A 57671-nucleotide genomic window follows, 5' to 3' on the forward strand; every position below is an offset into this window, starting at 1 on the left:
TTTTGCCAGCACCATATTGGGTTTCTTATTTTGAAATCGTAAAACTATCAGGTGGTAACCCTATAGTAGTGCCTACATCAGTTGAAAATGATTTTAAAATTACACCAGAACAATTAGAGGCTGCGATCACGCCAAAAACAAAAATGATGTGGTTTAGTTCTCCCTGCAATCCTAGTGGAACAGTTTATAATAGAGAAGAACTAACGGCTCTAGCAGCAGTGTTAGAAAAATATCCTCATGTTTATGTGGTTGCAGATGAAATTTATGAACACATTAACTTTTCTGGGACTTTTTGCAGTATCGCCTCAATTCCAGGAATGCTAGAAAAAACAATTACAGTAAATGGAGTTGCTAAAGCTTTTGCTATGACAGGCTGGAGAATTGGATATATCGGTGCACCAGAATTTATAGCAAAGGCATGTACTAAAATTCAAGGACAGGTAACGAGCGGAGCTAATAGTATTGCACAACGCGCCACAATTACTGCTGTTGACGCTGATCCAAGCGTTTTAAAACACATGGTTGATGCTTTTCATAGTCGAAGAGATTTAGTAGTGGCGTTGTTGAAAGAGATTCCAGGAATAAAAATCAATGTTCCAGAAGGTGCATTTTATGTTTTTCCAGATATCTCATCTTATTTTGGAAAAACATTGAGAGGAACTTTCATAAAAGATGCAAATGATCTTTCTATGTATCTTTTAGGTGAAGCTAATGTTGCCACTGTTACCGGTGACGCTTTTGGTAATCCTGACTGTATTCGTTTTTCTTATGCTACAAGTGAAGAAATATTAAAAGAAGCACTAAGCCGAATCAAAAAAGCTTTATCGTAAAATAGTTTTAAAAAATAATTTACAGCCTCAAGGTAATCTTGAGGCTTTTTTATTTGTTCAAACATTTAATTCCAGAAATCTTTGCTTAGGTACGATTTATTTTTATAATTATTTTGAATTAAATCTCATGAATAGAAATATGCAATCATTTAAGCTATATAATATTATAAACAATCTAAATAATTATATAACATAACTTAAAGCTTTAAGCAGCAACTTTGTAACATACGTTAATTAATAAAACTATAGACTATGTTACATACAGATGAAAAAGCAAAAGAAATAGTGAGCACATTAGAAGGATTAATTTCAATCCTCGAAGATGGGAAATTAGGATATACTAATGCAGCTGAACATGTTGAAAACGAAGCTATGAAAGCTAATTTTTTTGATTATGCAAGAGAACGCTCCCTTTTTATAGTTGAAATACAGGATGAAATCAATAGATTAGGAAAATCTACTGATGAATCTGGCGGAGGAGCATTTGGAGCATTACACCGTACTTGGATCGATATTAAATCAACTTTTACTGGTGGCGATACTGAAGCAATTATCAATGCTTGTATAACAGGTGAAGAAGCAGCAATCGAGAAATATAAAATGGCACTCAAAAAAGAAGAGTTACAATCTAATCAAATTACTATTTTATCGAAACAATTAAGCAGCATTGAAAGTACTTTACATAAAATTAAAGCACATAAGATGTCTTAATTAGATTTTTTGTTTTTTGTTTATAAATCCATTTAATTCTTAGAATTAGATGGATTTTTCTTTTTATGCTACAAATGAATATTTATGTTTTATTAATTAAATCAAAATTGAACAATATTAATTTAATGAGAAAATTGATTTTAATTTCTGCGGTCATAAAAATACATTTTTCTATTTTTACATTCCAATCAAGATTTTTAAATTATGAAAATACTCCTTCTGGGATCAGGCGAATTAGGCAAAGAATTTACAATTGCGGCGCAACGCATCGGTCAAACAATAATTGCAGTTGATAGTTACGAAAATGCACCAGCCATGCAAGTAGCTCATGGTTTTGAAGTCATTAATATGCTTGATGGCGAAGCGCTAGACAAAATTGTTGCAAAACATAAGCCTGATTTTATTGTCCCTGAAATTGAAGCGATACGCACCGAACGCTTTTATGAATACGAAAAACAAGGTATTACTGTAGTCCCATCGGCAAAAGCGGCCAACTTTACGATGAATAGGAAAGCGATTAGGGATTTAGCCTCTAAACAATTAGGATTAAAAACAGCTCATTATCGTTACGCTACATCTGCTGCGGAACTACAAAAAGGAGTTGAAGCGGTGGGAATGCCATGCGTAGTAAAACCTTTAATGAGTTCTTCTGGAAAAGGGCAAACAACTATAAAAACTGCAGATGATATTGAAAAAGCATGGAATTATGCCGTGGAAGGCTCACGTGGTGATGTCGTGGAAGTAATTGTTGAGGCATTTGTCAAATTCAATTCAGAGATTACTCTTTTGACAGTTGTACAAAATAATAATCCAACATTATTTTGCGCACCCATTGGTCACAGACAAGAGCGCGGTGATTATATGGAAAGCTGGCAACCAGCTAGAATTTCTGACAAAGATTTGTACGAAGCGCAAGATATGGCCGAAAAAGTTACCGAAGCTCTAGGTGGTGCAGGACTTTTTGGTGTGGAATTTTTTTTAGCTGATGATGGCGTGTACTTCTCGGAGCTTTCGCCAAGACCTCACGATACCGGTATGGTAACTTTAGCACGAACACAAAATTTTAATGAGTTTGAGTTACATTTACGCGCGATATTAAGTTTGCCGATTTCGGAAATCACATTAGAAAAAGCAGGAGCTAGCGCTGTAATTTTAGCTACAGAAAATTCTGCAAATCCATCCTACTCTGGTTTAGAAAAAATAGCTGCTTTATCAAAAGCCGACTTTAGGATTTTTGGTAAACCAACATCCAGGCCGTTTAGAAGAATGGGTATAGCTTTGACTTATGACTCATTAGAAACTCCCATAGAAGCTATAGTTGAACGAGCAGTTGAGGCTGCAAAGTTAATTAGTGTAAAACAATAAATTATGAAATATCAATTATTACTTGTACTTTTTCTTACCTTAAATCTAGGCTTTGCTCAAGATAAAAAACAAACATTAAAAACTCAAATCGTTGAAACTTCGTGTGGGCAATGCCAATTTGGAATGGAAGGTCACGGCTGTGAATTAGCAGTTCGCATTGAAGGAAAATCTTATTTTGTAGATGGAACATCAATTGATTCTCACGGCGATGCACATGCAGTTGATGGTTTTTGCTCTAAAATAAGAAAAGCTGAAGTCGTAGGAACTATTGTCAAAGATCGATTTGTAGTCGCTTCTTTCAAATTATTGCCAAACAAATAAATTTGGCTTGCAAAAAATACTGCAAGCCAATTTAATAATTACTTCGCTTTTAAACTGCTTTTTAAATTTATATTTTCGAAAGTCGAAATGTCAATAACTTCTTCTAGATCTAAGTCGAAAGAAACAGAGATGCTATCTCCAATAATCGTTACAGGCAATTGATTTGATATTTGAGAAGAACCCACAAATATATTCGGATAATCTTTTACTTTAAAATAGTAAAAACTATTCCCATTTTTAACATCATTTTGGATTCGAGTTACCACTGATTTTACCACTTTTCTATTGGAAACCGAATTCGGATTTATTTTATTATCGGCCATATTATAAACATTCTTGAAAGAAGTCAACGTTTCTCGCATGGTATTCCCCACTCCAACAATAGTATAATCAGAAATATCAACCATAGCAAACATTTTTACTAATCCTCCATCGTCTTTCAGCGTCATTACATAAGCCGGAATATTATTTATGTTGTATGGAATAGGCAGCGAAGCTCTATACCCTTTTTCTTGAACTTTCCCTTGTGCTGAACTTTGTGCAGCATATTCTGTAGCGCCACTTTGCTTGTAAAAAGTAGCTTCTTTAGTTCTTGTATCCACAAGTACGAAACCTACCGCTGACTCGTCTTTTCCTACCGATGTTAAGCCAGTATACCAATACGATTTATTATCTTTTCCATAAACTAATGTCAACCCTTCCGTAATTTGAAGTTTGTCTGCATTGGAAAAATTCCAATACCCACGAACATATTCTCCCCAGTCATTTAACTGATCTTCTATAATATCTAAAGGCTGAATTCTATCAACCCATAGTGGTGTTTTTGCAATAGTATATTCAGACATGGATCCTGATTGTGCATCAACTAGAATAATTCCAGTCGCTTCTTTTCCTGCAAAACCAATCGTTTTTTCATATTTCGTAATTACCCAAAATGGATTTCCAGCGTCATCAATCTCAAAACTAAAATCAGTTAAACCTACTGTTGCGTTTCCATTAAAATAGACATGACGATGAATTTCACTACCAAAATAAGCGTTAGGTTGATATTTTATCTTAATTTCTTTTCCACTCACTTGCTGTACTAATTTAACATCACGCTCATTAGTTGCAGAAACCATTACATATCCTGCCGTTCCTTCTTTATTATTAAACCATTTTAAAAATCCTGAATGTAATAAAGGAGCGACCCAATAGAGTTCACTTCCCACTTTTTGAATGCAAAAATCACCCAACTCTACTTGACTTCCAAGAGCGGGTTGTGATCCTAATATTTTTTCTCCTAAAAGATAAGCAAGCTCTTCATCAACCACTCGTATTTTATCTATCGAAATTGGAGCGATGTGATTGGTTATTTTTTGACCGTTTTTTACTTCTCCAATTAATTTTTGATAAGAATCACTTCTAAACATTTTTAAGCTAGTAAAAAAAGGAAGTAAAACACAATAGACTAACAATATCGCTATTGAAACATATAAAAGCTTACTTGGCATCTTAGCTAGCTTTACCTGATTGGTTTTCTGTGAAACAGAAATCCCTGCAGATAGTACCACCGCAATGATTAGTACTATTATCATTATAAAAGCAAATCCCGTAAAACCGTAATTTAGAACTGGTAAATTGATGTAAAACAGTAATAAAGTAACTACAAGAAGTGCTGTAATGGACAATATTTTTTTCATGATTTAATTTTTTACTAAATTAGTATAAAAATTGGCAATATGTTACAGGAGAAATAAACTCAATAATAGTAAAGCTAGTTTAATAATTATAATTTCTACTCACTATTTTACGACCAAAGTAAATCAGATTGCGACAAATTCCTTAAAAAATAGTAGTTTTACAATTGATTTTTTTTTGAAGTCTAAAAATAATAATCGTTCAATATAAATAATTTACTAAAATAAATTCAACATAAATGAAAGCATACGTATTTCCAGGTCAGGGTGCACAATTCACAGGAATGGGCAAAGATCTATATGAAAATTCACCATTGGCAAAAGAATTGTTTGAAAAAGCAAACGAAATATTAGGTTTCCGTATTACGGATGTAATGTTTAACGGTACTGCAGAAGAATTAAAAGAAACTAAAGTAACGCAACCAGCAGTATTTTTACATTCGGTTATTTTAGCAAAAACATTAGAAAATTTCAAACCAGAAATGGTAGCAGGTCATTCGTTAGGAGAATTTTCGGCATTAGTTGCAAATGGTACATTATCATTTGAAGATGGTCTAAAATTAGTTGCCCAGAGAGCGCTAGCAATGCAAAAGGCTTGTGAAATCGCACCATCGACTATGGCTGCCGTTTTAGGATTAGCAGACAATATAGTTGAAGAAGTTTGTGCTTCAATTGATGGCGTTGTTGTTGCGGCAAATTATAATTGTCCCGGGCAATTAGTTATTTCTGGAGAAACATCAGCAGTAGAAAAAGCATGTGAAGCTATGAAAGCAGCGGGAGCAAAGAGAGCTTTGCTATTACCTGTAGGCGGCGCATTTCACTCACCAATGATGGAACCAGCTAGAGAAGAATTAGCAGCTGCTATTGAAGCGACTACTTTCTCTAATCCTAAGTGTCCTGTGTATCAAAACGTCACTGCTAATGCAGTTTCATCACCAGATGAAATTAAGAAAAACTTAATAATACAATTGACCGCTCCTGTGAAATGGACGCAATCAGTACAACAAATGATTGCTGACGGAGCTACATTATTTACTGAAGTTGGTCCCGGAAAAGTTTTGGCTGGATTAATTGGTAAGATTGATAAAGAAGCAGCGACTGCAAATGCTTGAAATTAGTGTTCACTGATCACTATTTTTATAATTACAAAATCCTCATAAATAGATTTTTATGAGGATTTTGTAATTATAAATCGTTTTTTTCTTCACAATGATTATTCAAAATTCCTATAATCAAATAATCATCGCCCTACTTTTCAAAAAAAACCTACCAAGTGGTTCGTTTATTGGAGTTGTAGAAAGTGTGATTTTCGCCTAAATTCGGAAGTCTTACTAATGTATTATGATGAGGAAATGTGTAGCTATCTTTACTAACAAAATCATAAATTTTATCTAAATAATCTATAGCATTACTTTAATAGCTAAAATATTTTTTGTGGAATTAAATAAAAACCAACTCTTGAAATCGACTATTTAATAAATCGGAAAAAATTACTTTTCCCAATTCCATAAATTTATTTTCTTATGCATTTCAGCATTTGCTTGTTCTACTGTTAAACCTTTTGCGAACTCCTTATCAAAATCAATATTTTCTCCAATACCATTTTGCTTTATAATGTTTTTGTAAGCTGACAATGACTCCTCAGCTTTGTTTGTATTTGATTTTTGTCGTTCCTAATGAATGTATTAGTGAAACTAATTTAAACTAAAAATCCCAAACTACCATTTTGATACTTTGGGATTCTCATTAAATACACCTTCAATTATTTAACCTCTAATCTTCTGTTCCCATTTCCAGGCGCTTGCCATTGCTTCATCAAGCGTAGATTGTGCTTTCCAACCAAGAATATTATTTGCCTGATCAGTATTGGCGTAAGCCGAAGTAATATCTCCCTCTCTACGACCTACAATTTTATATGGCAATTTTTTTCCACTTACTTTCTCAAACGAATGAATCACTTCTAATACAGAACTTCCGGTACCAGTCCCTAAATTAAAAGTTTCTACGTTTGACTTATTTTTTTTATTCAGCAATCTTTGTAATGCTATTACATGAGCTTTCGCCAAATCAACGACATGAATATAATCACGAACCGCTGTTCCATCTGGAGTTGGATAATCATCACCGTAAACAGATAATTCTTTTCGTAAACCAAAACCTGTTTGAGTAATAAAAGGCACAAGGTTTTGCGGAATACCAAGAGGTAATTCTCCTATTTCGGCGGACGGATGAGATCCAATAGGATTAAAATACCGAAGCAAGATTGCATTGATATTAGTCACCTTTGCAGTATCGGAGATAATTTCCTCCCCTATTGCTTTGGTATTTCCATAAGGTGAAAGTGCTTGCTGCAACGCAGCATCTTCTGTTATTGGCATTTTTCCAGCTTGACCATACACAGTACAAGAAGAACTAAAAATGAAATTAGCCTCTGATTTCTGTTGTAATTGTTGCAAGATGTACACTAAAGCATTGACGTTATTCTCATAATACAAAAGCGGATTTTCAACACTTTCTCCTACTGCTTTTGAAGCTGCAAAATGAATCACACCTGAAATGTCTTGATGTCTTTTAAAAAAATCTTGTACTTGCTCTTTTTCTCGCAAGTCTAAATTTTCAAATTGTGCGACTTTACCAGTGATATTTTTGATTCCGTCTAAAACGCTTAAGGACGTATTAGATAAATTATCAATGATAATCACTTCAAATCCTTCATTTTGCAATTCTACCACCGTGTGTGATCCTATAAAACCCAAACCACCCGTAACTAATACTTTCATCCTTATCTACTGTTTTTACAACAAACGTTACTATTTTAAAAATTCTAAAATACTATCTGTTATATATTTAATTTGTTCATCATCCAATTCCGTGTGCATCGGTAGTGAGAGTACCTCGGTTACTAATTGATTAGTTATTGGAAAATCTTCTTCCTTGTATCTAGCATCTTTATAGGCCTTTTGGGAATGCAGAGGAATTGGATAATAAATAGCACAAGGAATTCCTTTATCCAATAAATGTTGCATTAACCCATTTCTATCTGCTGCTATAATACGCAGCGTATATTGGTGAAAAACATGACAATCGCAAATATCACAAATAAAAGGTGCAATTATATTTTTATGTCCATCTAAGGCAATTGAATATTTTCTAGCCGCATCTTGCCTTGCTTTTCCATATAAATCAAGCAAAGGTAATTTAGCATTTAAAACTGCTGCTTGAATACTATCTAAACGGGAATTAACACCTACTACATCGTGATGGTAGCGTTCGTACATTCCATGATTTACAATCCCGCGCAGTTTGTGCGCTAAAGCATCATCATTTGTAAAAATAGCACCTCCATCTCCATAACATCCTAAATTTTTAGATGGAAAAAATGAAGTAGCTCCCACATGACCTATCGTTCCCGCTTTTTTCTTAGTTCCATCAGAAAATTTACAATTTGCACCTATTGCCTGTGCATTATCTTCAATAACATACAAATTATATTCTTTAGCAATAGCCATAATCGCTTCCATATTAGCAGCACGGCCAAATAAATGAACCGGCACAATGGCTTTTGTTTTTGGTGTAATTGCTTTTCTAATTCCTTCTATTGAGATGTTCATATTATAAAGATCAACATCTACTAAAACTGGTGTTAATTGTAATAATGCAATGACTTCAACGGTTGCTGCAAAAGTAAAGTCAGCGGTAATCACCTCATCACCAGGTTTTAAATCAAGACCCATCATTGCAATTTGCAACGCATCAGTTCCATTTGCACAAGGTATCACATGTTTTACATCTAGATATTGCTCTAAAGCTTTTTGAAATTGATGCACTTGTGGCCCATTAATATAAGTATTAGTTTCTAAAACTTCTTGAATAGAATTATTAACGGTGTCTTTAATTTTATAATATTGACTCTTTAAGTCAACCATTTGGATTTTTTTCATCTATTTTTTTGTTTAAAATTAGAAAAGTCTATTCGTGCAGACATTTCCTTAAAACGATGAACAAAAATAGTTATTAATTAAGTTCGAACCAACGCACAAATATCAAAAAAGAACTATTCTTATTAAGAGCAACAATCTTTGTGCGATAAAATTAAAAATTTGTTGACAAGAAATTAAAATAAAGAAAACGTATTTTAGCAAAAAAATATAATTAATGCTTTTTCTCTATAATTTAGCGGTTCAATTTGCTGGTTTTTTATTAAAAACGATCTCTCATTTTAGTCCAAAAATGAAGTTATTTATTGATGGGCGAAAAGATGTTTTTCAGATACTAGAACAAAATATAAAGTCTACTGACGCTACAATTTGGTTTCATGCGGCTTCCTTGGGCGAATATGAACAAGGTTTACCTGTCATCGAAGCAATTAAAAAACAATTTCCTACTCATAAGATTGTGCTTACTTTTTTTTCTCCATCAGGTTTTGAAGTTCGCAAAAACAATACGATTGCAGATGTAACGGTTTATTTACCACTAGACACTAAGAAAAATGCGCAAGAATTTTTAAAATTCGTTCATCCTGAATTAGTGTTTTTTATCAAGTATGAATACTGGCTCAATTACTTAGCCGAACTTAAAAACCAAAATATTAAAACCTATTTAATATCGGGGATTCTAAGAGACAATCAACTATTTTTTAAATGGTACGGTGGGTTTTATCGAAAAGCATTAGAGACATTCACCTATTTTTTTGTTCAAAACGAAAATTCGAAAAAACTTTTGCAGCAACTTGGCAAAAACAATGTCTCGGTTTCTGGCGACACAAGATTTGATCGTGTTGTAAACATTTTAGAAAAAGATAATACTTTAGATTTTGTTTCTCAATTTAAAAATAATGAGCTTCTTGTTGTGGTTGGGAGTTCTTGGCCAAAAGATGAAAAATTACTTGTCGATTTTATAAATTCGAATCCTATTAATCTTAAGTTTATAATTGCACCACACAACATAAAAGAGGAACAAATTAAAGAATTGCAGAAAAGCATCTCCAAAAAAACAATTTTATTTTCAGAAAAAAACCAAAGAAATTGTGCTGACTTTGATGTTTTTATAATTGATACAATAGGAATTCTGACAAAAATTTATAGTTACGCCGACATTGCTTATGTAGGTGGCGGATTTGGAAATCCTGGTGTACATAATTTATTAGAACCCGCAACTTTTGGTATTCCTATAATTATTGGACCTAATTATTCCCATTTTGCAGAAGCAACAGCATTAGTAAATTTAGAAGGTTGTGTCGTGACAAGAAACGAAAAAGAATTAAAAGAAGCCTTTTCTAATTTAATTCATAACGAAGATATTAGACATGAAAAAGGACATATTTGTCACACTTTTGTGCAAATGAACAAAGGAGCTACTTCAATTATTTTAAAACACATTTTAAATGATACAATTTAAGCCTGTAGTAATTACTGATATTGACTCAATAGTATTCATGATGCAAGAGTTTTATGCAATTGATAATTACCCTATTGATGTTGACGTTTCTAAAGCTTTATGGAGAGCGTTTATTTCTAATGAAAATCTAGGGAAGTCTTGGCTAATAGCTCTCGATGATGAAATCGTAGGATACGTAATATTAACTTTTATTTTTAGTTTCGAATATCAAGGGAGGATAGCTTTTTTAGACGAATTATTTGTAAGTAAAAAATATAGAGGAAAAGGAATTGGGAGTAAAGTCCTAGCATTTATTTTAGCGGAGAGTAAAAAATTATCGTTGAAATTGATTTATTTAGAAATAGAAAATCACAATGAAAACGCACAAAAATTGTATATTGCCAGCGGTTTTGAATTACATAATCGGAAATTAATGGCGCGCAAAATCAACTAAAATTACAAACTAAATACATAAACATGAAATTTTTAAAATTATTCCTATTATTATTCGTCATTCAAACACAAGCGCAACAAGGCGGAATGTGGATTCCTTCTCTATTAAAAGGAATGAATGAAACAGAAATGAAAAATCTAGGCATGAAAATGTCTGTTAAAGAAATTTATGATGTAAATAACTCGAGTATTAAAGATGCAGTTCCACATTTTAATGGTGGTTGCACCTCAGAAGTGATTTCTCCCAAAGGCTTGATTCTAACCAATCATCATTGCGGGTATTCCCAAATTCAATCCCATTCGACAGTTGAAAACGACTATCTTACTAATGGTTTTTGGGCTTACAAAATGGAAGAAGAGTTACCTAATGAAGGTTTAACTGTCACTTTTATAATAAAGATTGAAGATGTAACTGCAGCAGTTTTAAATGGAACCGAAGTACTTATAAATGAAACTGAAAAGCAGAAAAAGATACAAGAAAACATTTCCAGTTTAAGCGCTTCTTTAGCTAAAGAAAATTGGCAAGAAAACAAGATTCGAACTTTTTATGAAGGAAACCAATACATGCTGTTTGTAACTGAAACATTCACTGATGTTCGATTAGTAGGTGCTCCACCTACATCAATTGGAAAATTTGGTTCCGATACTGACAATTGGGTTTGGCCGCGTCACACGGGAGATTTTTCCTTATTCAGAATTTATGCTGACAAAAACAATCATCCAGCAAAATACTCTAAAGATAATGTTCCTTATACACCAAAACACTTTTTACCGATTTCACTTGACGGTATAGCTGAAGATGATTTCTCTCTCGTTTTTGGTTATCCAGGAAAAACAAATGAATATTTACCAGCAGTTGCTATCGAGCAAATTATAAATGAACTAAATCCAGCTAAAATTGAAATCAGAGATAAAGCTTTAAAAGTAACTGATGGGTTTATGCGAAAAGATAATGCAATTAAGATTCAATACGCTTCAAAATATGCAAGTATTGCGAACTATTGGAAAAAATGGATTGGCGAAACACAAGGGCTCAAGAAATCTAATGCTGTAGCTGTAAAAAGAGAAGCTGAAAAAAATTTTCAGCTAAACATTATAAAAGCAGGAAAAGAAAAAGAGTATGGAACGTTATTAGCTGATTTTGATAAAAACTACACTGCAATTGCACCATACGCAGTTGCAAGAGATTATTTTATGGAAATTGTACTACGTAATACTGAAATGCTGAGTACAGGATATAAATTGTATCAGTTAGAGCAAGTTTATAACACTAGAGGTGAACAAGCTTTTAATGACAGAAAAAATAATTTAGTTACTGGTTTAGCAGACTTCTATAAAAACTTTAATGCTTCAGTTGATGAAAAGGTTTTTGAGCAATTACTAGAGTTGTATGCCACGAAATCAGCTAAACAATTTCTGCCACAGAGTTTAATGAATGTAAACACTAAAAAGTTGGCCGAAGAAATTTATAGTAAATCAAAACTGAAAGATTATAGTAGTTTAAAACAGCTACTTTCGGGAGATGCGAAAACAGTAATTTCCAATTTAAATAGTGATCCTGGATTTAAACTAGTTAAAGAATTAGGAGAAATTTACACAAAGGAAATCGCTCCGAAATATGACGAAATTAATCTTAACATTACAGCGCTTCAACGCACTTACATGAAGGCACAATTAGAGCTTAATAAAAATAGTAGAATATTCCCAGATGCTAATAGCACCCTGCGAGTAACTTATGGTAAAGTGAAAGGCTATGAACCAAAAGATGCTACTGTTTACACTCCAGTAACGTATTTAGACGGTGTTATGGAGAAGTACGTTCCAGGAGATTACGAATTTGATGTTCCAGCAAAATTAATTGATTTATACAACGCTAAAGATTATGGACCTTATGGTGAAAATGGTAAGATGCCTGTTTGCTTTATTGGAACAAATCACACTACGGGAGGCAACTCTGGAAGTCCAGCAATAGATGCTTATGGAAATTTAGTTGGATTAAATTTTGATCGCGTTTGGGAAGGAACTATGAGTGATATCTACTATGATCCTAGTATTTGTAGAAATATTATGGTCGATATTCGCTATGTTTTATTTATTATGGACAAATATGCAGGGGCTCAAAACCTAATAAGTGAATTAAAACTGGTTCACCCAAAGAAAAATAAAGCAGTAAAAAACAAATAATTAGAGTAATAAAAGCCCTGAATCAGCGAGAAGTTGATGGGACGTTATAAATATCTAACTAGAGTATTTCTTTGTGTAACAATTGATATTTTTGAGTCCATTGACGAAGAGTAAAAAAAATTCAAAAATAAAATAAAAAAATATTTTACATATTAAAAAATTTATATCTTTGCGACGAATTAATAATTAACCTTTATATTAAATTAAGATGAAAAAAGTATTTTTAAGTTTAGCTTTCGTTGCTGTTTTAACTGTTGTATCATGTAAAAAAGCTGACGCTGCAGCTGAAGAAACTACTGTAGATACTACTGCTGTAATCACTGATACTACTGCTGTAGTTGTTGATTCTACAGTTACTACTACTGACACAACTGCTGTAACTCCAGAAGCTACTCCAGCTCAGTAATTTTTAATTACAGAAAAAAATCAAGCCATCCGCTTAGCGAGGTGGCTTTTTTTATATCTATGGTTTTACAATTAAGTAAATTAATAAAAAAGGGAGTGTTTTGAATATTCAAAAAACTCCCTTTTTTATTTCAGTTTAAATCTAATCTATAAATATACAGTCATTATCAGTGAAGTCTAATATTTCCGAGATACATCCATATTTTACAATTTCATCAATACCCTTTTGTAAACGCAACGAGGTAGTATATTTTCTACTTGTGGCAAAGTGATGTCCTCCAAGTATTAATTTAAAAAAATATTTCCCTGTAGAAGATTTAAATTTTAAAAAATCAGCTGCTTTTATTTCTCGCTTAAATCTTTCAATATTCTCCTCACATTCAAACTTAAGTTCATAACTCAAGCTTGTAAACACAACCTTCCCTTTTCTAGAGGTAAATACAAATTTATATTCATCATTAAATCTTTTACTAATTACAAAAGCACCCATAATCTATTTTAATATTACACAAAAACAACCATCGGTTATACTGCCAAAACCCTACTTTTCAAAGTCAATTGCGAATATACAATTCCCATTAACATTTTCGGTTTAGTAAATGTTAATACTCGATATTTAAGACAAAAATTATAGTAAGATGAACGTAATGGATTATTAAAAGTTTTTCCAAGAATCGTCCTATTATAGGCTATTTTGCAGTCTAAAAAAGAAAAGGTCTAGGTAGAATAATAAACAATACATAAACACAAATAGATTTAACCCGTTGGGTGTAATTATTCAAAACGTCAATTCGAGTGTTTTTTGTGGAGTAAAACGGAGCAAAAAATGTATCGAGAACCGTTTTTAATGAAATTTTTCTTCGAATATCTACTATTATATTCTTATCATACACTACTTTCTCAAAAAAAATTCTAGATTTCATTCTTTTTAAAAAACGTTCTAACAAATAGGCTTGCGCACTAGTTTCACATTCAAAACTTAATCATAAATCCTACAGAATTTATTCAACAGTGAATAATTTATAATAAAATCAAAAATTATACGCATTCAGCATTTTCAATGCATTATCATTAGTACCAGCATAATGCCTGTCTAATTTTTTAGCGTAAAGCATAAACATGAAATACATTGAAGTTTGTTTAATAAAAAAAGCTCCAAACATAGTTTGAAGCTTTTTAGTACTCAGAGCGGGACTTGAACCCGCACGAACATTGCTGTTCACTGGATTTTAAGTCCAGCGTGTCTACCAATTTCACCATCCGAGCATTATGTGGTGTGGAGCGAAAAACGGGGCTCGAACCCGCGACCTCGACCTTGGCAAGGTCGCGCTCTACCAACTGAGCTATTTTCGCATTTTCAATTCTTAAAAAGAACCGCGATACTTGTTCTGTATTGCGGTGGCAAATTTAAGACATTTATTGAATTACACAAGCCTTTTTTTTAAAAATTTTTGATATATCAGTTAACCTTCTGATAACCCTAGCTTTAAAATTAAAAAATTATTTTCTAGTAAGCATTCTTTTAATTTCATTTAGTTTCATCAGTGCTTCCATAGGCGTTATGGTATTTATATCAAGGTTTAATATTTCATCTTTAATTTCTTCCAACAGCGGATCATCCAAATTAAAGAAGCTCATTTGCATTTCATCTGCTTGTTCGCCTTTAAGACTGGAGCTCTGTTTAATTCCATTTAATGCATCACTTGAATGATTTTTTTCTAATTTTTTCAATAGTTTTTGTGCTTTCAATATGACAATTTGAGGCATTCCTGCCATTTTAGCGACATGGATTCCAAAACTATGTGCACTTCCTCCTTTAACCAATTTCCGAATAAAAAGCACTGTATCTTTAAGTTCTTTTACCGCAACATTATAATTTTGAATTCTGGGTAGAGAGTCGCTCATTTCATTCAATTCATGATAATGAGTCGCAAATAAGGTTTTAGGCCTTGAGGGATGCTCATGCAAAAACTCGGCAATTGCCCATGCTATTGATATTCCGTCATACGTGCTGGTTCCTCTCCCAATTTCGTCTAATAAAATCAAACTACGATCTGAAATATTATTTAAAATAGAAGCTGTTTCATTCATTTCAACCATGAAAGTCGACTCGCCCATTGAAATATTGTCACTCGCTCCTACTCTGGTAAATATCTTATCCACAATTCCCATCCGAACACTTTCAGCAGGAACAAAGCAACCCATTTGCGCAAGTAATACAATTAACGCCGTTTGACGTAATATCGCTGATTTTCCAGACATGTTTGGCCCTGTGATCATTATTAATTGCTGCGTTTCTCGGTCTAAAAAAACATCATTAGCAATATACGGCATTCCAACTGGCAATTGCTTTTCGATAACAGGATGTCTACCATTTTTAATTTCCAGTTCAAATGAATCGTCTAGTTCTGGACAGACGTATTTATTTTCAATTGCTAATTGGGTAAATGAACACAAACAATCTAATTGAGCAATTAAATTCGCATTCATTTGCACTGGCTTAATATAAGTGGCGATCCAACTGACCAATTGCTCAAATAATTCCACTTCTATTTTATATATTTTCTCCTCAGCACCTAATATTTTTGTTTCGTACTCCTTAAGTTCTTCAGTTATGTAACGTTCTGCGTTAACTAAAGTTTGTTTTCTGATCCATTCCGTTGGAACTTTATCTTTGTGCATATTTCGCACTTCTATATAATACCCAAAAACATTATTAAATGAAATTTTCAGCGATGAAATCCCAGTTGCTTGCGATTCTCGTTTTTCGATCCCTTCTAAAAATTCCTTCCCAGAGGTTGATACAGCTCTTAAATCATCTAATTCAACATGAACACCTTTTGCAATTGCATTTCCTTTGGCAACAGCCACAGGAGCATTTTGATTGAGTACAGTTTTGATTTTTTCGCGAAGTAATTCGCAGCCATGCAAACTGTCGCCAATAACTTTGACCGCTTCTTGCGGACTTGCTAAGGCCAACATCTTGATGGGAATTATTGCGTCTAATGACTCTTTTAAATTGACCACTTCTCGCGGCGATACTTTACCAGTTGCAATTTTAGAAATCAAACGCTCTAAATCTGAAATTTGTTTGATTTGATTTTGAATGTTTTTTAAAACCTCATTATTAGCTTTTAAATAAGAAACCACTTCATGCCGACCTCTAATTTTGTTTGCGTCTTTTAATGGCAAGGCCAACCATCTTTTAAGCAAACGACCGCCCATTGGCGAAAGCGTTTTATCAATAACATCAAGTAATGTAACGGCATTTGGATTATAACTATGATACAATTCAAGATTGCGAATGGTAAACCGATCCATCCACACATAAGCATCTTCAGCAATGCGTTGTATACTTGTAATATGTTGCACACGGTTATGCTGCGTTTCTGAAAGATAATATAAAATAGCACCAGAAGCTATAATTCCCTCCTTAAGTTCCTCAATACCAAATCCTTTTAAAGAGATAGTTTGAAAATGTTTAGTTAAGGTTTCAAAAGCATAGTCCTCATTATAAATCCAGTCTTCGAGGTAAAAACTGTGATAATCATCGCCAAAAATTTCTCGAAATTCACTCTTTTTATTTTTTGGAATTAAAACCTCACTTGGACTAAAGTTTTGTAAAAGTTTATCAATGTATTCTGCATTTCCCTGAGCGGTTAAAAACTCCCCTGTAGAAACATCTAAGAATGATATCCCTATAGACTTACTAATAAAGTAAACCGATGCTAAAAAGTTGTTTGTTTTAGACTGTAAAACCTCATCATTCAATGAAACACCAGGAGTTACAAGCTCAGTAACTCCACGTTTTACAATGGTTTTGGTCATTTTGGGATCTTCAAGTTGGTCACAAATAGCAACACGCAGTCCCGCTTTAACCAATTTAGGCAAATAAGTATTAATGGAATGATGTGGAAAACCAGCTAACGCAGTTTCTGTCTCAGACCCTGCACCTCTTTTCGTTAAAGTTATACCCAAAATTTTTGAGGCTCTCACAGCATCATCACCAAAAGTCTCATAAAAATCACCAACTCGAAACAGTAAACAAGCATCAGGATATTTTCTCTTGATCTCATTGTATTGTTTCATTAAGGGCGTTTCTTTTACCAATTTATCTTTAGAAGCCAACTTTCTTGTTTTTAATTAGGGAATAAATATTCTATCAGCGAATTTAAATATTTATTGCCACTTATACTGATTCCTTAAAAATTTAATATTTTTAAGCTTATTTTAAGTCATTGGCATGAAATTTTCTTTAAATTTGCGAAACAAATCTAATAAACAAGTACAATGAAAAAAATAGTTACACTAGCATTATTATTAGTTTTAGGAGTTACAGCTTCTAACGCACAAGAGACTTCAAAAAAGGCTACTAAAGTTAAAGCTAAAACAACAGCGATTGCAAATTCTAAAGTAGATGGAGCGGGGATGGTTTTTGTTAGCGAGACAATAGATTACGGTACCGTAGCTTATAATTCTGATGGAAAACGTGAATTTGTATTCACTAATAATGGTAACAAACCATTAATTATCACTAATGCTCAAGGTTCATGTGGATGTACTGTACCTTCTTATCCAAGAGAGCCAATTGCTCCAGGAGCTAAAGGTGTTATTGGAGTAAAATATGACACTTCAAGAGCTGGTCAAGCGTTTACAAAAACTATTACTTTAACAACTAATGCAATTGTTCCAAGTAAAACGCTTACAATAAAAGGAAATGTATTAGCTATTGACGCATCAAAGAGCTAATTTTAAATAATTATAAATCAAAGCTTCCATTAATTTAGGGAGCTTTTTTTTTGAATAATAATGAAAAATGAGAAAACTTGAAAATAAGGAACTCGACCGAAAGTCAGTTGAAGATTTTATAGAATCAGAAAAAACACCTCTTATTATTGTATTAGATGATATTAGGAGCTTGCATAATATTGGATCTGTTTTTAGAACTGCGGATGCATTTTTAATTGAAAAAATATATTTGTGCGGCATCACCGCTACGCCACCTAACAAAGAAATTCATAAAACAGCCCTTGGCGCAACGGAAACTGTCACTTGGGAATATAGTGACAATGTGCTAAAAGTCATAGAAGATCTAAAATCAAATGATGTGATGGCACTTGCAGTAGAACAAGTAGAAAGCGCTGTTTTTTTACAAAATTTCAAAGTTGAAAAAAATAAAAAATATGCATTAATTTTCGGAAATGAGGTTTTTGGAGTTTCGCAGGATGCTATAGCAATTTGCGATGGCACAATTGAAATTCCTCAATTGGGTACTAAACATTCGCTAAACATTTCCGTAAGTGCTGGAATCGTAGTTTGGGATTTATTTGTAAAAATAAATGGGTTAAAAGGCAGCTAATATGGCTCTTAGAATTCAAAAAGTTTTTATTAAAGCATTCAATATTTTACTTTTACACAGTTTTTTAATTACTTATTTTACTTTGAATTTCATTTAAAATAAAGATATAATCTTCCTGATTTTTAACAAAGTCACGATCTGAAACATCAATAATCAGAACATTTAAATCAGTTTGCGATTTAATGTAGTCTAAATATCCGTTGTTGATTTTATCTAAATAATCCGCGGCAATTTTCTGCTCATAATTTCTGCCTCTTTTTTTTATATTTTGCAGTAATCTTTCTGAATTTTGATATAAATAAATATATAAATCAGGTTTAGGCATTTCTTTATAAATAATATCAAATAAATTGCGATACAATCGATATTCATCTTCAGCTAATGTTATTTTAGCAAAAATCAACGATTTAAAAATATGATAATCGGCAACAATAAAATCTTTAAACAAGTCAAATTGTGCTAGATCATCTGATAATTGTTGATATCTATCAGCCAGAAATGACATCTCCAGCGGAAAAGCATATCTATTTTGATCGTTATAAAATTTAGGTAAAAACGGATTGTCAGCAAAACGTTCCAAAACTGTTTTGGCATTAAAATCCTCTGCAATTTTCGTAGCTAATGTAGTTTTACCAGCTCCGATATTACCTTCGAAAGCAACATAATTATGCTGTTCTAAAGGAATGCTTTGCAAAGGACTTTTTAAATTTTGAACCACATTACAAACACTTTCATCGGGAGAAGATTCTAATAATTCAGAAATTGTTTTTTTTAAAAAAGGATGTTTCCAATCTAGATTCAAATCCTGAAAAGGCAACAAAACAAAATCTCGATCTTGCATTAAGGGATGTGGAATTTGAAGTTTTTCTGAGTTTAAAATTTCTTCATCATAAGCAATAATATCAATATCGATGATACGGGATTGATAGCCTAAAGTATTACTGCGAATTCTACCTAATTTTTTTTCGATTTTTAAAACTTGTGACAAAACTTTTTGTGCAGAACTCGCAGTGTGCATAGTTAACGCACAGTTATAAAAAGCGTCACTATCAAAACCCCATGAAGGGCTTTCATATAATTTTGAAACTTTGATTACCGTCCCTACGCTTTGATGGATTAATGCAATACAGTTTTCGATATTCTTGAGGCGATTGCCTTGGTTACTTCCCAGCGATAAAACGACCTGATGTTGTGCTTTCATATTAACCGCAAATTAACTAAAAGAATTTTAGAATAGAAGTATCTTTGTAGAGAGTGTTGATAAATAATTAAGGAATTTTTATCTCTTAAAACTGTAACATATTAACCTCATAAGATACTTATTAAAAAAACATAAATATGAGATTTTTAGGAAATGTATTAGCAACTATAATAGGAATTTTTGTTTTCTTTATGTTGTTCTTCTTTGGAATAGTAATAGTAGGCGCTATTTTCGGTGGAAACTCCGAAGTTGTAATTATAAAAAGTGATTCCGTTATCGAATTGAATTTAGATAGAGTTCAAAATGATTATGCGGGAAAATATTCAGATCCGTGGGTAACTATTTTTTCAGAAAATAAGGCAGTTGGATTAATCGATATCATTAATGCAATTGAAAAAGCAAAAACTGATACTGATATTAAAGGTATTTCTATTTTAAATACTACTTCCAATTTAGGAATGGCCCAGAGTAAAGCGTTACGTGATGCGCTTGAAGATTTTAAAAAATCTGGAAAATTTATTATGGCTTATGCCAATTCCTATTCCCAAAAAGAATATTATTTGAATTCGGTTGCCAATACAATTTACATAAATCCTGTTGGCGACATGGATTTTAAAGGGCTTTCTGCTGAAATTATGTTTTTTAAAGATTTCCAGGAAAAATCAGGTTTAAAAATGGAAGTCATTCGCCACGGTAAATATAAAAGTGCTGTAGAACCGTTCCTAGCAAACGAAATGAGTGACGCTAATAGAGAACAAACTACTGCTTTGTTAACATCAGTTTGGAATTCAGTAGTTTCAGATATTTCAAAAAGTAGAAACATCTCAGTAATGAAATTAAATGAAATTGCAAATGGACTTTTAGCAAGAACTCCAGAAATGGCAAAATCAGAAAAACTTGTTGATGTTGTAGCGTATGAAGATCTTTATCATAGCGCGATAAAAAAGGCACTTAAAGTTGCTAATAATGATGATTACAATAAAGTTTCAATTACTGATTACGCACAAAAAATAGCAACAACTTCAAAAAATTCTAGTAGTAGTGATGAAATAGCAATAATTTACGCTCAAGGAGAAATTATGGGTGGTGAAGGAGACGTAACAGTTATTGGTGAAGGTTCGATGCGTCGTTCCTTGCAAGAGGCTCGAAAAAATAAAAATGTTAAAGCAATTGTACTTCGTGTTGATAGTCCAGGAGGAAGTGCTTTAACTTCAGACTTAATTTGGAGAGAAATTGAATTGACTAAAAAAGTAAAGCCAATTGTTGTTTCAATGGGTAATTATGCTGCATCCGGCGGATATTACATCGCTTGTAATGCCAATACAATTTTTGCGGAAGCCAATACAATTACAGGATCTATAGGAGTATTTGGGGTTTTACCTAACTTCACGGGATTAGCGACTAGAATAGGTATTAACACAGAGCAAGTAAAAACACATCAAAATGCTGCAAATTACAGTCCGTTTGTTCCTATCGATGATACGTTTAAGGCCGTGACTTTAGAAGGTGTTGAGCACATTTATAGAACTTTTGTAACACGTGTAGCCCAAGGTAGAAAAATGACATTTGCACAAGTAGATGAAATTGCACAAGGGAGGGTTTGGACAGGATCTGAAGCACTTAAAATTGGGTTAGTTGACAAAATAGGCGGGCTAGATGATGCCATTTTAAAAGCAGCTTCTCTCGCAAAAATTAAAGAGTATAGCACTCAAAATTATCCGGAATACGAGAAAAATTTAAATGATTTATTTGCTAATTTACCTTTTGCTAAATCAAAAGCTTCATTTATAAAAGAAGAAATTGGCGAAGAAAATTATCAGATCATGCAGAAAATTAAAAAATTACAAACTCGCACAGGAATTCAAGCAATAATGCCGTTCGAAATAAATATAAATTAGCTTGTAGTAAAGCCGAAAGAGATCCGTTTGAATTAATTTTTAAACGGATTTTTTTATTTTGAAAAAAGAACGAACTGATTCCATGTAAATTAATTAGACAAAATTTTATCTAAAAAACAATGGTGACGACATAAGAAGATAAAATCAATAAGTCAGTTAATCATGCTAAGATCTTTAACTTCTCAATTTTATGGTTACCACGATTAAAACATACAATTGAAGGAAATCAAAAAAAGAGTTAGATTTTAATTACTATAGAATTAATCAGGCACATAACAATAATTACTATTTTTGCAATGTGTAGCAAATTTAGCTTCGTAAATAAATTTTAAGAAATCATATTATGTTAAAAACAATTTTAAAAATAGTAGGTGCTTTATTTATTCTTATTTTGATTGCGTTATTTGCTATTCCCTATTTTTTTGAGGATCAAATAAAAGCTAAAATTGCTGAAGCGATAAACGAAAAAGTAGATGCTAAAATTACTTTTAATGGCGCCGATTTAAGTTTACTTAAGAGTTTTCCGAGTGCTACAGTTACACTGGATTCATTAATAGTAATAAATAAAGCTCCATTTGAGGGCGACACCTTAGTTTCACTTGGGGAGATTACTTTAAACATGTCTATTAAAGAATTATTCAAAGGTAAAAATGAAGCTATGTCTATTGACGGAATCACTTCTAAAAACGGACTCATAAATATAATTTTTAATACGGAAGGAATTGGAAATTACGATATTGCTCTGAAAAATAACGAAACAAAATCTAATGGAAAAAGCGAACCGTTGTCACTAAAGATAAAAAACTACAAGATTGAAAATTTTAAATTTCGTTATTTTGACGAGAGTTCAAAAATAAAAATGTTAATTGATAGTCTAAATCACGAGGGTGTAGGAGATTTTGCTGCGCAAAAACTAGATTTAGTCACTAAGTCAACTGCCAAAGTTTCATTAAACATGGATAAAGTCAATTATATGAAAAACGTAGCATTATCACTTGACGCGATCTTAGGAATAGATTTAGAAAAAAGCAAATATACGTTCAAGGATAATAAAGCACTTATTAATCAATTGCCTTTAGAATTTGATGGTTTTATTCAACTAGTTGAAGCAGGTCAAGAATATGATTTAAAGTTTAAAACACCTACTTCCTCGTTTAAAAATTTCCTCGGCGTAATTCCAGCTACTTATGCTGCTAGTTTAGACAATGTAAAAACAACGGGAGATTTTACCATAGTAGGTTTTGCAAAAGGGTTATATTCTGACACTACAATACCAAAATTTAATGTTGATATTACCTCAAAAAATGCCTCTTTTAAATATCCTGACTTACCAAAAACGGTACAAAATATAATTATTGACACTAAAATTATAAATGAAACTGGGATATTAAACGACACTTACGTAAATATTGACCAACTTTCTTTTAGAATAGATCAAGACGTTTTTAACGCTAAAGCAAAAATTAGTAATGTAACTGAAAATGCATATGTTGATGCCGCTTTGAAAGGAACAATTAATCTAGCTAATTTAACAAAAGCATATCCAGTAAAACTAGACAAGCCACTTTCTGGAATTCTTAAAGCAGATGTAACGACAAAATTTGACATGCAATCCGTAGAGAAAAGTCAATACGAAAAGATAAATAACGCAGGAACAATGAGTTTATCTGGATTTAAATATGCTGATGAAAATGGAAAAACAATGAATATCAGTACAGCATTGGTTCAATTTAATCCAAGTCAAGTCAACCTTAAACAATTTAATGCAACAACAGGTAAAAGCGATATCAGTATCACAGGGATTTTAGACAATTTCTACGGCTTTATCTTTAGAAACCAAGAACTAAAAGGGAATTTCAATATGAATTCTCAGCAATTAGCGGTCGATGATTTTATGACAACTGGCGATACTAAACCATCTGAAAATAAAAAGGCCGAAGCAATGAAAATTCCAGCTTTTTTAAATTGTACGCTTACTGCAAAAGCAACTACAGTTTTGTATGATAATTTAACCTTGAAAGATGTTTCAGGAAAGTTGATTGTAAAAGATGAAAAGGTAACACTAGAAAATGTAAAAACTTCGATTTTTGGTGGAACTATTGGTGTAAACGGCGCTGTTTCAACTAAAGGAAAAGTTCCTATTTTTAATATGAATTTAAATTTAAATCAAGTAGATATTGCACAGTCTTTTACTCAATTAGATATGTTGAAGAAAATTGCGCCTATAGCTGGAATTATAAATGGAAAGTTAAATTCTACAATTAAACTAAACGGAAATCTAGATGCCACCGAATTTACACCTGATTTAAAAAGTTTGACTGGAGATTTATTAGGTCAATTACTGTCTACAACTATCAATGCTACAAACTCTACGTTACTTACGGCTTTAAGTTCTAATATAAAATTTATCGATTTAGGTAAAATAAATTTAAATGATATAAAAGCTGCTATAACTTTCAAAGATGGAAAAGTAAATGTGAGACCATTTGACATTAAGTATAAAGATATTAAAGCAACAGTTGGTGGAACACATGGTTTTGACCAAAGCATGAATTACAACTTGAAATTTGATGTTCCAGCAAAATATTTAGGATCAGAAGCGAATGCATTAATAGCAAGGCTAACTCCCGCTGAAGCTACAAAAGTAGAAAGCATACCAATTACTGCATTAATTGTGGGTAATTTTACTAATCCAAAAATAACAACTGATATTAATAGTGCTGTAACTACACTAACTACAAAATTAGTAAATCAGCAGAAAGATAGATTGGTAAAACAAGGTACATCAGCTTTGACTGACTTAATTAACAAAAATAAAAAACCTGGCGACACGACCAAAACAGTCATTCCAAAAACAAAAGAAGAAGTAAAAGCTAAGGTAAATGAAGAGGTAAAAAAGAAAGCCTCAGATGTTTTGAATGGTTTTTTTAATAAAAAGAAAAAACCAGTTGATACGACAAAAACTAATTAAGTTTTCAAATTATAGCAATAAGGCCTAAAATATTAATTTATTTTAGGCCTTATTTTATACATTTATACTAACAACATAACCCTCTGAACTACGAATATTAAAAACGGTACCATTATCAAAAATTAAATATTGTCCTTTTATCCCGGCTAATTTCCCTTCAAAATTAGGCGTTTTATCTAAACTTAAACTGCTCACTTTCTTTGGATATTCTAAAACAGGATAATGCATTTCATACAAATCATTTTTTTGCGAGTAGAAATATTCCTGCACTTCTGATGGAATTAAATTTTCTAATTTTAATCTTTCTTTGACTAAATCAACATGCTCTACAGAATTAGTCAGCATTTTTCTCCAGTTTGTTTTATCAGCATAGTGACTTTTTAACGCAACTTCAGTAATTCCTGCTAAATATCGGTTAGGCACTTCTACGATAGTAATGGCTTCATTAGCTCCTTGATCTATCCAGCGCGTTGGCATTTGCGTTTTTCTGGTCACTCCTACTTTCACTTCGCTAGATAAAGCTAAATAAACAATATGAGGTTGTAATTGCACCTTCTCTTCATAAACTAAATCTCTATCGGCAATACCAAGGTGAGCCGTGCTTAATTCAGGTCTAATAATCCAATCCCCTACAGACGCACTCGAATAAAAACAATCATAACAAAAACCTTGACGAAATATTTTTCTCTTTTTCCCACAATTCAAACATTGGTAACCCAAAAAACTGATTTGAATATTATTATTTAATAATTGATTTACATTTAAAAAGCTATTTTCAAAAACTAGATAATATTGAATTGGATTGCCAAATTCAGTTTGCATTTTTTTTAGGACACCTTCGTAAGTCATTGTATTTTTATGTTTTTGATTATCAATCTATGATTGCGCATTTAGCATAACTCGCGCTAGACTTTTATGAAGCGAGAATCTTTGCATTATTAAAGAATTGTTTTTTATAAAAAAACACTATTTTTGATACTTTGACAAAGTTAGTATTTGTCAATTAATATTCATATCTGAAATCTACATTCGTTAATCTAAAATCAGAAATCTGCATGCCTTTAACCATAATCAATTCGTTTGCTTCTTGGGTTCTAAAACAAAGAATCCATCAAATCGAACTATTCTTGAAATATCCAAATGAAGTTCAAGAGGAATTGCTTATGAATTTAATTGGCTCGGCAAAAAACACTGTGTTAGGTAAAAAATACGATTATTCCTCCATTAATACTTATTCGAAATTTGCAGAAAGAATTCCTATATCCACTTATGAAGATTTACAACCTTTAATAGAAAGGACGCGTCAAGGTGAGCAAAATGTTTTTTGGGAAGAACCTATAAAATGGTTTGCTAAATCCAGCGGTACGACAAATTCAAAAAGTAAATTTATTCCAGTAAGTAATGAAGCGCTTGAAGACTGTCATTATAAAGGAAGTAAAGATTTGCTCTGCTTGTATTTAAGTAATAATGAAAATTCTGAACTCTTTTTAGGTAAAAGTTTACGTTTAGGTGGCAGTTCCCAAATTTACGAAGACAACGATACCTTTTTTGGCGATTTATCCGCGATATTAATTGAAAACATGCCAATTTGGGCAGAGTTCAGTAGTACGCCAAGCAATAAAATTTCTTTGATGAGTGATTGGGAAACTAAAATCAAGGCGATTATCAACGAAACCAAAAACGAAAATGTAACCAGTTTTGCAGGAGTTCCTTCCTGGATGCTAGTTTTGATGAATAAAATGCTAGAAGAAACTGGAAAAGGGAATCTACTTGAAATTTGGCCAAATCTAGAAGTGTACTTTCATGGCGGCGTAAATTTTGAACCCTACCGCGAACAATACAAAAATATACTCCCTAAAAAAGATTTTAAATACTACGAAATATACAATGCATCAGAAGGTTTTTTTGCCATCCAAGATTTAAACAACTCAAGTGATTTATTACTAATGTTAGATTATGGAATTTTCTACGAATTTATTCCAATGGATACTTTTGGTACACCCAATCAAAAAGTGATTCGGTTAGCTGATGTAGAATTATTTAAAAACTATGCTTTGATAATTACCACTAATTCTGGTTTGTGGCGTTATTTAATAGGTGATACGGTTCGATTTACTTCCCTAAATCCTTACCGAATTCGGGTTACGGGTAGAACCAAACATCATATTAATGTTTTTGGCGAAGAATTGATGGTCGAAAATACTGATATGGCTATAGCCAAGGCTTGCAAGATAACCAATACCCAAGTGGTCGATTATACCGTTGCGCCTGTTTTTATGGAAGGTAAAGAAAAAGGAGCGCACGAATGGATAATTGAGTTTAAAGTAAATCCTATCGATATTTCCGTTTTTCAAAAAATATTAGATGAATCGATTCAATCTCTGAATTCCGATTATGAAGCAAAACGCTTTAACAATATGACTTTGAATCCGTTAATAATAAACATAGCACGAAAAGATTTATTTTACGATTGGCTGAAATACCGCAATAAACTGGGCGGACAGCATAAAATTCCTAGATTGTCTAATCATAGAGATTATTTAGAGCAATTGAAGAGCATGCAAATTAGTATTGTTGTTTAGTACTAAAGATAAGTCTTCTACATATAAAAATTTTACTGCTCTAAACAAAAGTTAATATGCATTATTTCTCTTGTAAGTTTATTCTAATAAAGTACATTTAGATTAAATAAAAATCTATTACATGCCTACAAAAAATTTATTTTTAGTCGATGATCATCCTATAACAGTTGACAGTTATAAAAACTTAATTTTACGAACAAAAACTGCAGCTAACGATATTTATTTTGTAACAGCCTTTTCTTGTGAAGAAGCATACAAGAGGATTATTGAAAAACACAACGATCAAGAAAACTTTGATGTTGCCCTTTTAGATATAAGTTTGCCATCTTACCCAGCTAAAAATCTACTTACAGGTATTGATGTAGCTAAACTCATTCGGTATTATTTTCCAGCGTGTAAAATAATATTACTCACGATGCACAGTGAGCCTGCAATTGTCACAACTGCCATACATGAAATTAATCCAGAAGGATTCATTTTAAAGAATGATATTAATGCAGCAAGTTTTGTAAATGCGTACCAATCTATAATGCTAGGCTCCACCTTTTACAGTAGTACAATAACTAAAGTGCAAAACGATACTATCATAAAAAAATTGGATTTTGATGCTATTGATTTACAAATCTTACTTTTACTTGATAAGAAAATTAAAACCAAAGACATGCCGAACCATATTGACCTTTCCTTAAGTGCCATCGAGAAAAGGAAAACCAATATTAAAAACCAACTTTTAAAAGACAAAGGCAATGATACAGCAATAGTTAATACTGCTAAAAAACTAGACATTATTTAAATTTAATAAAAACCTTACTTTTTTAACATAAAACAGCAATATGCTTTTAATCTTAAGCAATAAATTTGAAAATCTTACGAATCTAAATTAAGTGCACGTAATTGAAAGTTCTAAAAGAAGTAATTTTAACCAATTAAAAACTATTTTATGAAAAGATTACAATTAAATCAGATGGAGAATCTGGAGGGTGGTGGATTGGATATTGGAACAACAGCTGGAGTAGCATGTGGTTTAGCTGTATCCGGAGCCCTTTTTGGAGGTTTTAGTATGTTTTTAAAAATGGCAATCGCAGGACCAACTTGTGTAGGATTAGTAATTAGAGAACTTCAGTAAAAAATAAAAATATGAAAACTTTAGAAATTAGCAATTTAGAAAAAATTGAAGGTGGTAAATTTATAGGTGGATTTTGCGCCGCAGTTGGTGCAGCGGGAGCTGTAGCTACTTTAGCTACCCTAGCTGGCGCAACAATAGCAACTGGCGGAGTAGCAGGGATCGTTGCAGGTGTAGCTGTTGGAGGGTGTGCAGCATATGGGGTTTACTTGATATGGTAAGCAAATAGAAATTATAATAATAGTAGAGGTGTCAATTAAGTATGTCTGTCTAATTGTCTATACTTAATTGACATCCATTACAATTTACGACATGGGATATTTTAAAACCAAAAAAGATAGAAATCTTTTTTTCATAAGCTTTTTAATTGGTGTTATATTTATGATTTATTTTTTAGTTTATAAAAAATAAATCAGCTCCGTACAGCAATATAAACATATACTGTTTAATCACATAGTTTTTATAACATCAATATTCAATATCAAAAATGTTGTAGTGACGAACATAGCACATCTATGCCCCTCCATTAAAAAATGGCATTAGAAATCTTTATAAATTGCAATAGGTGGTATAAATTCATTACAAGCTATAATTTAGATAGCTTATTTTTAATCGCATTTTACTCAAGTCCTGTAAAAATGTCCTTTAAAATTAATTATCTAAAAAAGACAATTTTATGATATTGAGTAAAGAACAAACTTAAAATATTGATAGCAATGTGATTCTCTTCCTGCTGCAAATTTATATGACAATTGATTTATAAATTAAAATTACAAACATTTTACCTTCTTTAATTTACATTTATGAAAAGTTCGTTTTTCAAATATTTCATTCTTATAAGCGCCTTAATATTAATTACACAAGCTACAAATTACCTATTAGATTTTAACACCTTAATTCATAATTCACTTGCCGATAAACTAACAAGCCAGCAAATAGACAATTTTTTTGAATTTTCAAGCAAATGGCAATGGCTAAGCTATTTATTGATTGCAATTATCTTACTTATAAAAGTAAGCATTATAACAAGTGTATTATATATTGGCGTATTTCTCTTCAGTAATATGATAGTGACTTTTAAACAATTATGGAACATTGTCATTACAGCTGAGTTTATTTTCTTACTTGTACCAATAATTAAAACTATCTGGTTTTACTTTTTCCAAACCAATTACGCCCTAGAAGACGTACAATATTTTTACCCATTATCCTCCTTGAATATTATAGGGCATAAAGGTTTAGAGCCTTGGCTAATATATCCTTTTCAGACACTTAATTTTTTCGAATTAGGCTATTGGTTAATTCTTGCCTACTACATTGGTAAAGCAACTGAAACCACAATGGATCATGGGCTAAAAATTGTGGCTTCTAGTTATGGCAGCGCTTTATTGCTATGGGTAGTGGTCATCATGTTTTTTACTTTAAATTATTCCTAAAAAAGCAAAATGAAAAAATACCTTAAAATATTTATACCACTAGTATTTTTATCCTTACTATCTTTTATGGGTTACAAGATAGTTACTAAAATCAACCATCAAAAAGAAGTCGCAGCAAATATAAAAACCATTCCTGCTTTTAAATACCAGAATTTAAACGGAGAGTCTTTTTCTAATAAAAATTTAAAAATGGACACCCCTACTCTTTTTATATATTTTAATAGTGAATGTGAGTATTGTAATGAAGAAGCTCAAATGATCAAGGAACATATTAACGCTTTTAATCCGTTCCAACTTGTTTTTGTTTCGTTTGAACAACCCACAAAAATAGCTTCTTTTGCTAAAAAACACAATCTTCTTAATTATGATAACATTTTTTTGTATGTGACTCTAAAGCTACTTTCGCTACTACCTTTGATGTTCAGTCTTTGCCTTGTTTAGTTTTATATGATAAAAACCAACAACTCATTGAGAAGTTGAAAGGACAAACTAAAGTAGAAACTATCTTAAAAAAATTACAATAAAAAATATGACATTCCTCCTTTGTCAGAATCGAGCAAAGCGAACAGGCGAAGCAATGACAAAATGAAGCAATAGCAAACTAAGAATAATGACTACAAAACATATCGAAAAAACCCATACACTACAGCTCGACCAATCTGATTGTGGTGTAGCCTGTTTATTGTCTCTTATAAAATTATATGGCGGTTTACAATCTATCGAAAAATTACGTGAATTAAGCGGAACGACTAAACAGGGCACAACCTTATTGGGCTTATATCAAGTTGCCAATGAATTAGGATTTAATGCCGAGGGCTGCGAAGCAGATATACAAGCTTTAATTGATCACAAACAACCAGTAATTCTTCACGTAGTAATAGAAGATAAACTACAACATTACGTGGTTTGTTATCACTATGATGACCAAAAAGGTTTCTTAATTGGCGATCCTGGCAAGGGAATTTATTATTTATCACAAAACTATTTAGATAAAATTTGGGTTTCAAAAAGCTGTTTAACATTAGAACCCAATGAAAACTTTGTAAAAGAAACTGAAGTCAAAAATGCGCAACAGAAGTGGTTTTTAGCATTACTAGAACCAGACTATAAATTACTGTGGATTAGCGTGCTACTTGGAGTTTTTGTGGCAGGTTTAGGAATGGCCATGTCTTTGTTTTCTCAAAAACTAATTGATGATATTTTACCCTCGCATAAAATCAACAAACTTATCTCAGGAATTGTTTTACTGGCCATATTACTTTTGGCACGAGTTGGAATTTCGGTATTACGAGAGTTTTTCCTGCTACAACAATCAAAAGACTTTAATAATCGCATTAATAATCAGTTTTTTTCCTCTTTGCTACATCTTCCAAAACCTTTTTTTGATACGCGAAAAATAGGGGAATTAGTTGCTCGACTGAATGACACACAAAGAGTGCAAAGAGTTATTAAGATGCTGGCAAGCAGCTTAGTAATTGATGTATTAGTTTCTATTATTTCGTTAGCTTTCTTGTTCGGTTACTCATGGAAATTAGGTTTAATTTCATTGTTAACTATGCCTGTCTATTTTTACATTATTTATAGAAGTAACAAAGCCATAATTGAAGCACAAAAATCAGTTATGCAAAGTTACGCCTTTAACGAAAGTAATTATATCAATACTATTCAAGGAATTTCTACTATAAAAAACGATAACAAACAAGCGATTTTTAGCAAAACCAATGAAATGATTTTCGGGAACTTCCAAGAAAAACTATTTCATTTAGGAAAAATAAATATTCGCCTTTCCTGGCAATCAGGACTGGCAAGTGTTTTCTTTTTGACCGGAGTTTTAATTTATACCTCTATTCAAGTTTTCACAAAGAAATTAAATTAGGGGAATTAATGGCAATTTTAGGGATCGTAGGTTCCTTATTACCATCAATTGCAAATCTAGCATTGATTTCAATTCCTATCAATGAAGCCAAAATTGCTTTTAATAGAATGTTTGAATTTACTTCTATCGAAAAAGAAAAAGAAGAAGGTGTTTCAATCGATGAAATCAAAAGTGTTTCATTAACAAATCTATCTTTTCGATTCGCGGGACGAAGTGAATTATTTTCGAACGTTAATATTAAAATAGAAAAAGGAAAACTAACGGCAATTGTGGGAGAAAGCGGAAGTGGAAAAAGTACAATTGGTCAAATACTACAACGCTTTTATAATTTTGAAAAAGGAACTATTACGGTTAATAATAAATATCAATTATCTAAAATTGAGCTTCAAAGCTATAGGAAGCTAATAGGCGTGGTTCCGCAAGGAATTATCATTTTTAATGGAAATGTGATTGATAATATTTTATTAGGAGCAACTGAAACTACAGAAAACATAATTTCATTCCTTACTGAATATGGTTTTGAAGCTTACTTTAATCAATTGCCACAGGGATTAGCAACGATAGTGGGAGAAGAAGGAATTAATTTATCATGGGGACAAAAACAAATTATAGCTTTAGCTAGAGTATTATATAAAAAACCTCAGTTTTTAATTTTAGATGAAGCGACATCGGCAATGGATAGAAACACAGAGAATTTCTCTATGGCGTTATTGGACAAAATAAAACCTAACTGCGCTATTTTCTTTATTTCACATCGCTTGAATACCTTGAAAAAAATTGCAGATACTATTTACGTTCTCGAAAATGGCACATTATCAACCACTGGAAATCATGAAGAGTTGATGGAAACCACTAATTTTTATAGTGAATATTGGCAAGACTAAATAAATTTCATATTACAAAGAATTATGTTTAACTACCGCATTTAATTAGAGCAATTGAAAAGCATGCAATTGGAGAAGGTATAGTTGTATAATTGAAATAATTCGAACTTTACTCCTCCTCCTCCATCATATCGATATGCCTGTCGTGATATCCTAAAAGATACAAAACTCCATCGAGACCTAAACTAGAAATAGAACTTCCTGCTTTTTCTTTTACCGTTGGTTTTGCATGAAAAGCAATTCCTAAACCTGCTAAACTTAGCATAGGTAAATCATTCGCGCCATCTCCCACCGCTATTGTTTGATTAATGTGAATACCCTCTTTATCTGCAATGGCTTGTAAATATTCTGCTTTCTTTTTACCGTCTACAATTTCCCCGAGATAGTTCCCAGTTAATTTACCATCAATGATTTCTAACTCATTGGCATGAACGTAATCAATTCCTAATTCCTTCTGTAAATATTTTCCAAAAAAGGTAAATCCACCTGATAAAATAGCCGTTTTATAACCGTAATACTTCAATGCTTTCATCAAGCGATGTGCTCCTGTTGTTATGGGTAAATTTTCAGCAACATTTTGTAATACATCTTCACTTAAGCCTTTCAATAAGAGCATGCGTTGCTTAAAACTTTCGCTAAAATCAATCTCGCCATTCATTGCTGCTTCAGTAATTGCACGTACTTGGTCTCCCACTCCTGCTAACTCAGCTAATTCATCAATAACTTCGGTTTGTATTAACGTAGAATCCATATCAAAACAAACTAAACGACGATTTCTTCGATACATATTATCTTCCTGAAAAGAAATATCGACATCTAAAGTTCTGGAAATCTCCATAAAACTAGCGGTCATAAAAGTTTTGTCTACAATTGTTCCGGTGACCGATAATTGAATACAAGAACGAGGAAACTCCTCTTCTTCCACAATAGACACGCGACCTGTTAACCTTTTTATCGCGTCAATATTTAAGTTTTGATTCGCTAAAATCCGAGTGATTGCAGCTAATTGTGCGGCAGTTAATTTTTCACCTAAAACATTTATTGAATACCGTTGTTGTCTTTGTCCTTTTACCCAAATCTCGTAATCATCAATTGAGATTGGAATAAACTTTACTTTAACTTCTAATTCATAAGCTCTAAACAAGAGATCTTTTAACACGGGTCCCGAAGTAGAACCTCCTTTTATTTCAAATAAAATACCTAATGATAAAGTGTCATGAATATCAGCTTGACCGATATCTAATATTATGGCATCATAATTTGCCAAAATAGCCGTGAGTCCCGCGGTTACACCAAGCTTATCTTGTCCAGAAACTTTCAACAAAATAACCTCTTTATCTTCTATTTGCATACTGTACTTTTTTAGAGTAAACAAAAATCGGTATTCTAATGCTGATAAAAAAAAAAAATACTCCTTTTTGCGCACAATAACAAATAGTGTAAAATAGCCATAAAAAAACCCGCTCAATGTAATGAACGGGTTTGTGTTTTTGAGAAATATGTAATTTATGAAGCAATCTCTAATCGCTTCAATAAATTTTTATTCAATGTTTCTCTCGCGTATTCCACATCAATTTCTAACGTTTTATCATCAGAACTTGGCAATTCGTACATCGCATCGGTCAAAATTGCTTCACATAACGAACGCAATCCACGAGCTCCTAGTTTATATTCTAATGCTTTTTCAACAATAAAATCTAACGCTTCATCAGTAATGGTGAATGCTACTTCATCCATTAAAAATAACTTTTCATATTGCTTGATTAACGCATTTTTAGGCTGGGTCAATATGGCTCTCAACGTTTCTCTATCTAATGGATCCATGTGTGTCAATACTGGTAAACGCCCAATAATCTCCGGGATTAATCCAAAATCTTTAATGTCTTTTGGAATAATGTATTGCAATAAATTGTCCTTATCGATATTATCTACGTTTTTAGAAGTAGAATAACCAACAGCCTGACGATTCAATCGTTTAGAAATAATTCTTTCCACACCATCAAAAGCACCACCAGCGATAAACAAGATATTTTGTGTGTTAACTTCAACAAATTTTTGGTCTGGATGTTTACGCCCTCCTTTTGGTGGTACGTTTACAACTGTTCCTTCTAATAGTTTCAATAACGCTTGTTGCACCCCTTCTCCAGAAACGTCACGTGTAATCGATGGATTATCGCTCTTACGGGCAATTTTATCTATTTCATCAATGAATACGATTCCGCGTTCTGCTTTAGCCACATCATAATCTGCCGCTTGAAGCAAACGAGTCAAAATACTCTCAACATCTTCTCCTACATAACCAGCTTCTGTCAATACAGTTGCATCAACGATTGCTAAAGGAACGTCAAGCATTTTAGCAATGGTCTTAGCCACCAATGTTTTTCCTGTTCCCGTTTGTCCCACCATGATGATGTTACTTTTTTCAATCTCTACTTCATCATCTAATTGCTGCTGCATCAAACGCTTGTAGTGATTGTAAACCGCAACCGACATTACTTTTTTAGTTTGATCTTGACCAATAACATATTGATCTAAAAATGCTCTAATTTCTTTTGGTTTTTTCAAAATCAAATCACCAACAAGCTTTGAACTTCCGCCAGATTTTAATTCCTCTAAAACAATTCCATGTGCTTGTTCGATACATTTATCACAAATATGCGCATTGATTCCAGCAATCAGCAAGCTGGTTTCTGGTTTCTTTCTCGCACAAAACGAACATTCTAATACTGCTTTTGCCATTCTTTTATGTCTAAAGTTATAAAGTCAAAAGTCAAAAGTCAGTAGCATTGCTTTTGACTTTCGACTTTTAACCTGAAACTAGATTTTTATTTTCTTATTAAAACCTCATCAATCATTCCATAAGCTTTTGCTTCTTCAGCAATCATCCAATAATCACGTTCGCTATCAGCATGTACTTTATCAAATGTTTGTCCTGAATGTTGAGAAATAATTTCATATAACTCATTTTTCAATTTCATCATTTCACGTAAATTGATTTCCATATCAGTCGCAACTCCTTGCGCTCCACCTGATGGTTGGTGAATCATAACTCTTGAATGTGGCAATGCCGACCGTTTCCCTGCTGCTCCTGCACATAAAAGCACCGCACCCATAGATGCTGCCATTCCAGTACAAATAGTTGCCACATCTGGCTTGATGTACTGCATTGTGTCATATATTCCTAATCCTGCATAAACACTTCCTCCTGGAGAGTTCAAATAAATTTGAATATCCTTAGAAGCATCCGCACTTTCAAGAAACAATAATTGCGCTTGAACAATATTTGCAATTTGGTCGTCAATTCCAGTTCCTAGGAATATAATACGATCCATCATTAATCTTGAGAAAACGTCTAATTGTGAAATATTCAACTGACGTTCTTCAATAATATAAGGAGTCATATTAGTTGGCGGAGTCATTGCACCTACGATTTTATCGTAATACATTGAGTTGACTCCTTGGTGCTTTGTAGCAAATTTTTTAAATTCTTTACCGTAGTTCATATTTTTTTATTCTAAATTTAAAGTTATCTCCAATGCTTTTCCTATTGCAAAGTTCATACCTCTTTGTAATTAGTGTCAATATGTCTCGTTTCTAGCCCAGATAGCAGTGAAAAGCTTTTTGAAATCGTGTTGCATTTTTTATTGCACGAAAAGAGCGACTGCAAGAAGCTCCTTTTCTTGCTTATAAAAAATCAAATCCGATGATAAAACTTGTAACGGATAGCTGGATTAGCTCCTGACATTATCATAAATAAAAAGAGCGTCAAAAATAAATTTCTGACGCTCAAATATACTTATTTTTTATTGTTTCCAATTGGTAAGCAAATAATAAAATTTCACTAATCTCAGCCAACTGCGGGACTTTTCACTTTTGACTTTACCACTTTACAGACTAAATTTATTCCCCGTATGAAGCGGCAATAAATTCTTCGTAAGTAACTTCTTTAGTTGTTGGATTTGCTTTTTCTTTGAACAAGTCAAGCATTTTTTCTCCTACCACTTGGTCAGAAAGTCGTTTTACCTCGTCTTGGTTTGACAAAACTCTCGCCACAATTCCTTGAACCTCTTCGTCCGTTGGGTTTGTTTGACCAAATTGCGCCATTTGTTGACGGATATTTTTTGTAGTAAATGATTTCAAATCTTCGAAAGTAACTTTGATTTCATTTGTAGCCATTGCTCTACCTTCGATCAATTGAAAACGCAATCCTCTCTCTGATCTTGCATATTCAACTTCAGCCTCTTCAGGAGATAATTTTTTCTCCCCTACGGTTTGCAACCATTTTTTCAAAAACTCAGCTGGCAAATCAAATTTTGTGCTTTCGATCAAGAAATCCTGAACGTCAGCTAATAACTTTTGGTCTGCTTGCGTTGCAAATTGAGTTTCAGCATCTTCTTTAATTTTAGCTTTCAATTCGTCTAATGTAGCTACTTTACCTTCACCAAATAATTTATCGAATAGCTCTTGGTTTAATTCAGCCAATTCTGCTCCGTTGATTGCTTCGATAGTAAAATCTACATCAACAGCAATTGTGTGAACATCATCATGACCTATTTTCATTATGTCCATCAATTGATGAGCATCTTCAAATAAACCACTTGTATTTAAAGTTACAACATCACCTACTTTTTTACCTATGAATTTATCAGCATTCGCTTTATCTTTAAACATATCCAAAGAAATAGTTGTTGCATTGTTGATTGCAGCTCCCTCGTTTACAAAAGTTCCAGTGATATCAGAATCTACAACCACAGCTTCCTGAGGAATTGCAGTTCCAAATTGTTTTTGGATACGTGCTACTTGACCGTCAATCAATTTATCGTCAGCTTTAACTACATATTTTACTACATCATTTTTACCTTCAAGATCTAAAGTAAAGTCAGGAACTAGACCTATTTCATATTCAAAAACCAATTCTTCAGCACTCCAATCAAAATTCTCATTTACTTTAGGAAGTGGTGTTCCAAGAAGGTTTAATCTTTCTGATTGCACAAAACGCTCAAGAGCTAGGTCAACCACTTTTTGAACTTCTTCTTGTTTGATCGATTTTCCGTATTGTTTTTCAACAAGATCTTTAGGCACAGCACCTTTTCTAAATCCTTTTACGGTTGCCAATGGCATTTTTTCATTTATTCTTTTTGCCACTTGACCTTTGTAATCCATGTGAACTACAGTCATTACAATCGTCTCGTTTACAGCGTCTATTGCTACTCTTTTAATATCCATCTTCTTCTTTACTTTATATTATAATTTCGGACTGCAAAATTATAAAATTTTTACAAATTCTCCAAGCTTTTTACCACCGAACCTTTTGAGTAGATTTTACAGCTAAAAATCTATAATATGTTGTGTGATTTGGGCGTGTCCCACCTCCGTTCCTCTACGGCGGGTCAGGCTTTTCGTTGCAATCTTTTATTTCGCTACGCTTCATAAAAGGATTTTCAATGCAAACGAAGGTCACTGAATGCCAAAAAAATAGAATATAAATGAAGTAATCCTTCACGCGGTTAATGGATGGTATTGTGGTTGTTTTACAAATTATTATACCGCAATTACTTCGCTTTGTATATAAAAAAAGATGCTTTTTTGTAAGATTAATAATTATATTTGCTAATTATATGCTTGTATTATTGATCATACATCCACAAGTGCGATAAAGACAGAGTTAAATATGTGTTAGCTGAAATTGAGTCAAATAAACACAGAGTTTAACAAGCAACCTAATCTAACATAAATGAACACAAAATGTAATAATTTAATTAAAAACGATTTTTTGTACTTTTTAAAAAATCCAAATAAAAAATTCCGTGGAATCTTTAGACAAGATTTTACTTTATTTATAGTACTAACAACCCTTAATTTTTTTGCGGGATATGTTAAGTCGTTAATTACTCACGAACCGTTTATTGATCAAAGCGATTTAGATAAATTTAATTTATCTAAATTTTTTCCTTATCTATTTCTCGTTCCATTAATTGAAGAATTAGTATTTAGGGGATTTTTACAATACAAGTCCCGATTGGTTTTAATACTAAGTTTTATCTCAATCATATTTTTTTTAACTTCCTATTTTAAAGAAGAAACAACAATTTTATATATTTTTATAGTGGTGATTATTTGCGGGCTATTAGTGCTTTTCAACAAAAAATTATATGAAAAAATGTTAAGTTTCATAGAAGTAAATTTAATAATAATCATTTTAATTTCGTCTATTATTTTTGGCTCTGCACATTTAGGTAATTATGATGATTTCTCTTGGGTAAACTTAATACCCATCTCTGAAAAAATTATTGCTGGAGTATTTCTATGTTATATCGCTAAAAAATACAATATTTGGCGTTCTTATTTTTTTCACATAATTAATAATTCGTTACCTTTTCTCATAATTATAGCATACAAATTAATGCAATAAAAATTAACTCAAGCTGGCGCGAATGCAATGTTACTGCGTTAAAAATAGCAATTAAGAAAGTTGTTCTTTTTTCATTCCGACAGAGAAGGACTCGAGAGTTTGCCTGAACAGGCAAAGCAATCCCAACAAACAATAGCGATAAACAAAGATTCTTACTTCGTAAGAATGACAAAGTTGGAGAGGTCAAATCATAACTTTATGATATTATGCACGATTGTGATGGTCGCGCTACCTAAAACTATTCCATGTGCAAGTGTTTTAAATGATAATAGCCTTGTTTTTATATTAAAGGAAATAAGTATAGCTTGATTATAAATATCAGTTATGATTATCAAATGGTTTGGATTCGCTTTATTGAAACGCACGTAGAGTGCGACAAGAGTAGCAATAATGAAATTTAATTATAACGAAATGAGCATGATCGTAAATCGGTAGCAAAAATCGATGTTAATTTGCGAATTACACAAAACCTTTAAAAAATAATAAATATATACATATGAATATAAAACCTGTAAAAAACCTAAAATGATTATAACTATGCTCTTGAAAGACTTGAAACAATCTTTGATACAAAGTTGAATTCTCCAGAAGGCAATGAATTAGAAGTACTTGGAATTTTGCTTGATCATTATGAAAATGAAAATTTCCCAATAGGTTTGCCTGATCCTATCGAAGCAATTGAGTTCAGCATGAAGCAAATGGGACATAATAAAATAGATTTAGTAAATAGTATTGGACTGAAAAGTCGAGCTACTGAAATTTTAAATCGCTAAAGAAAACTTTCATTAGATGTGATAAGACAACTTTAGGAAAGTTTACACATTCCAACCTATGTTTTAATACAATTCTATTTAAAATGTGACTTTTTATAATATTCGTTAACAATTTAACTCGTTATAGACACCATAAACACTGGGATAGAATTGAAAATGAATCTTTTTGTTGTATTTTTGATTTTCTGACATTTTATTTTAAGAGAATCGCCAAAATTTATTTTAATCTAAGCAAAAGTCACAAAACTTAAAACAACAAATTGTAAGCTGATGAATCTATCTAAATTATTCAAAGAATTCTATGAAAGTGAGAAAGCAGGCGGATTAATTCTGCTTTTTGTTACTATTATTTCCCTCGCTTTAGCTAATTCTCCTATTCAGTCCAGCTATATTAGCTTTTGGCAATATGATATGGGTGGACATAGCATCACACATTGGATCAACGATGCGTTGATGGCTGTTTTCTTTTTACTAATTGGATTAGAATTAGAACGTGAAATTTACAAAGGAGAACTTTCTGATATAAAAAATGCCTCCTTCCCTATTATAGGTGCGATAGGCGGTTTTCTTATTCCAGCAGCTATTTTTCTACTATTTAATTATGGAACTGCCACACAAGCAGGAGCTGGAATCCCAATGGCTACAGATATAGCTTTTGCAATTGGTATACTATCATTATTAGGAAATAGAGTTCCTGTATCGCTAAAAATATTTTTAACCGCACTAGCTGTGATTGATGACTTAATTGCAATTATTGTTATTGCCATTTTTTACACAAAAACTCTTGTTTGGTCTAACTTATTACTCGCCTTGGCAGTATTTGGGATACTATTAATACTAAACCGACTCAAAGTCAAAAGTCTAATTCCTTATCTTTTAGGTGGAGTAGTAATGTGGTTTTTTATGTATAATTCAGGAGTTCATGCCACTATTACTGGAGTTTTATTAGCGTTTGCAATACCGTTTGGTAACGGCGATAAAAAATCAACTTCTTATGTTTTACAACACTTTTTACATAAACCAGTGGCATTTATAATTTTACCTCTTTTCGCTATTGCAAATACAAGCATTGCAATTGGAGCTGATTGGCAAAATGGTTTAGGCGAAGCTAACAGTATAGGGATTTTGACAGGTTTAACTATCGGAAAGCCGTTAGGAATTTTTGCATTTGCTTTTACAGGTGCGTTAATAGGACTTTGCAAATTACCAAAAGACTTAAAATGGAAAAACATAATTGGTGTTGGATTTCTAGGAGGAATAGGATTTACAATGTCTATTTTTATTACAATTCTCGCATATGACGATGTTGCATTGATAAATAGTTCAAAAATCGCAATTATTTTAGCTTCAATTACTGCAGGAATTATAGGCTATATGCTTTTAAAATGGACATTAAAACCTAATGCACAAGAATAATTTTAAAAAATTAAATTTAAAATTATGATGTCAATCATTAACGATTATACTACCGCTTTTTTTAAATAGTAAGCTCATTTATAGTATTGAGGCTAGAAATAATTAAAACGTAATGAACGTTTTAATTATTTCTTTCTTTTGTATAAATGAGCCGCCGCTAAAACGATTCCTGCAAAAATTAATATCGAAAACCACCAAAATAAGGGTAAACCAAAAAACAAAGTACTTTTAATTTCCATATCTCCTGTTACTAGATCAATCATAGCTTTTATTTTTTTAACAATTTAAGCAATATTACCTGATAACAAATACAATTTGTCAGTAAATTAAATTTTGCACTGAAACAGTAATTTAATTTAAATATATTCACTTATTTGATCCTACCCTCTTTTAGTCAATAAATTGGGTCAAAAAATAGTAAATGAAATTTGAAAAAAAATGAGTGGTAAGGCTTTTTAGACTTTAATTATATTTCATCTGTTCATTTGCCACTATAATTTTTCCCCGTTGTGCGATACCTAAAGATCGATTGACTTTTATTCGTATTTTTGCATAATATAAAATTAAGATATGAAAAAAATTATAATGCTTTTTGCATTAATCCTTACAGCAAGTTCTCAGGCGCAACAAAGACCAAAATTAGTTATAGGAATTGTAGTTGATCAAATGAAGATGGAGTATTTATATCGATTTTCTGACGATTATACTGCCAATGGATTTAAGCGGTTGATGAATGATGGATATACTTTCCATAATATGCATTACAATTATATGCCCACTTATACAGCGCCAGGGCATGCAAGTATCTATACGGGAACAACGCCATCTACACACGGTATCGTGGGTAATGAATGGTTTAATAAAGCAACTGGAAAAGACATGTATTGCACTGACGATGCCGGAGTAAAAACCTTAGGCGACGGTTCAGATAAAGAAGGAGCGATGTCGCCAAAAAATTTATTAAGCACTACTATTACTGACGAGTTACGTATGGCTACTAATTTTAAAGGTAAAGTGATTGGAATGAGTATTAAGGACCGGGGAGCTATTTTACCAGCAGGTCATTTTGCAAATTGGGCTTTTTGGTATAGTAAAACAGGTTCCTTTGTATCTAGTACTTTTTATGGAGATGAATTACCAAAATGGGTTAGCGAATTTAATAATGAAAAAAAATATCTTAATTACATCAATAAGGGTTGGGATTTATTGAAACCAGTGGCGACTTACAATGAAAGTCTTGCAGATGACAATCCTTATGAAGGAAAAATAAATAAAACAAAACCACCAGTTTTTCCATATGATCTTAATGCTATTTATAAAGATAAAGGAGCTGATGTGCTACGTACAACTCCTTTTGGAAATGATCTTTTAGCAGATCTGGCAATTAAAGCCATAGAAAAAGAGGAACTAGGTAAAGATGATATCACTGATTTTTTAACAATAAGTTTTTCATCCACGGATTATGTAGGACATACTTTTGGGCCTCGTTCCATGGAATTACAAGATACTTATCTACGTTTAGATCAAACCATTGCTGATTTTCTAACTTACCTTGATAAAACGGTTGGTAAAAATAATTATTTGCTTTTTTTAACTGCTGATCATGCTGGAGCAGAAAACGCAAATTATTTAAAAGATAATAAATATAACGTAAAAAACATTCCTTCAAAAGAAATTGTGTCTTCATTGAAAAAATATTCACTGGAATCTTTTGGTACTGATTTGATTTTAGATTATTCTAATTTCAATCTTTTTTTTAACAGAGAAATTATCAAACAAAAAGGCTTAGAACTCACAAAGGTGAAACAAAGTTTTAAAGATTTTTTGATGACACAAGAACAAGTTAAAAGAGTGTATACCGAAGAAGAAATTTTAGCATCATCAGGTGGTGATTATTTCTTGAGCTTTATTGCTAAAGGATATGATCCAAAGCAAAACGGAGATATAGTTATACTTGATAAAACAGGCTACATGCAGTATTATGAAACAGGAACAACTCATGGCTCACCAAATAGTTATGACACGCATGTACCACTACTTTTTTATGGATGGCATGTGCCAAAGGGTGAGCTGCACTCTAAAAAATTTATTACTCAAATTGCACCTACACTTTCTCAAATGCTGAAAATTCCATTTCCAAATGGTACAGAATCTGAAATTTTAGAAACACTTTTCGAAAAGAAATAAAGCTATTTGACGTTGATATTAAAAAAAACTCCTTTCATAAAATATGAAAGGAGTTTTTTGCTTTGTAAAAGATATTTAAAAATTATTTTCTATTTCTGCTGCTTTTAGCATTAAATAATGCAAATCGGTATTTTTTATAAAAGGTTTTAGCAAATCACTACCAGGTCCATACATTGCTAGTTCACTGTAATCAGCAGAGTGATCCATACTAATCCAACCCACTGAATTGTATTTCTTTTGTATATCAGCTAAGACCTTAAAGGGCAAATGCCTTGGATTATAAAGTCCTTCTTCCAATTTTATATTAGAGTAAAAGTTTAAAATTTCTTTCGCATCATCTTCTTTAATGATAGTTTTATTGGCGTATTCAATCCTTTCAATCATTTGTGAAACTCTTGTTTCTTGACCAATTCCATTTAATATCCATTCATTAGTTTGCCTATAATTATGGATACTATCAAAATTATCATTGGCGTCTTTGCCATAAATAATTCCTGGATTAGCGTTACCGTGATCTGTAGTGATAATAACTAAGGTATTTTTGTCTTTCTCTGCAAAATCAATTGCAATTTTTACCGCCTCATCATGAGCAACTTGATCATATAATAATCCTGCAATATCGTTTCCATGGGCTGCCCAATCTACTTTTCCAGCTTCAACTTGCAGTACAAATCCATTTGGATGATGTTTCATTTTATCAATAGCGCATTTTGTCATTTCGGCTAATGTAGGAATAGCTTCTATCAATTCTTTGCTGCTTTCTCTATCCTTTGAATAAGGTAGTCCATCATTGTAAAAAACTCCAAGAATCGGTTTAGAATTATCGCAAGAAAACATTTCTTTTTTATTCTTTACAACTGCAAATCCTTTGCTTAAGAATTCTTGATACAGATCACGCTTGTCTTTGCGACTATCCGATGCAAAATAATTGTTTCCTCCACCCATCATCACATCAAACTTTAAATCAAGATACATTTCAGCAATGCTATCTTGACTATTTCTACTTTTAGAAGCAATACAAAATCCTGCTGGTGTTGCATGTGTTATAGGAACTGTTGTGACACAGCCTGCCATTTTACCCGCTTTTTTAAATTTTTGCCAGATAGGAAGATATTCTTCTCCATTAACACCAATATTTAATGAACCATTTTTAACTCGAAACCCACTACCCCATGAAGAACTAGCCGCGGCTGAATCAGTTACAATAGATGAAGCTGATGACATATCCATTAGGGCACGACTAACTTTATTATCCTTGTATAATTGTAGCCAGTTACTTCCTTGACCTGTTTTTCTATTTAAATAAAGATCAGCCATGTTTAAAGTTCCATGACTCATTCCATCGCTAACAATGACAATAATATTTTTAGCTTTTTTATTCTTTTTAAGAGTGTCAAAATCGAGTTCTTTTGCAATTCCTTCAAAAGGATTTAAAAACGTAGATCCAATGGCAAATAAAGAACCATTCTTGAAAAATTTCCGTCTGTTCATGGCTTGTGCGTTTAATAATAATTTCAAAAGTAGTTAAACTGCCTCATTCACTATGTTAAGAATTTTTTATTTTTCGATAAAACATGCTTATGTGTAGACTGCTTATTCCTAACAAAAACCCCATCTACTTTTGCAGATGGGATTTTTAATTTTAAACAGTTTCTACTAAATGAGGTAATTGAACTTGATTTCTCAGTATATCTTCAAATGATTCATGAGCTCGAATTAAATGTCCCTCTCCATTCATCCACAATACTTCTGCGGGTTTGTAACGAGAGTTGTAATTAGATGCCATAGAAAAACAATAAGCACCAGCATTTCTAAAACATAGTATATCACCTTCTTTAATTTCCGAAATTCTTCTATTATTGGCAAAAGTATCTGTCTCGCAAATATATCCAACAACGGAATAGAAACGTTCTTTCCCTTTTGGATTCGAAATATTTTCAATTTGATGTTGTGAACCGTAAAGCATAGGTCTAATTAAATGGTTAAATCCACTATCAATCCCCGCAAAAACTGTTGATGTAGTTTGTTTTACCACATTAACTTTAGCTAGAAAGAATCCTGCTTCACTTACTAAAAACTTTCCGGGTTCAAATATCAAAGTTAGTTCTTTACCATATTCTATGCAGAAAGCATTAAATCTTTTGGATAGTTTTTTTCCTAATTCTTCAATATCAGTTTCAATATCATCTTTTTTATATGGTACTTTAAAGCCACTTCCAAAGTCAAGAAATTCTAAACTTTTAAAACTTTTGGCTGCATCGAATAATATTTCGGCAGCATAAAGAAATACTTCAATATCTAGAATATCTGACCCAGTATGCATGTGGATCCCAACAATATTCATTTTTGTATTTTCAACAATACGAACTAAATGCGGTAATTGATGTACTGAAATACCAAACTTACTATCAATGTGACCTACAGAAATATTTGCATTTCCACCCGCCATCACGTGGGGATTAATACGGATACAAACAGGAACTTCTGGGTATTTTGTACCAAATTGCTCTAAAATAGACAAATTATCTATGTTAATTTGTACTCCCATAGCATTTACCTCTTCAATTTCCTCTAATGAAACGCCGTTTGGAGTGTAAAATATTTTTTCTGGTTCATAACCAGCATGTAGTCCTAGCATTACTTCTTGAATAGATACAGTGTCAAGTCCTGATCCCATTTCTCTCAATAATTGCAAGATGGCAACATTAGACAAAGCTTTTACAGCATAATTAATACGAAGTTTATTTACCTTAGAGAAAGCTTTTGATAGCCTATTATATTGAGATTGTATTTTTTCGGCGTCATATACATATACTGGGCTGCCAAATTGTTCCGCCACTTGAAGTAAATCTTTTGATTGCATGATTCGTAATTTTTTACAAATTTATTGTTCTTTATTTAGCTATACAAACTAAATAATAATTCTAACAAAATATAACAAAAAGTTAGATTTAGAACAATTTTGAATTTTTAACATAATAATAAACTTTAAGAATTCTTTTTAGAAGTATTAGAAAATGTTTTACGTTATAAAGTTGGTAAATCACCTTTTCCTTTAGTCGGCAAATTCGTATAACCCATTAAATAATTGTCAACTTCTCTTGCGGCTTCTCGACCTTCTGATATTGCCCAGACAATCAGCGATTGGCCTCTTCGCATATCGCCAGCCGTAAAAATATGTGGTTTATTTGTTTGATAATTGGTAGCTTTATAATTACTTCTAAAATCGACCTCTAATCCTAATTGGTCGCTCAAAGTTTTTTCTGGTCCTGTAAATCCTAAAGCCATCAATGCCAAATCACACGGCCATATTTTTTCTGATCCTTCTTTTTCAATTAATTCTGGTCTTTGTCCAGCAGTCATTTTCCACGCTACTTCAACAGTTTTTAAACTCACTAAATCGCCTTTATCGTTAGCGATAAATTCTTTAGTGTTTATCAACCAGTTTCTATCACAACCTTCTTCATGTGAAGAAGATGTTTTTAATTGTAAAGGCCAATATGGCCAGGGCGTAGAGTCACTTCTTCCAACTGGAGGTTTAGGTAAAATCTCAAAGTTAGTAACTGATTTCGCACCATGTCTATTTGAAGTTCCTACACAATCCGAACCCGTGTCTCCGCCACCTATTATAATGACATTTTTACCAGTTGCCATTATCTGATTTTCAATTTTTTCGCCGTACAAAGATTTTGTTTGTTGCGTTAAGAAATCCATTGCTTGCACCACGCCTTTACTCTCAATTCCTTTTGTTGGCAAACTTCTTCTTTCTGTTGCGCCACCACATAAAACAATCGAATCAAAAGAGTTTAATTCCTTAATACTATAATTTACACCAACGTTTACATTAGTTTTAAAAACAATTCCTTCAGCTTTTAATACTACAATACGCCTATCAATAATTCCTTTTTCTAATTTAAAATTCGGAATTCCATAGCGCAATAATCCACCTATTGCATTGTCTCTCTCAAAAACGGTTACAGTGTGACCCGCACGATTTAATTGTTGTGCGGCTGCCAAACCAGCAGGTCCAGAACCAATTACTGCTATTGTTTTCCCTGTTCTCACTTCTGGAGTTTGTGGTTTTATCCATCCTTCCGCAAAACCGCGCTCAATAATGTTTTTTTCTATATTTTCAATTGCTACTGGTTCACTTATAATTCCTAAAACACATGATTTTTCACATGGAGCAGGACATAAACGGCCAGTAAATTCTGGAAAATTATTGGTCGATTGCAAAATCTCTAGTGCACTTTGCCATTCCTCCTGATGCACCATATCATTAAAATCAGGAATCAAATTTCCCAACGGACAAGCGCTGTGACAAAAAGGAATTCCACAATCCATACACCTGGAACCTTGTTCCTTCATTTTATCTTGACCTAATGGAATTGTAAATTCATTATAATTTGATACACGCTTAGCTACAACTGTATTATGCTCGTCAGTTCTACTATACTCTTTAAATCCACCTAACTTTCCCATATTTATACTGCAATTAATTCAATCATTTGTCTTTCATCTTCCATTCTTTGCAATGCTTTTTTGTAATCAGTAGGCATTACTTTGATGAAATTTCTCTGCTCGTTTTCCCAATCGGCAAGAAGTCTTTTAGCTAAAGGGCTACTCGTGTATAAAGAATGATTTTTGATTAATCGTCTTAATTCAGTAGTATCCTCTTCTTTTAATGGTTCGAATGCTACCATTTCCATATTGCATAGAGTTGAGTCAAATTTTTGATTTGGATCATAAACATAAGCAATACCGCCACTCATTCCAGCCGCAAAATTGCGTCCTGTTTTGCCCAAAACTACCACGGTTCCCCCAGTCATATATTCACAACCGTGATCTCCTATTCCCTCTACAACTGCTGTAGCTCCTGAATTTCGGACTCCAAAACGTTCTCCGGCCATTCCGTTTATATAGGCCTCTCCAGTAATTGCTCCATACAGCGCAACATTGCCTATTATAATATTTTCTTCTGGTTTGAATGTAGCTGTAGGAGGGACTTTGATAATCAATTTTGCACCAGAAAGTCCTTTTCCTAAATAGTCATTGCAGTTTCCGTGAATCTTAAATGACAATCCTTTAGTTGCAAAAGCACCAAAACTTTGACCTGCGGATCCTTCAAAATCAACTAAGATTGTATCATCTGGTAAGCCTTGCGAACCATATATTTTTGAAATCTCGTTACTCAAAATTGCACCGACAGAACGATCTGTATTTTTTATTTTGAAGATAACTCTTGTTTTTTCTTTTCTATATATAGAAGGAATAGCTGCTTTTATAATGTCAAAATCAAGTACGTGATCTAATGCGTGATCTTGCGGTATAGTATTATGATTAGGAACCGTTTTTGCTTTTTCTGGCTTATATAAAATAGCTGATAAGTCTAATCCGCTTGCTTTGTAATGTGTAATCGCCTTATTGACATTTAATTTTTGAGATTGTCCCACCATTTCTTTTAGTGTTCTAAATCCTAGTTGCGCCATGATTTCTCTCAATTCCTCAGCAATAAAGTACATGAAGTTGATAATATGTTCAGGAGTTCCTTTGAAATTTTTTCTCAATTCAGGATCTTGAGTTGCAATCCCAACGGGACACGTATTTAAGTGGCAAGCACGCATCATAATACAACCTGAAGCCACTAAAGGTGCTGTGGCAAAACCAAATTCTTCTGCTCCAAGTAAAGCTGCGATGGCTACATCACGTCCAGTTTTTAATTGTCCGTCGCACTCTAAAACAACACGACTTCTTAAATCATTTAAAATTAAGGTTTGTTGCGCCTCGGCTAATCCAAGTTCCCAAGGGATTCCTGTATGTTGTAATGATGTGAGTGGAGCGGCTCCTGTTCCTCCGTCATAACCTGAAATCAAGATCACATCAGCTTTAGCTTTAGCAACACCGGCTGCGATTGTTCCTACACCAACTTCAGACACTAATTTTACATTAATACGTGCTTCTCTATTGGCATTTTTTAAATCGAAAATCAATTGTGATAAATCCTCGATGGAATAAATATCGTGATGCGGCGGAGGAGATATTAGTCCAACATAAGGAGTAGAGTTTCTTGTTTCTGCGATCCATGGTACTACTTTCTCTGCTGGTAACTGACCGCCTTCTCCCGGTTTAGCACCTTGCGCCATTTTTATTTGAATTTCTTTCGCATTAGTCAAATAATTGATCGAAACTCCAAATCGTCCTGAAGCCACTTGCTTGATAGCACTATTTTTAGAATCTCCATTTAACTCTTTTTGAAAACGCCTTTGATCTTCTCCACCTTCTCCAGAATTGCTTTTTCCACCTATTCTGTTCATGGCTATTGCCAAATTCTCGTGCGCCTCCTGACTGATAGACCCATAAGACATGGCGCCCGTTTTGAATTTTTTTACTATTTCTGTCCAAGGTTCTACCTCGTCAATAGCAATTGGATCTAAATTATTAAATTCGAATAAACCTCTTATAGTCATTAGGATTTCACTTTGATCATTGACCATTGCGGCATATTCCTTGTAACTTTCGGGACTGTTTAATCGAACGGCTTGCTGTAATTTAGAAATAGTTGTTGGATTAAACATATGCTTTTCACCATTTCTTCTCCATCTATAAATTCCACCAATTTCTAGTGGTAACAAATTAGTTACTTCAGTATTGGGAAAAGCTTTCTGGTATCTCCTTTTTACTTCCTTTTCAATTTCCATCAGTCCAATCCCTTCAATTCTGCTTGGCGTGTAAGGGAAATATTTAGAAGTAAATGTTTTATTTAATCCTAAAATTTCAAAAATTTGAGCAGCTCTATACGAATGTAAGGTGGAGATACCAATTTTATTCATGATCTTAAGAATGCCTTTGGCAATTGCCTTGTTGTAGTTTTTTATGGCATAATCTGCTTTGATATCAGTGATAAAACCTTGATTGATTTGGTTATGAATAATTTCATTTACCATATAAGGATTGATAGCACTCGCTCCATAACCAAATAGTAAGGCAAAATGATGCGGCTCACGTGGCTCAGCTGATTCGATAATAATCCCGAATTTAGAACGTAATTTTAATATATTTAACGAGTGATGAATATAAGAGCAAGACAATAACATTGGAATTGGAGCCATTTTATCGGATACACCTCTATCAGAAATAATCACAATATTGCACCCCTCTGAAACTGCTTTAAAAGTTGCTTGAACGGCTCGCTCTAAAGCGCGTTCTAAACCGTTTACTCCTTTTTCAATATCATATAACGTAGAAATGGTCACCGATTTAAAATCAGCATGGTCTATATTTCGTAATTTATCCAAATCCTCATTAGAAATAACTGGATTTTGGATTTTTAACTTTTTGCACTGCTTGGAGTCAATTTCAAAAATATTAAAATCACCACCAATGGCTAAGCTAATGTCTGTTATGATCTCTTCACGAATTCCATCCAAAGGTGGATTAGTAACTTGTGCAAATAACTGTTTGAAATAATTATATAACAATTGTGGTTGATCTGATAAAACAGCTAGGGGAGTATCATTACCCATAGAGCTCAAAGCTTCTGTTCCTTTTGCTCCCATTGGATTTATAATTGTTTTTATATCTTCGATTGTATAACCAAACAAACGCTGTCGGGTTTCAAAATCAACAATTTCAGTTGCAATCACATTATTGGTATATGGCACTTCGGATAAATGCAATAGATTTTCATCTATCCATTTTTTATAAGGACGTTTAGTAGCGACGCTATTTTTAATTTCGTCATCTTGAATGATTCGACCTTCATTCATGTCAACCAAGAACATTTTCCCTGGTTCTAAACGACCGTGTTGAATTACATCTTCCGGTTTGATATCTAGAACGCCAATTTCTGATGACATAATTACAAAACCACTTTTAGTCAAAGTATAGCGAGAAGGTCGCAATCCATTTCGATCTAATAAAGCACCAATTACATTGCCATCAGTAAAAGGAATAGATGCAGGACCATCCCATGGTTCCATAATACAAGAGTTATATTCGTAAAATGCTTTTTTTACCTCAGACATCGTTTGATGTTTTTCCCATGCTTCAGGAACAACCATCATCATTGCTTCAGGTAATGAACGACCAGTCATTAGTAACAATTCGACTACCATATCCATTGATGCTGAATCTGATTTTCCCTCTAAAATAATGGGGAATAACTTTTTTAAATCATCACCAAAAATATCACTTTGCATTAGCTCTTCCCGAGCGCGCATTCGGCTAATGTTTCCGCGCAACGTATTAATTTCTCCATTGTGACACATATATCTAAAAGGTTGTGCCAATTCCCACGACGGAAATGTATTAGTCGAAAACCGCTGGTGCACTAACGCTAATCTTGTCACTAAATCAGGGTCTAATAAATCAGTATAGTATCGACTAATATCTTCTGGCATCAATAATCCTTTATAGATTATCGTAGTTGTAGAAAAACTTGAAAAATAAAACATGTGACCTTCAGAAGTCCTTGAATTTCTTACGGTATGCTCAGCAATTTTTCTGGCGGCAAACATTTTAGCATTTAATTGTTGCTCAGTGATATCTAATTCATTTTTTCCAACAAAAACTTGTTTAATAGTTGGTTGTTTTTCAGCGGCAATTTGTCCTAGATTTTCAGCTGCGACCGGTACGTCTCTCCATCCTAATATTTTAAGATTTTGCTCTTTTATAGCCGTTTCGAAAGTAGTTTTACAAAACGTTACTTGATTGCTACTTTTTGGCAAAAACACCATTCCAACTGCATATTGTCCTACTTCGGGAAGGTCAAAATCACAAACTTTGGCAAAAAAAGTATGGGGGATATCAAATAATATTCCAGCTCCATCACCAGTCCGTCCATCAGCGCTAACAGCGCCGCGATGTTCTAATTTTATTAATATATCAAGTGCTTTATGAATAATATCATTCGATTTAATTCCATTTAAGTTGCAAATAAATCCTGCTCCGCAATTGTCGTGTTCAAATTCGGGCATATATAAACCTTGTGCTTTCACTCTCATTCTAATTGTGTTTTTTATACAAAAATAGAAGTTTTGTTGAATAAAATTTAAACTTTAGGTCAATATTACTTAATTTTTATTGTAAAATTATAATAATAACGAATAAATGATAATTTAATATTGTAAAGAGATTCTAATTATAAATTTGATAATTACTCCATTTCTTATTTTCCATTACTATTTATAAATTCTTAATAGTACGCGCAGTTCAATACTAAATTCAATCGTTATCGTTATTATTTTTTTAATAAAATGTCATCTATTAGCTTTAACAAAATAGAAAGTGGCTCCATCAGAATTATTATAATTTACCCTTAAATATAAGATCTGTTTTAAATTTTAAAAACATTTCTCTATTCAGATGAATTTTGCTATTTTTGTATCACTTTTAATCTGAAATAAATTTAGAAGCCAGACAAATTCTATATTATGAACATACACGAATATCAAGGAAAAGAGATTTTAGCAAGCTACGGAGTTCGCATTCAACGCGGAATCGTTGCAAACAGTCCAGTTGAAGCCGTTGCTGCAGCAAAACAATTAACTACTGAAACAGGTACAAGTTGGTACGTTGTAAAAGCCCAAGTTCATGCAGGTGGACGTGGTAAAGGTGGTGGAGTAAAACTTGCTAAAAATTTACAACAAGTTGAAGAAATTTCAGAGCAAATTATTGGGATGCAATTGATCACTCCACAAACTTCTGCTGAAGGTAAAAGAGTGCATAAAGTGTTAATTGCTGAAGATGTTTACTATCCTGGAGAAAGTGAAACTTCTGAATTTTATGTTTCTGTATTATTAAATAGAGCGACAGGACGTAACATGATCATGTATTCTACTGAAGGTGGAATGGATATTGAAGAAGTTGCTGAGCATACACCACATTTAATCTTTACTGAGGAAATTGATCCTTCTGTAGGTTTGCAAGGTTTTCAAGCACGAAGAATTGCCTTTAATTTAGGTCTTTCTGGAAATGCTTTTAAAGAAATGGTAAAATTTATTGATTCTTTATACAATGCTTATATTGGATCTGATGCGTCGATGTTTGAAATTAACCCAGTGTTAAAAACATCTGACAATAAAATAATGGCTGTAGATGCTAAAGTGAATATCGATGATAATGCTTTATACAGACAAAAGAAATATGCTGACATGCGCGACATTCGTGAGGAGAATCCTATCGAAGTAGAAGCAAAAGAGGTAGGTTTAAATTATGTAGATCTTGACGGTTCAGTGGGATGTATGGTTAACGGAGCTGGATTAGCGATGGCAACTATGGATTTAATTAAATATGCTGGTTTTGAGCCTGCAAATTTTCTTGACGTAGGGGGAACTGCTGATGCAAAACGTGTTGAAACTGCTTTTCGTATTATATTGAAAGATCCAAATGTAAAAGCGATTTTAATCAACATTTTTGGAGGAATCGTTCGTTGTGATCGTGTTGCTCAAGGAGTTGTTGATGCTTATAAGAATATGGGTGACGCTATTAAAGTGCCAATTATTGTTCGTTTACAAGGTACAAACGCCGCTATTGCAAAAGAGTTAATTGATAATTCAGGAATGCCTATTTTATCTGCTGTTGAATTCCAAGAAGCTGCTGACCAAGTAAAAGCTGCACTTTCTTAATTACTTAATCGTTATATATTATTAAGTCCTGTTTACTTCGGTAAACAGGACTTTTTTTTGCCTTTCGGTAAATATTTAAAAAAATTTCAATCATCATATAAAGTTATCGTAAAAAAGGAGTTATCTCTTTTGTATCGAATATCTTTGTATTCTACTCGAATTAAATATTTCGTGTTCATAAATATTTTAAGCAATGAAACTACATATTCAAAATAATTTCACTTCCCAATTGCCTGCTGATTCATTAGAAGCTAATGTTCCACGACAAGTTTATGAGGCATGTTTTTCGTTTGTTGATCCATTAAAACCTTCAAGGCCCATATTAATTCACGCTTCAACTGAAGTAGCTGAAGAAATTGGTCTTTCAAAAGAAGATTTACAATCTGATGATTTTCTAAATATCTTTTCAGGTAATACAATTTATGCAGGTACTAAACCATTTGCCATGTGCTATGCTGGACATCAGTTTGGAAATTGGGCTGGACAATTAGGAGATGGTCGTGCCATTAATCTTACCGAAATAACTAATAAGAATAAATCGTTTACCTTGCAGCTAAAGGGAGCAGGTCCAACGCCCTATTCAAGAACAGCAGATGGTTTTGCAGTTTTACGTTCTTCAATTCGAGAGTATTTATGTGCAGAGGCAATGTTTCACTTAGGTGTTCCCACAACGCGCTCCCTATCACTCATGCTTTCTGGTGATCAAGTTTTGCGTGATGTGTTATATAATGGAAATCCAGCTTATGAGCAAGGTGCTATCGTTAGTAGAGTAGCGCCTACATTTATACGTTTTGGTAGTTTTGAAATTTTTGCGTCGCGAAAAGATTTAGTGAATCTTAAACTACTAACTGATTTCACAATCAAAAAACATTTTCCCAATATTAAAGAAGAAGATGTTCATAAATATTTAAGATTTTTTGAAGAGGTTACTCAAGCTACTTTAAAAATGATTGTAGAGTGGCAACGTGTGGGTTTTGTCCATGGCGTTATGAATACTGATAACATGTCTATTCACGGTATAACTATCGATTACGGACCTTACGGCTGGCTGGAAGATTATGACTCTGGCTGGACTCCAAATACGACCGATAACCAACATAAAAGATACCGTTTTGGAAACCAACCTGAAATTGCACTTTGGAATTTATACCAATTGGCAAATGCTCTTTATCCCTTGATTGATGATGCAAAGGCATTAGAAGCTATCCTAGAAGCGTACACTTCAAATTATGAAAAGAAATATTTGAGTATGATGCAGGATAAATTAGGTTTGCAAAACAAATTGAACGATGATTTGTTTTTAGTAAATCGATTGACTGAATTACTTGAAAAAGCAGAGACAGACATGACTATTTTCTTTAGAAATTTAAGTAACATTACAAAGGAAGATTCAGCAGTATTGGCTTTTGATAGAATCAAAGATGCTTTTTATAATGAAAAGGAGTTAATTGAAGATACTTTGAAATATTGGCATGATTGGTTTGAAATTTATACTTTCCGAATTAACGAACAAATCTTAACTGATCTTGAACGTAAAGAAAAAATGAATCTTGTAAATCCTAAATATGTATTGCGCAACTATATATCGCAATTATGTATTGATGATTCAGAGAAAGGTGATTATTCTTTGTTAAATGAATTATTCGAAATACTTAAAAATCCGTATGATGAGCAACCTGATTTTCAAAAGTGGTTTGCCAAAAGGCCTGATTGGGCACGTAACAAGGTGGGATCATCAATGTTAAGTTGCAGTTCTTAACGTTTATTTTATTTGATACCAATCGACTCGTGGCCTTTCAATATAATTTTGGTTTTGTTGTCTAAGTTTTCTTTGGTTTTACCCAAAATATTAATGATTTCATGTTTAGTGCTAGTTTCTCTTAATTTATAAAAATCTTGCGAATTTGTAACTTCAACCTTTAAAATGTAATTGCGATCTAGTAGGACGGAATTTAGATTATCTTTTATTATTTCCCCATTAATCATAAAGACAACATCACTTTTTTTAATAGTTGTAAATTCAGATTTGATTTCTTCCAAATTTAAAAAATCAAATTTATGTGGATTTTTAGAAGTGACGCTAACTACGCCTGAAAAATGTTTATCATTAATTATCGTGTCATTCTTTTTGATATTTACGGATTCTATTTCGTCAGAGACGAGATGCTTTATTGTTATTTGTGATACTAAATTTGAATCAAGCAAATAAGCCGCTTCGTTGCTTTTAATAGCTTGTGCATAAAATAATGATGTTGTAATCAAAAATATGATTGTTAGGAATGTTTTCATTGTACTAAATTCGATTAATATTTCTTTTAAATTATAATTCTACTATTAGTGGCATGTGGTCACTCAAATGCAACCAGTCTAATTCAGCACCTATTTTAAAAGATTTTGGACAATTAAAAGTTTCTCGATCTGCAAATACATAATCAATGTGATAATGTTTTACAATATTTTTCTGTAAATAAAAAGTAGGAGACTTTTCTTCACCTTGCTCTTCATTAAAATATTCATGATACAAGCTTCTAATTCCAATTTCTTCTAACTCTCGAACCACGTCACTGTGGTTCCACCATCGATCTCATTTATCCCAAATTTTATTACTATTGAAATCTTCAACGATCATAGATTTCGTCATTATCAATTTATTAATTTGAATATATTTCCAAAACTGCCCAATATAGCCAAATGTGGGAGAATTTGCGTGATGGTTCCATAGACCAATTATGTTAAAGCTGTCATTAATATTTGCAGAGATAAAATATTTAAGGCCGTTCGTTTCCCAATTATTATCTGACAAATTCACTGATTCTTTGCAGAATATCCCTAACCCTCTATTTTTATTATCTCCAATCCAAATATAATTTTTTGTCCATTCTTTATAAAACGTATCATTTGATCTTTTAGGGTCTTCACATTCTTGAATTACTGTAATGTCAGCGTCAAACTGTTCCAGAAACTTAAATTTTTTTCGAAAGGCGCCGTTACAATTCCAAATAATTATTATCATTATTAATTTTTACTCTGTCCAAATATAACAAAAAAAATCCTGCTCGTTAGGATTAGGATTTTGGTATTCAATTATTTTCCGATTTCTTGAATCAAATCTGATTTATATATTTTAAAACCTACATTACTTCTCTGTGCAATTGTAAAAAGAGCTTTTGCGACGGTTTTACCCTCAATAGGTTTATGTTTTTTTAAATTTCCAAAGAATACAAATGAAAGTAATTTCATGAAAAAACCACCTACTTTTTCTGCTAATCGAAATTCAGTTCGATCACCAAGCAGCAGCGATGGTTGCAATACAGCTACGCTTTCGAAATCAGTTGTTTTAAGATATTCTTGAATTTCACCTTTCGTTTTTAGATAAAAATTAGAAGAACTTGCATTTGCACCTAAAGATGAAATTATTAAAAACTGAGTAACCTTATTTTGCAATGCGAATGAAGCAAACTGTTTTGGATACTCAAAATCTACTTTTCGAAACTCTTTTTGACTTCCTGCTTTTTTGATGGTTGTACCAATGGTGCAAAAGAAATCATCGCCAACTATTAATTGAGAATAAGTTTCAGGTTGATCGAAATCAATAATGTGCTGT

Annotated in this window: 48 protein-coding genes, 2 tRNA genes and 1 pseudogene (2 of these 51 running past the window's edge); 28 read left to right on the forward strand and 23 right to left on the reverse strand. The window is 32.6% G+C overall.

The window, feature by feature from the left end; translation table 11 throughout:
* The 4 genes from BUA99_RS07905 to BUA99_RS07920 form a co-directional block, all read left to right on the forward strand.
* On the forward strand, positions 1 to 830 hold the 3' portion of the coding sequence (locus BUA99_RS07905) for a pyridoxal phosphate-dependent aminotransferase (protein ID WP_072990501.1). 358 nt of this gene lie to the left of the window's left edge; only the last 830 of its 1188 coding nucleotides appear in the window; its start codon lies off the left edge, out of view; it ends in the stop codon at positions 828 to 830.
* A gap of 252 nt (positions 831 to 1082) precedes the next feature.
* The gene (locus BUA99_RS07910; protein ID WP_072990504.1) at positions 1083 to 1541 is read left to right on the forward strand and encodes a ferritin-like domain-containing protein; all 459 of its coding nucleotides are present in this window, start codon (positions 1083 to 1085) and stop codon (positions 1539 to 1541) included.
* A gap of 204 nt (positions 1542 to 1745) precedes the next feature.
* Entirely contained in the window at positions 1746 to 2906 is a 1161-nt protein-coding gene (gene purT, locus BUA99_RS07915; RefSeq protein ID WP_072990507.1) for a formate-dependent phosphoribosylglycinamide formyltransferase, read from the forward strand.
* A gap of 3 nt (positions 2907 to 2909) precedes the next feature.
* On the forward strand, positions 2910 to 3227 hold the full coding sequence (locus tag BUA99_RS07920; RefSeq protein ID WP_072990510.1) for a DUF6370 family protein: 318 nt from the start codon (positions 2910 to 2912) through the stop codon (positions 3225 to 3227).
* Positions 3228 to 3265: 38 nt separating this feature from the next.
* Here BUA99_RS07920 and BUA99_RS07925 read toward each other — a convergent pair whose 3' ends face one another.
* Entirely contained in the window at positions 3266 to 4909 is a 1644-nt protein-coding gene (locus BUA99_RS07925; protein ID WP_072990512.1) for a hypothetical protein, read from the reverse strand.
* 236 nt (positions 4910 to 5145) lie between these two features.
* Between BUA99_RS07925 and fabD the strand changes: the two genes are divergently transcribed.
* Positions 5146 to 6018 carry an ACP S-malonyltransferase gene (gene fabD, locus BUA99_RS07930; protein ID WP_072990515.1) on the forward strand — a complete coding sequence of 291 codons (873 nt, stop codon included), beginning with the start codon at positions 5146 to 5148 and terminating at the stop codon, positions 6016 to 6018.
* A gap of 378 nt (positions 6019 to 6396) precedes the next feature.
* Here fabD and BUA99_RS15100 read toward each other — a convergent pair whose 3' ends face one another.
* The 3 genes from BUA99_RS15100 to BUA99_RS07940 all read right to left on the reverse strand — a co-directional run bounded on the left by BUA99_RS15100 (position 6397) and on the right by BUA99_RS07940 (position 8847).
* Positions 6397 to 6540 carry a hypothetical protein gene (locus BUA99_RS15100; protein ID WP_159430935.1) on the reverse strand — a complete coding sequence of 48 codons (144 nt, stop codon included), beginning with the start codon at positions 6538 to 6540 and terminating at the stop codon, positions 6397 to 6399.
* Positions 6541 to 6672: 132 nt separating this feature from the next.
* Positions 6673 to 7686, reverse strand: a complete 1014-nt coding sequence (gene galE, locus BUA99_RS07935; protein WP_072990518.1) for a UDP-glucose 4-epimerase GalE — start codon at positions 7684 to 7686, stop codon at positions 6673 to 6675.
* A gap of 30 nt (positions 7687 to 7716) precedes the next feature.
* A complete protein-coding gene (locus BUA99_RS07940; protein WP_072990521.1) occupies positions 7717 to 8847 on the reverse strand; it encodes a DegT/DnrJ/EryC1/StrS family aminotransferase in 1131 nt (376 codons plus the stop codon).
* A 214-nt stretch (positions 8848 to 9061) separates the two neighbouring features.
* Between BUA99_RS07940 and BUA99_RS07945 the strand changes: the two genes are divergently transcribed.
* From BUA99_RS07945 to BUA99_RS07960, 4 genes are all read left to right on the forward strand, one after another.
* Positions 9062 to 10303 carry a 3-deoxy-D-manno-octulosonic acid transferase gene (locus BUA99_RS07945; RefSeq protein ID WP_072990524.1) on the forward strand — a complete coding sequence of 414 codons (1242 nt, stop codon included), beginning with the start codon at positions 9062 to 9064 and terminating at the stop codon, positions 10301 to 10303.
* A complete protein-coding gene (locus BUA99_RS07950) occupies positions 10290 to 10736 on the forward strand; it encodes a GNAT family N-acetyltransferase (protein WP_072990527.1) in 447 nt (148 codons plus the stop codon). Before BUA99_RS07945 ends, BUA99_RS07950 begins: the two co-directional genes overlap by 14 nt.
* Positions 10737 to 10759: 23 nt before the next feature.
* Positions 10760 to 12919, forward strand: coding sequence for a S46 family peptidase (locus BUA99_RS07955; RefSeq protein WP_143151729.1), 2160 nt, complete (start codon positions 10760 to 10762; stop codon positions 12917 to 12919).
* A 208-nt stretch (positions 12920 to 13127) separates the two neighbouring features.
* Positions 13128 to 13325, forward strand: a complete 198-nt coding sequence (locus BUA99_RS07960; RefSeq protein WP_072990533.1) for a hypothetical protein — start codon at positions 13128 to 13130, stop codon at positions 13323 to 13325.
* Between the two features lie 141 nt (positions 13326 to 13466).
* Here BUA99_RS07960 and BUA99_RS07965 read toward each other — a convergent pair whose 3' ends face one another.
* The 4 genes from BUA99_RS07965 to mutS form a co-directional block, all read right to left on the reverse strand.
* Complete coding sequence (locus tag BUA99_RS07965; protein ID WP_072990536.1) at positions 13467 to 13814, reverse strand: DUF1508 domain-containing protein; 348 nt, start codon at positions 13812 to 13814, stop codon at positions 13467 to 13469.
* 690 nt (positions 13815 to 14504) lie between these two features.
* Positions 14505 to 14590, reverse strand: a tRNA-Leu gene (locus BUA99_RS07970).
* Between the two features lie 11 nt (positions 14591 to 14601).
* Positions 14602 to 14677 (reverse strand) — tRNA-Gly (locus tag BUA99_RS07975).
* 147 nt (positions 14678 to 14824) lie between these two features.
* A complete protein-coding gene (mutS, locus tag BUA99_RS07980; RefSeq protein WP_072990539.1) occupies positions 14825 to 17452 on the reverse strand; it encodes a DNA mismatch repair protein MutS in 2628 nt (875 codons plus the stop codon).
* A gap of 162 nt (positions 17453 to 17614) precedes the next feature.
* Here mutS and BUA99_RS07985 point away from each other — a divergent pair, with 162 nt between their 5' ends.
* The gene (locus BUA99_RS07985; protein WP_072990542.1) at positions 17615 to 18073 is read left to right on the forward strand and encodes a DUF1573 domain-containing protein; all 459 of its coding nucleotides are present in this window, start codon (positions 17615 to 17617) and stop codon (positions 18071 to 18073) included.
* A 67-nt stretch (positions 18074 to 18140) separates the two neighbouring features.
* Positions 18141 to 18683, forward strand: coding sequence for an RNA methyltransferase (locus BUA99_RS07990; protein ID WP_072990545.1), 543 nt, complete (start codon positions 18141 to 18143; stop codon positions 18681 to 18683).
* 64 nt (positions 18684 to 18747) lie between these two features.
* Here BUA99_RS07990 and folK read toward each other — a convergent pair whose 3' ends face one another.
* The gene (gene folK, locus BUA99_RS07995; RefSeq protein ID WP_072990548.1) at positions 18748 to 19884 is read right to left on the reverse strand and encodes a 2-amino-4-hydroxy-6-hydroxymethyldihydropteridine diphosphokinase; all 1137 of its coding nucleotides are present in this window, start codon (positions 19882 to 19884) and stop codon (positions 18748 to 18750) included.
* Between the two features lie 137 nt (positions 19885 to 20021).
* Between folK and sppA the strand changes: the two genes are divergently transcribed.
* Positions 20022 to 21782 carry a signal peptide peptidase SppA gene (gene sppA / locus BUA99_RS08000; protein ID WP_072990551.1) on the forward strand — a complete coding sequence of 587 codons (1761 nt, stop codon included), beginning with the start codon at positions 20022 to 20024 and terminating at the stop codon, positions 21780 to 21782.
* A 343-nt stretch (positions 21783 to 22125) separates the two neighbouring features.
* Positions 22126 to 24753 (forward strand): AsmA family protein, encoded by a 2628-nt coding sequence (locus BUA99_RS08005; protein ID WP_072990553.1) that lies wholly within the window; start codon positions 22126 to 22128, stop codon positions 24751 to 24753.
* 54 nt (positions 24754 to 24807) lie between these two features.
* On the opposite strand, the gene BUA99_RS08010 is transcribed toward BUA99_RS08005, so the two are convergent.
* Positions 24808 to 25602: a DUF2797 domain-containing protein gene (locus BUA99_RS08010; protein WP_072990556.1), complete on the reverse strand. Its 795-nt coding sequence runs from the start codon at positions 25600 to 25602 to the stop codon at positions 24808 to 24810.
* Between the two features lie 206 nt (positions 25603 to 25808).
* Here BUA99_RS08010 and BUA99_RS08015 point away from each other — a divergent pair, with 206 nt between their 5' ends.
* The 8 genes from BUA99_RS08015 to BUA99_RS15355 all read left to right on the forward strand — a co-directional run bounded on the left by BUA99_RS08015 (position 25809) and on the right by BUA99_RS15355 (position 32654).
* Positions 25809 to 27335, forward strand: a complete 1527-nt coding sequence (locus tag BUA99_RS08015; RefSeq protein ID WP_072990559.1) for a GH3 auxin-responsive promoter family protein — start codon at positions 25809 to 25811, stop codon at positions 27333 to 27335.
* A gap of 121 nt (positions 27336 to 27456) precedes the next feature.
* Positions 27457 to 28128 (forward strand): response regulator, encoded by a 672-nt coding sequence (locus BUA99_RS08020; RefSeq protein ID WP_072990561.1) that lies wholly within the window; start codon positions 27457 to 27459, stop codon positions 28126 to 28128.
* A gap of 147 nt (positions 28129 to 28275) precedes the next feature.
* Positions 28276 to 28461 carry a hypothetical protein gene (locus BUA99_RS08025; RefSeq protein WP_072990564.1) on the forward strand — a complete coding sequence of 62 codons (186 nt, stop codon included), beginning with the start codon at positions 28276 to 28278 and terminating at the stop codon, positions 28459 to 28461.
* An 11-nt stretch (positions 28462 to 28472) separates the two neighbouring features.
* Positions 28473 to 28679 (forward strand): hypothetical protein, encoded by a 207-nt coding sequence (locus tag BUA99_RS08030; RefSeq protein ID WP_072990566.1) that lies wholly within the window; start codon positions 28473 to 28475, stop codon positions 28677 to 28679.
* A gap of 582 nt (positions 28680 to 29261) precedes the next feature.
* On the forward strand, positions 29262 to 29894 hold the full coding sequence (locus tag BUA99_RS08035) for a hypothetical protein (RefSeq protein ID WP_072990568.1): 633 nt from the start codon (positions 29262 to 29264) through the stop codon (positions 29892 to 29894).
* A 9-nt stretch (positions 29895 to 29903) separates the two neighbouring features.
* On the forward strand, positions 29904 to 30335 hold the full coding sequence (locus BUA99_RS08040; protein ID WP_072990571.1) for a peroxiredoxin family protein: 432 nt from the start codon (positions 29904 to 29906) through the stop codon (positions 30333 to 30335).
* Between the two features lie 169 nt (positions 30336 to 30504).
* The gene (locus tag BUA99_RS15350) at positions 30505 to 31770 is read left to right on the forward strand and encodes an ABC transporter transmembrane domain-containing protein (protein ID WP_234972929.1); all 1266 of its coding nucleotides are present in this window, start codon (positions 30505 to 30507) and stop codon (positions 31768 to 31770) included.
* 8 nt (positions 31771 to 31778) lie between these two features.
* The gene (locus tag BUA99_RS15355) at positions 31779 to 32654 is read left to right on the forward strand and encodes an ATP-binding cassette domain-containing protein (RefSeq protein ID WP_234972930.1); all 876 of its coding nucleotides are present in this window, start codon (positions 31779 to 31781) and stop codon (positions 32652 to 32654) included.
* Positions 32655 to 32763: 109 nt separating this feature from the next.
* Here BUA99_RS15355 and serB read toward each other — a convergent pair whose 3' ends face one another.
* The 4 genes from serB to BUA99_RS08065 form a co-directional block, all read right to left on the reverse strand.
* Positions 32764 to 34005 carry a phosphoserine phosphatase SerB gene (gene serB, locus BUA99_RS08050; protein WP_072990574.1) on the reverse strand — a complete coding sequence of 414 codons (1242 nt, stop codon included), beginning with the start codon at positions 34003 to 34005 and terminating at the stop codon, positions 32764 to 32766.
* A 155-nt stretch (positions 34006 to 34160) separates the two neighbouring features.
* The gene (gene clpX / locus BUA99_RS08055) at positions 34161 to 35393 is read right to left on the reverse strand and encodes an ATP-dependent Clp protease ATP-binding subunit ClpX (protein WP_072990577.1); all 1233 of its coding nucleotides are present in this window, start codon (positions 35391 to 35393) and stop codon (positions 34161 to 34163) included.
* An 86-nt stretch (positions 35394 to 35479) separates the two neighbouring features.
* Positions 35480 to 36157, reverse strand: coding sequence for an ATP-dependent Clp endopeptidase proteolytic subunit ClpP (gene clpP / locus BUA99_RS08060; RefSeq protein ID WP_072990579.1), 678 nt, complete (start codon positions 36155 to 36157; stop codon positions 35480 to 35482).
* Positions 36158 to 36554: 397 nt separating this feature from the next.
* A complete protein-coding gene (locus BUA99_RS08065; protein ID WP_072990582.1) occupies positions 36555 to 37880 on the reverse strand; it encodes a trigger factor in 1326 nt (441 codons plus the stop codon).
* 508 nt (positions 37881 to 38388) lie between these two features.
* Between BUA99_RS08065 and BUA99_RS15565 the strand changes: the two genes are divergently transcribed.
* The 4 genes and pseudogenes from BUA99_RS15565 (at position 38389) to nhaA (ending at position 41255) form a co-directional block, all read left to right on the forward strand.
* Positions 38389 to 39066, forward strand: coding sequence for a M949_0222 family glutamic-type intramembrane endopeptidase (locus BUA99_RS15565; RefSeq protein WP_072990585.1), 678 nt, complete (start codon positions 38389 to 38391; stop codon positions 39064 to 39066).
* Between the two features lie 305 nt (positions 39067 to 39371).
* Positions 39372 to 39467, forward strand: coding sequence for a type II toxin-antitoxin system HigB family toxin (locus BUA99_RS15570; protein WP_200778647.1), 96 nt, complete (start codon positions 39372 to 39374; stop codon positions 39465 to 39467).
* A gap of 95 nt (positions 39468 to 39562) precedes the next feature.
* Positions 39563 to 39875, forward strand: a pseudogene (locus tag BUA99_RS08085) (helix-turn-helix domain-containing protein).
* A gap of 234 nt (positions 39876 to 40109) precedes the next feature.
* Complete coding sequence (nhaA, locus tag BUA99_RS08090) at positions 40110 to 41255, forward strand: Na+/H+ antiporter NhaA (protein ID WP_072990590.1); 1146 nt, start codon at positions 40110 to 40112, stop codon at positions 41253 to 41255.
* 125 nt (positions 41256 to 41380) lie between these two features.
* Here the strand turns inward: nhaA and BUA99_RS15105 are convergent, their stop codons facing one another.
* A complete protein-coding gene (locus tag BUA99_RS15105; protein WP_159430937.1) occupies positions 41381 to 41518 on the reverse strand; it encodes a hypothetical protein in 138 nt (45 codons plus the stop codon).
* A gap of 307 nt (positions 41519 to 41825) precedes the next feature.
* Here BUA99_RS15105 and pafA point away from each other — a divergent pair, with 307 nt between their 5' ends.
* Positions 41826 to 43442: an alkaline phosphatase PafA gene (pafA, locus tag BUA99_RS08095; protein WP_072990593.1), complete on the forward strand. Its 1617-nt coding sequence runs from the start codon at positions 41826 to 41828 to the stop codon at positions 43440 to 43442.
* A gap of 75 nt (positions 43443 to 43517) precedes the next feature.
* Here the strand turns inward: pafA and BUA99_RS08100 are convergent, their stop codons facing one another.
* The 4 genes from BUA99_RS08100 to gltB form a co-directional block, all read right to left on the reverse strand.
* Positions 43518 to 44933: an alkaline phosphatase gene (locus tag BUA99_RS08100; protein ID WP_072990595.1), complete on the reverse strand. Its 1416-nt coding sequence runs from the start codon at positions 44931 to 44933 to the stop codon at positions 43518 to 43520.
* A gap of 151 nt (positions 44934 to 45084) precedes the next feature.
* Positions 45085 to 46305 carry a diaminopimelate decarboxylase gene (gene lysA / locus BUA99_RS08105; RefSeq protein ID WP_072990598.1) on the reverse strand — a complete coding sequence of 407 codons (1221 nt, stop codon included), beginning with the start codon at positions 46303 to 46305 and terminating at the stop codon, positions 45085 to 45087.
* Positions 46306 to 46469: 164 nt separating this feature from the next.
* Positions 46470 to 47924: a glutamate synthase subunit beta gene (locus BUA99_RS08110; protein ID WP_072990601.1), complete on the reverse strand. Its 1455-nt coding sequence runs from the start codon at positions 47922 to 47924 to the stop codon at positions 46470 to 46472.
* A 2-nt stretch (positions 47925 to 47926) separates the two neighbouring features.
* Complete coding sequence (gltB, locus tag BUA99_RS08115; protein ID WP_072990604.1) at positions 47927 to 52444, reverse strand: glutamate synthase large subunit; 4518 nt, start codon at positions 52442 to 52444, stop codon at positions 47927 to 47929.
* Between the two features lie 429 nt (positions 52445 to 52873).
* On the opposite strand from gltB, the gene sucC reads away from it, so the two are divergent.
* Positions 52874 to 54067, forward strand: a complete 1194-nt coding sequence (gene sucC / locus BUA99_RS08120) for an ADP-forming succinate--CoA ligase subunit beta (RefSeq protein WP_072990607.1) — start codon at positions 52874 to 52876, stop codon at positions 54065 to 54067.
* 193 nt (positions 54068 to 54260) lie between these two features.
* Positions 54261 to 55826 (forward strand): protein adenylyltransferase SelO, encoded by a 1566-nt coding sequence (locus BUA99_RS08125; RefSeq protein ID WP_072990610.1) that lies wholly within the window; start codon positions 54261 to 54263, stop codon positions 55824 to 55826.
* An 8-nt stretch (positions 55827 to 55834) separates the two neighbouring features.
* Here BUA99_RS08125 and BUA99_RS08130 read toward each other — a convergent pair whose 3' ends face one another.
* The 4 genes from BUA99_RS08130 to BUA99_RS08140 form a co-directional block, all read right to left on the reverse strand.
* A complete protein-coding gene (locus BUA99_RS08130; protein ID WP_072990613.1) occupies positions 55835 to 56356 on the reverse strand; it encodes a hypothetical protein in 522 nt (173 codons plus the stop codon).
* Between the two features lie 31 nt (positions 56357 to 56387).
* Positions 56388 to 56627 carry an endonuclease/exonuclease/phosphatase family protein gene (locus BUA99_RS15360; protein WP_234972931.1) on the reverse strand — a complete coding sequence of 80 codons (240 nt, stop codon included), beginning with the start codon at positions 56625 to 56627 and terminating at the stop codon, positions 56388 to 56390.
* Between the two features lie 24 nt (positions 56628 to 56651).
* Complete coding sequence (locus tag BUA99_RS15365; RefSeq protein WP_234972933.1) at positions 56652 to 57080, reverse strand: hypothetical protein; 429 nt, start codon at positions 57078 to 57080, stop codon at positions 56652 to 56654.
* Positions 57081 to 57151: 71 nt separating this feature from the next.
* Positions 57152 to 57671: the 3' portion of an NAD(P)H-binding protein gene (locus BUA99_RS08140; protein ID WP_072990616.1), read on the reverse strand. 137 nt of this gene lie beyond the right edge of the window; the window shows 520 of its 657 coding nt (coding positions 138-657); its start codon lies beyond the right edge, outside the window; the stop codon is at positions 57152 to 57154.

It is taken from the genome of Flavobacterium segetis (assembly GCF_900129575.1).
In the GTDB taxonomy this organism is placed as follows: Bacteria; Bacteroidota; Bacteroidia; order Flavobacteriales; family Flavobacteriaceae; genus Flavobacterium; species Flavobacterium segetis.

Bases quoted from the DNA above. Each gene is read 5' to 3' on its own strand.
- BUA99_RS07910 (WP_072990504.1), top strand. From the start codon at position 1,083: ATGTTACATACAGATGAAAAAGCAAAAGAAATAGTGAGCACATTAGAA.
- purT (WP_072990507.1), top strand. From the start codon at position 1,746: ATGAAAATACTCCTTCTGGGATCAGGCGAATTAGGCAAAGAATTTACA.
- BUA99_RS07920 (WP_072990510.1), top strand. From the start codon at position 2,910: ATGAAATATCAATTATTACTTGTACTTTTTCTTACCTTAAATCTAGGC.
- BUA99_RS07925 (WP_072990512.1), bottom strand. From the start codon at position 4,909: ATGAAAAAAATATTGTCCATTACAGCACTTCTTGTAGTTACTTTATTA.
- fabD (WP_072990515.1), top strand. From the start codon at position 5,146: ATGAAAGCATACGTATTTCCAGGTCAGGGTGCACAATTCACAGGAATG.
- galE (WP_072990518.1), bottom strand. From the start codon at position 7,686: ATGAAAGTATTAGTTACGGGTGGTTTGGGTTTTATAGGATCACACACG.
- BUA99_RS07940 (WP_072990521.1), bottom strand. From the start codon at position 8,847: ATGAAAAAAATCCAAATGGTTGACTTAAAGAGTCAATATTATAAAATT.
- BUA99_RS07945 (WP_072990524.1), top strand. From the start codon at position 9,062: ATGCTTTTTCTCTATAATTTAGCGGTTCAATTTGCTGGTTTTTTATTA.
- BUA99_RS07950 (WP_072990527.1), top strand. From the start codon at position 10,290: ATGATACAATTTAAGCCTGTAGTAATTACTGATATTGACTCAATAGTA.
- BUA99_RS07955 (WP_143151729.1), top strand. From the start codon at position 10,760: ATGAAATTTTTAAAATTATTCCTATTATTATTCGTCATTCAAACACAA.
- BUA99_RS07960 (WP_072990533.1), top strand. From the start codon at position 13,128: ATGAAAAAAGTATTTTTAAGTTTAGCTTTCGTTGCTGTTTTAACTGTT.
- BUA99_RS07965 (WP_072990536.1), bottom strand. From the start codon at position 13,814: ATGGGTGCTTTTGTAATTAGTAAAAGATTTAATGATGAATATAAATTT.
- BUA99_RS07985 (WP_072990542.1), top strand. From the start codon at position 17,615: ATGAAAAAAATAGTTACACTAGCATTATTATTAGTTTTAGGAGTTACA.
- BUA99_RS07990 (WP_072990545.1), top strand. From the start codon at position 18,141: ATGAGAAAACTTGAAAATAAGGAACTCGACCGAAAGTCAGTTGAAGAT.
- folK (WP_072990548.1), bottom strand. From the start codon at position 19,884: ATGAAAGCACAACATCAGGTCGTTTTATCGCTGGGAAGTAACCAAGGC.
- sppA (WP_072990551.1), top strand. From the start codon at position 20,022: ATGAGATTTTTAGGAAATGTATTAGCAACTATAATAGGAATTTTTGTT.
- BUA99_RS08005 (WP_072990553.1), top strand. From the start codon at position 22,126: ATGTTAAAAACAATTTTAAAAATAGTAGGTGCTTTATTTATTCTTATT.
- BUA99_RS08010 (WP_072990556.1), bottom strand. From the start codon at position 25,602: ATGACTTACGAAGGTGTCCTAAAAAAAATGCAAACTGAATTTGGCAAT.
- BUA99_RS08015 (WP_072990559.1), top strand. From the start codon at position 25,809: ATGCCTTTAACCATAATCAATTCGTTTGCTTCTTGGGTTCTAAAACAA.
- BUA99_RS08020 (WP_072990561.1), top strand. From the start codon at position 27,457: ATGCCTACAAAAAATTTATTTTTAGTCGATGATCATCCTATAACAGTT.
- BUA99_RS08025 (WP_072990564.1), top strand. From the start codon at position 28,276: ATGAAAAGATTACAATTAAATCAGATGGAGAATCTGGAGGGTGGTGGA.
- BUA99_RS08030 (WP_072990566.1), top strand. From the start codon at position 28,473: ATGAAAACTTTAGAAATTAGCAATTTAGAAAAAATTGAAGGTGGTAAA.
- BUA99_RS08035 (WP_072990568.1), top strand. From the start codon at position 29,262: ATGAAAAGTTCGTTTTTCAAATATTTCATTCTTATAAGCGCCTTAATA.
- BUA99_RS08040 (WP_072990571.1), top strand. From the start codon at position 29,904: ATGAAAAAATACCTTAAAATATTTATACCACTAGTATTTTTATCCTTA.
- BUA99_RS15350 (WP_234972929.1), top strand. From the start codon at position 30,505: ATGACTACAAAACATATCGAAAAAACCCATACACTACAGCTCGACCAA.
- BUA99_RS15355 (WP_234972930.1), top strand. From the start codon at position 31,779: ATGGCAATTTTAGGGATCGTAGGTTCCTTATTACCATCAATTGCAAAT.
- serB (WP_072990574.1), bottom strand. From the start codon at position 34,005: ATGCAAATAGAAGATAAAGAGGTTATTTTGTTGAAAGTTTCTGGACAA.
- clpX (WP_072990577.1), bottom strand. From the start codon at position 35,393: ATGGCAAAAGCAGTATTAGAATGTTCGTTTTGTGCGAGAAAGAAACCA.
- clpP (WP_072990579.1), bottom strand. From the start codon at position 36,157: ATGAACTACGGTAAAGAATTTAAAAAATTTGCTACAAAGCACCAAGGA.
- BUA99_RS08065 (WP_072990582.1), bottom strand. From the start codon at position 37,880: ATGGATATTAAAAGAGTAGCAATAGACGCTGTAAACGAGACGATTGTA.
- BUA99_RS15565 (WP_072990585.1), top strand. From the start codon at position 38,389: ATGAACACAAAATGTAATAATTTAATTAAAAACGATTTTTTGTACTTT.
- nhaA (WP_072990590.1), top strand. From the start codon at position 40,110: ATGAATCTATCTAAATTATTCAAAGAATTCTATGAAAGTGAGAAAGCA.
- BUA99_RS15105 (WP_159430937.1), bottom strand. From the start codon at position 41,518: ATGATTGATCTAGTAACAGGAGATATGGAAATTAAAAGTACTTTGTTT.
- pafA (WP_072990593.1), top strand. From the start codon at position 41,826: ATGAAAAAAATTATAATGCTTTTTGCATTAATCCTTACAGCAAGTTCT.
- BUA99_RS08100 (WP_072990595.1), bottom strand. From the start codon at position 44,933: ATGAACAGACGGAAATTTTTCAAGAATGGTTCTTTATTTGCCATTGGA.
- lysA (WP_072990598.1), bottom strand. From the start codon at position 46,305: ATGCAATCAAAAGATTTACTTCAAGTGGCGGAACAATTTGGCAGCCCA.
- BUA99_RS08110 (WP_072990601.1), bottom strand. From the start codon at position 47,924: ATGGGAAAGTTAGGTGGATTTAAAGAGTATAGTAGAACTGACGAGCAT.
- gltB (WP_072990604.1), bottom strand. From the start codon at position 52,444: ATGAGAGTGAAAGCACAAGGTTTATATATGCCCGAATTTGAACACGAC.
- sucC (WP_072990607.1), top strand. From the start codon at position 52,874: ATGAACATACACGAATATCAAGGAAAAGAGATTTTAGCAAGCTACGGA.
- BUA99_RS08125 (WP_072990610.1), top strand. From the start codon at position 54,261: ATGAAACTACATATTCAAAATAATTTCACTTCCCAATTGCCTGCTGAT.
- BUA99_RS08130 (WP_072990613.1), bottom strand. From the start codon at position 56,356: ATGAAAACATTCCTAACAATCATATTTTTGATTACAACATCATTATTT.
- BUA99_RS15365 (WP_234972933.1), bottom strand. From the start codon at position 57,080: ATGATAATAATTATTTGGAATTGTAACGGCGCCTTTCGAAAAAAATTT.